The sequence below is a fragment of the Streptomyces sp. NPDC007084 genome (genome assembly GCF_040703595.1).
Taxonomy (GTDB): Bacteria; Actinomycetota; Actinomycetes; order Streptomycetales; family Streptomycetaceae; genus Streptomyces.
Window position 1 is genome coordinate 56,871 of record NZ_JBEYFY010000026.1, and the last position, 49,524, is coordinate 106,394.

Consider the following 49,524-nt stretch of genomic DNA (forward strand, 5'->3'; position numbering starts at 1 on the left):
TCCCGCAGTGGGTGCTGGCACTGGTCGCCCTCGCGGTGGTGCTCGCCGTGAACCTGATCTCGGTGAAGATCTTCGGCGAGATGGAGTTCTGGTTCGCGATCGTCAAGGTCGCCACCCTCGTCGGCTTCATGCTGATCGGTGTCTTCCTGCTCGCCACGCGGCACGACGTCGGCGGCCACACGCCCGGCCCGGGGCTCGTCATGGACCACGGCGGGCTGCTGCCGCACGGGATGATGCCGGTGGTCCTCGTGATGCAGGGCGTGATCTTCGCGTACGCCGCGCTGGAGCTGGTCGGTGTCGCGGCCGGCGAGACCGAGGAGCCGGAGAAAGTCGTCCCGCGCGCGGTGAACTCGATCATGTGGCGCGTCGGGGTCTTCTACGTCGGTTCCGTCGTCCTGCTGGCCCTGCTGCTGCCCGGTTCGGCGTACTCGGCCGACCAGAGCCCGTTCGTCACCGTCCTGTCGAAGATCGGGGTGCCGGCGGCCGGTGACGTCATGAACCTGGTCGTCCTCACCGCGGCCATGTCGTCGCTGAACTCCGGCCTGTACTCCACCGGCCGCATCCTGCGCTCCATGGCGATGGCGGGCTCGGCGCCCCGGTTCACCGCGAAGATGAACCGCAGCCAGGTCCCGTACGGCGGCATCCTGCTCACCTGCGCGGTGTGCGTGCTCGGCGTCGTCCTCAACTACCTCATGCCGAGCCAGGCCTTCGAGATCGTCCTGAACGTGGCGTCCCTCGGCATCATCAGCACCTGGGTGATCATCATGATCTGCCACCTGGTGTTCGTCCGCCGGGCCAAGGAAGGGCTGCTGACCCGTCCCTCGTTCCGTCTGCGCGGCAGCCCGGTGACGGAGATCGTCACCATCGCCTTCCTGCTGGCCGTCCTCGGCCTGATGTGGAACGACCCCGAGGTGGGCCGCAAGACCCTCCTGCTCGTCCCCCTGATCGCCGTCCTGCTCACGGCGGGCTGGTTCGGCGTCCGCCGCCGTGTCACCCGGACCCGGAACGAGGAACTGGACAGCCTCACGAACTAGCCGAGGAGGCGGCCCGCGAGACGGAGCGGAAGGGGGCGATGGCGCGGACGCCGGGACGTGTCCCGGCCAGCGTCCGTGCCACCGCCCCCCCCAACTCACCAACTCACCTCAGCCCGGTCAGCCCGAGTAGCCCTGTCAGCCCGAGCCGGCACCCGGCTTGCCCTGGATGTACCTCAGTGAGCCGTGCCCGAGTGGACCGCGTTCGTTGCCGCGATCTTCTTCCACGACCTGGGCTGTGCGACGGATTTCCGGGCCACCTCGGCGGACTTGGTCGGACCCGCTCCCCGGACCGCCGGGGCCGCGGGCTTGGACGGCTGGAACAGCCAGGTGTCGAAGAGCGCGCCCAGCGGCCGTCCGGACACCCGCTCGGCGAACGTCCGGAAGTCGCCGACCGAGGCGTTCCCGTAGGCGTGCTCCTTCGGCCACCCCTTCAGAATGGCGAAGAACGCCTTGTCCCCGACCTCGTTGCGCAGCGCCTGCACGGCCAGCGCGCCCCGGTCGTAGACCGCCGTGTCGAACTGGTTGTCCGGCCCCGGGTCGCCGGGCACGACCGTCCAGAACGCGTCGTCCGCCGGATGCGAGGCGTACGTGTAGTCCGCCAGCTCCTGCGTCGTGCCCTCGCCCTCGTGCTCGGACCAGAGCCACTGCGCGTACCGCGCGAAGCCCTCGTTGATCCAGATGTCCTTCCAGCCCTTCAGCGACACGTCGTCGCCGTACCACTGGTGCGCCAACTCGTGCACGACGACAGAGGTGTTGGAGCCGTTCGCGAACTGCCGCGGGCTGTAGTACACCCGGGTCTGCGTTTCCAGGGCGTACCCGGTCGTGGTGTTGGGGACATAGCCGCCCGCCGAACTGAACGGGTACGTGCCGAAGTAGCCGCTCAGCCAGTCGACCAGCTCGCCGGTGCGCTCCACACTGGCGCGCGCCGCCCCGTCGTTGTCGCCGAGGTCCTTGCTGTAGGCGTTGACGACCGGGACACCGCCGTCGGACGTGCTGGTGGTGATGTCGAACCTGCCGACCGCGAGCGTGGTCAGATAGGTGGCCTGCGGCTTGTTCGAGCGCCAGTTGTAGCGGGTCCAGCCGAGCCGTGAACTCGTCGACTGGAGCGTGCCGTTGGAGATCGCCTGGGTGCCGTCCGGGACCGCCACCGACACGTCGTACGTCGCCTTGTCCAGCGGGTGGTCGTTGCTCGGGTACCACCACCACGCCGACTCCGGCTCGTCCGCCGCGATGGCGCCGTCCGGTGTGCGGTGCCAGGTCGAGAAGCCGTACGCGGACTTCGTGGACGGCACTCCGCTGTAGCGGACGACGACCGTGACCGGCGTGCCCTTGGCGAGCGGCTTCGCCGGGGTGATCTGCAGCTCGTGCTCGCCCGAGGTCGCGAACGCCGCCTTCGCGCCGTTGACCCGCACCTCGCTCACATCGAGCAGGAAGTCCAGATCGAACCGGGACAGGTCCTGTGTGGTGGTCGCCAGCAGGGTCGCCGTGCCCTCCAGCTCGTCCGTCCGCGGCTGGTACGTGAGCCGCAGGTCGTAGTGGGAGACGTCGTATCCGCCGTTGCCGTAAGCCGGGTAGTAGGGGTCGCCGATACCCGGCGCGCCCGGGGTGTAGCTTGCCGCCGAAGCCGGGATCGCCAGCAGCAGGGAGGCGGCCAGGGCGCCCGGGGCGATGAGTCTGCGGTGCACGTGGGGCTCCAAGTCGTGGGGGCATGAAGTCTGTCCGGAGCCTATTGAGTCCCTGTGGCCCCGGTCATGTCCATGGCCACCCCTGTCACACGATCGCCATTCGGCCGACATGTGACGCCCCGTCGCACCGGCCGCTCATCTCCCCTCTTTCGCCTGGGAGTTGACCGGGGTACCTTCCGCGCATGCCGATACCCGAGCGCCGCACGCGCCCCACCACCTGGAGATCGCTCGCGACGGCCGCCGTGGCCGCCCTGCTGGCCGCGTTCCTCGCCCCCACCGCCGCGCACGGCGCCCCACGCGAGAGCACCCCGGTCTATTCCTACGAGAACGCGATCCGGGAGTCCGTCTGGGTCGACACCGGCCTCGACGGCGACCGCGACGGAAAGCGCGACCGGGTCGCCGTCGACGTCGTCCGCCCCCGCGAACCCGCCCGGCAGGGCCGCAAGGTCCCCGTCATCATGGACGCCAGCCCGTACTACTCGTGCTGCGGACGCGGCAACGAGAGCCAGTTGAAGACGTACGACGCGAACGGCAACATCGTCCGGATGCCGCTGTTCTACGACAACTACTTCGTGCCGCGCGGCTACGCCGTCGTCGGCGTCGACCTCGCCGGCACCAACCGCTCCGACGGCTGTGTGGACGTGGGCGGACGCTCCGACATCCAGTCCGCGAAGGCGGTGGTCGACTGGCTGAACGGCCGGGCCAGAGCGTATACCACCCGCACCGGCGCCATCTCCGCCAAGGCCGACTGGACCAACGGCGACACCGGCATGATCGGCAAGAGCTGGGACGGCACCATCGCCAACGGTGTCGCCGCCACCGGCGTCAGAGGCCTGAAGACCATCGTGCCGATCAGCGCCATCTCCTCCTGGTACGACTACTACTTCGCCCAGGGCGCCCCGCTCTACGACTCCGGCCCCGACTGGCTCTCCGACTACGTCGACAGCCCCGACGCCCGCGCCAAGTGCGCCCAAGTCCAGGCCGAGTTGGTGAAGGGGGCCCCGCGCAACGGCGACTGGACCCCGCTGTGGACCGAGCGCGACTACGTCAAGGACGCCTCCAAGGTGCGCGCCAGCGTCTTCCTCGTCCACGGCATGCAGGACCTCAACGTCCGTACGAAGAACTTCGGGCAGTGGTGGGACGCCCTCGCGAGGCACGGTGTCGAGCGCAAGATCTGGCTCTCCCGGACCGGCCACGTCGACCCCTTCGACTTCCGCCGCGCCGCCTTCGTGGACACCCTGCACCGCTGGTTCGACCACGAACTCCTCGGCTACGACAACGGCATCGACCGCGAGCCGATGGCCGACATCGAACGCCACCCCGGCCAGTGGACCACCTCCGCGCTGTGGCCGCCCCGCACCACCGCGCCGGCCACCCTGCGCCCGGGCACGGGCAGCCAGGCCGGCGTCGGCACCCTCGCCCTCCGCAAGGGGTCGGGAACGGAGACCTTCACCGACGACGCGGCGCTGAGCGAGACCGACTGGGCCGCGCACATCGACCGGGCGACCCCGGAGAAGGCGGGCTTCACCACCGGGCCGCTCACCCGCGACCTGCGGCTGTCCGGTTCCTCGGAGGTCACCGTCACCGCCACCCCCACCACCTCGACGGCCCACCTCTCGGCGGTCCTCGTGGACCTCGGCCCCGACACCATCCGCGACTACGCGGGCTCCGGCGAGGGCATCACCACTCTCACCGACCGCACCTGCTGGGGCGCGAGCACCACGGGCGACAGCGCCTGCTACAAGGAGACCCGGGCCGCCACGACGGACGTCGACTTCACGGTCCTCAGCCGTGGCTGGGCCGACCTCGGCCACCGCGCCTCGGGCCACGGCGCCCCGCTCACCCCCGGCAAGGCCCGCACGATCACCCTCCACCTCGCGGCGACCGACCACGTCGTCCCCAAGGGCCACCGCCTCGCGCTGATCGTGGCGGGCACCGACAAGGACCTCATCGATCCGCCGTCCACCACCCCGACCCTGACCCTCGACCTGTCCCGCACCTCGGCGCGGGTCCCGTTCGTCGGCGGGGCGGCGGCGTTCGCGCGGGCGACGGCGGGCTCCCGCCCGGTGCCCGGCGCGTCCGCGCCGGCCTCTGTCCTCGACGGCGTCCGCGGTCCCGGTGCGGCCCTCCGCGTCCCGGGGGAGCACCGCTGACCGGCCGCAGCCGGGCCGACCGAACCCGGGCCGACCGAACCCGGACGGACTGAGCCCGGACGGACTGAACCCGGGCAGACTGAACCCGGGCCGACCGAACCCGGACCGACTGAACCGAGACCGGCCGAATCCTGACGGGCCCCCTGAGGGGCCCTCCCTGAGGGGCCCTCCCTGAAAGAGGTTCCGCCGTCAGCCGGAGGCGGCCACGCCCAGCAGCGTGGCCGCCTCCCGCGCACAGCCCCACGCCACGGTGACCCCGGCGCCGCCATGACCGTAGTTGTGCACCACCACCCGGCCGTCGGGCAGGAGTTCACGCTCCAGGCGGACCGCGTCCCGTACCGGCCGCAGCCCCACCCGGTGGTCCAGCACCCTCGCACCGGCGATCTCCGGGCGCAGCGCCGCGCACCGCGCGACGATCGCCGCCGCCACTTCCGGGTCCGGCTCCCGCGACCAGTCGTCCTCGTCGGTGGTGCCCCCGAGGACCAGCCGGCCAGGCTGCGGGAACACATACGTCGTGGTTCCGGCCGCCGGGTCCGTGGAGACGAGCCACTCGCCGATCCCCGGGTTCTCCACGAGGACGAGCTGCCCGCGCACCGGCCGTACGGCGGGGTCGGGAACGAGCGAACGGGCGCCGAGCCCCGTGCAGTTGACGACCACCGGGGCCCCTACCTCGCCCAGGTCCGTCACCGTCCGCTCCTCGATCCTGCCGCCCGCCCGGCGAAACCGGTCCTGGAGCAGGCGCAGATGCACGGGCATGTCGATCAACGGCAGCCGCGCCCACAGCGCCGTCCCCGGGTACTCGTCCGCCGTCGCCGTCCGCAGCCCCGGCACCCGGGCCGCCCAGTCGCCGAGTTCGTCCAGTCGCGTCTCGCCCATCACCCCCTCGACCACGCGTACGCCCGTCTCCTCGGGCCGCGCCGCCAACTCCTCGTACACGGCGTGGGAGGTGAGCGCCCACGAGCGGGCCAGCGCCTTCGGCTCGATGCGGTACGGCCACCACAGTGCTCCGGCAACCGCCGAGGTGGTCCGCCCGGCGGGCTCCCGCGTCCACACCCGGACCCGGCGTCCGGCCTCGGCCAGCACCACGGCCGTCGTCAGACCGACGACCCCGCTGCCGACCACGATCACATCGTCGTTCCCCGGCTGATCCATGCGGGGACGCTAGCGGAATATGTCATGCCGTGCTCGCGGGGGCCCGCGTCCGGGAATACTCACAGCATGTCTGCCGACTACGCGACCTTCGGCCTGGCACCGGCGATGCGTGCCGGTGGAGTCCTCGCCAACGGTGACTTCCAAGCGCACCGGGACTTCGTCGACTTCGTCGTCGACGGACGCCCCCTGCTGTTCCAGCTCTCCGACCTCGACGCGGTCTCCCCGCTCGCCTCCGACGTCCCGCCCGCCATCTTCACCGCCGAGGTGCGCGGTCTGCTCCTGGAGGCGGACGCCCCGCTCGAAGAGGGCCGGCACGTCATCTACGGCTGTCCGGAGTGCGCCGGCATCGAGTGCGGCGCCGTCACCGCGCTCATCGAGCGGGAGGACGACGACTACGTCTGGCGGGACTTCGCCTGGCAGACGGGGGAGCGGGCCGACCTGGAGCTGAACGGCTACCACGGCATAGGGCCGTTCCGCTTCAAGGGCCCCGAGTACCGCGCCGCCCTGAACTCCCTGCTCGACGCGGACGCGGGCCCCCGCCCCCGCGTCCTGCTGATCGGACCCCGGGTCGCGCTGCTCGCGAAACTCGCCGCCGCGCTGCGCGCCATCGGGATCGGCGCCGACATCGCCCGCGACACCGCCGGGGTCCCGGCCGACGAACTGCGCGTCTACGGAGCGGTGGTGTACGGGCCGTCCGTCACCGCGTCCGAACGGGCCGCCGTACGGGACGCGTTCGACGCGGCGGACATCGCGGTCCCGCACGTCGAGGGGCTCGCGCCCATCGTTCCGCTGCTGGTCGCCCAGGTCGAACACGCCCTGGACCGGGGCCCGCTGGAGCTGCGCCGCCTCACCCGTCTGGTCGCCGCCGACGGCGAGGCCGGGATCGAGGTCACCTCGACCTGCCGGGTCCGGCTGACCGCGTACCGCCTCGACCGCCTCGCCCGCACCCAGGCGCACGAGGTCTTCGACGGCGTCCTGGAAACGGGCCGGCACCGGATCCCGTTGGCGCCCCGGACGGTCAAGGGCGAGTCGTTCGTCGTGGCCCGGACATCGGGAAGCGTACTGGTGGAACCGATGGCCCGCTGAGCCCGGGTGCGCGGCGCGACCCCGGCACGCCGGGGTCCCGGAAACCCCGGGGGCTCGGGACCCCGGCGCCCGGAGGCTCGGAGACCCCGGCACGCGGATGCCCGGGAGCCCGGATGCCCGGGAGCCCGGATGCCCGAGGCCCCGGATGCCGGGAGGCCCTACCAGCCCGGAGGCATGGAGGTCCGGAGGCCTGGAGACCTGGGCCCCAGCACGCCGGGGTCCCCGAGCCCCTAGGCCCCGGAGGCCCCACCAGCCCGGGCCCCAGACGCCCGGGATCTCGGAGGCCCAGATGCCCGGAGGCCCCGATGCCCGGAGGCCCCGGCGGTCACCGGCGCTTTCGGTCCCCGCCGCCCAGGTCGGTGGCCAAGTGGCCGCCCGTCCGGCGGGCGGCGCGCGGGCGGGGGCGTGGCCGTTAAAATCGGCCCCCTGATGACTGCCACCCTCGTCGCCAAGAACCTCACCGCCGGACACGGCGACCGCGCCCTCTTCGCCGGACTCGACCTCGTCGTCGCGCCCCGCGACGTGATCGGGCTCGTCGGCGCCAACGGCGCGGGCAAGTCCACCCTGCTGCGGCTGCTCGCCGGCCTGCTCACCCCCGAAGAGGGCGAGCTGCGGCTCTCCCCGCCGACCGCGACCGTCGGACACCTGCCCCAGGAGCCGGAGCGCCGGGAGGGCGAGACCGTACGCGACTTCCTCGCGCGCCGCACCGGCGTGGACGAGGCCCAGCGCGCGATGGACGAGGCCACCCAGGCCCTCGTCGACGGCGCGCCCGGCGCGGACGACGCCTACGCCAACAGCCTGGAGCGCTGGCTCGACCTCGGCGGCGCCGACCTCGACGAACGCGCGGCCGAGGTCACCGACTCCCTCGGCCTCGCGGTCGGCCTCGACCAGCCGATGACCTCCCTGTCCGGCGGCCAGGCGGCCCGCGCCGGACTCGCCTCCCTGCTCCTGTCCCGTTACGACGTCTTCCTGCTGGACGAGCCGACCAACGACCTCGACCTGGACGGCCTGGAGCGCCTGGAACGCTTCGTCTCCGGACTGCGCGCCGGCACCGTCGTCGTCAGCCACGACCGCGAGTTCCTCACCCGCACCGTCACCAAGGTCCTCGAACTCGACCTGGCCCAGCAGCAGATCACCCTGTACGGCGGCGGCTACGAGGCCTACCTGGAAGAGCGTGACACCGCGCGCCGGCACGCCCGCGAGGACTTCGAGGAGTACGCCGACAAGCGGTCCGCGCTGGAGGGCCGCGCCCAGATGCAGCGCTCCTGGATGGACAAGGGCGTCAAGAACGCCCGGCGCAAGGCGGGCGGCGACAACGACAAGATCGGCCGCAAGTTCCGCAGCGAGGCCAGCGAGAAGCAGGCGTCCAAGGCCCGGCAGACCCAGCGCATGATCGAGCGTCTTGACGTCGTGGAGGAGCCCCGCAAGGAGTGGGAGCTGCGCATGGAGATCGCGGCGGCCCCCCGCTCGGGCGCGGTGGTGGCCACCCTGCGGGACGCCGAGGTGCGGCGCGGCGACTTCACCTTCGGTCCGGCGACCCTCCAGATCGACTGGGCGGACCGGGTCGCCGTGACGGGCGCCAACGGCGCCGGCAAGTCGACCCTGCTGGGCGCCCTGCTCGGCCGGGTCCCGCTGGACGCCGGCCACGCCACCCTCGGCTCCGGCGTGGTCGTCGGCGAGGTCGACCAGGCCCGCAAGCTCTTCCACGGCCCCGAGTCGCTGATGGACGCGTTCGGCGCGGCCGTACCGGACACCGAGCCCGCCGAAGTACGCACCCTGCTGGCCAAGTTCGGGCTCAAGGCCGACCACGTCCTGCGCCCGGCGGCCACCCTCTCCCCGGGCGAGCGCACCCGTTCCGCGCTCGCCCTCCTCCAGGGCCGGGGCGTCAACCTGCTGGTCCTGGACGAGCCGACCAACCACCTCGACCTGCCGGCCATCGAGCAGCTCGAATCGGCCCTCGACTCCTACGAGGGCACGCTGCTGCTGGTCACCCACGACCGCCGCATGCTGGACGCGGTCCGCACGACCCGCCGCCTGGAGGTGGCGGCCGGCAAGGTGACCGAGCGCTGAGCCGCGCGCCGACCGGCCCCCCGGTATCCGGCCCCGCGCCGGTCGGCCTCGCCATCCCGCCCGGACCCGTCCGGCCTCGGGACGCCGGCCGGGCGCGCGGTGGGCGCGGGGTGGTCATACGCCGGAGGGGCGGACGCCGGTCACGGCAGCCGCCCCTCCGCCCGTCTCACCGCAGACGGTCACTCTTGCCGGTACGAGGTGCCCGGGCCCCTGCCCTGAGCCGGGTTCCCGGGCTCTGAGCCGGGTGCCCGGGCTCAGGGGCAGCGGCCCAGTGTCAGCCCCGGCCCCGCTTGGGGTCGGTCAGACCCGCGCGCCGCAGGGCGTCCGCCATCGCGCTGTTGGCGGGCGGCGGAGCCTGCCGGGAGCCGCCCCCGGAGCCGCCGCTTCCGCGACCGCCCCCGCCCTGGCGCTGGCCGCCCTGCCGCTGGCCGCGCTGCTGGGGCGGACGCCCGCCCCGCTGCGGACGGCCGCCGCCCTCGGGCTCCGGTGCCGCCGCCTCGTCGTCCAGCCGCAGCGTCAGCGAGATCCGCTTGCGCGGGATGTCGACGTCCTGGACCTTCACCTTGACGATGTCGCCCGGCTTCACCACGTCCCGCGGGTCCTTGACGAAGGTCCTGGACATCGCCGAGACGTGCACGAGCCCGTCCTGGTGGACACCGACGTCCACGAAGGCACCGAACGCTGCCACGTTCGTCACCACGCCCTCCAGGATCATCCCGGGGGCCAGGTCGGAGATCTTCTCGACGCCCTCCTTGAAGGTGGCCGTCTTGAAGGCGGGCCGCGGGTCGCGCCCGGGCTTCTCCAGCTCCTTGAGGATGTCCGTCACGGTCGGCAGACCGAACGTGTCGTCGACGAAGTCGGCCGGCTTCAGCGAGCGCAGCACGCTCGTGTTGCCGACCAGCGACGCGACCTCGCCGCCCGCCGTCTTCACCATCCGCCGCACCACCGGGTACGCCTCGGGGTGCACGCTGGAGGCGTCCAGCGGATCGTCGCCGCCCCGGATCCGCAGGAAGCCCGCGCACTGCTCGTACGCCTTCGGGCCGAGCCGGGGCACGCTCTTGAGCGCCGTGCGGGAGGTGAAGGGGCCGTTGCTGTCGCGGTGGGCGACGATGTTCTCCGCGAGACCGGACGTGATGCCGGAGACACGGGCCAGCAGCGGGGCGGAGGCGGTGTTCACGTCCACCCCCACGCCGTTCACACAGTCCTCGACCACGGCGTCCAGCGAGCGGGACAGCTTCACCTCGGACAGGTCGTGCTGGTACTGCCCGACGCCGATCGACTTCGGGTCGATCTTCACCAGCTCGGCCAGCGGGTCCTGGAGGCGGCGCGCGATGGACACGGCGCCGCGCAGCGACACGTCCATGTCCGGCAGCTCCGCCGAGGCGAAGGCCGACGCCGAGTACACCGAAGCGCCCGCCTCCGACACCATCACCTTGGTGAGCTTCAGCTCGGGGTGCCTGGTGATCAGCTCACCGGCGAGCTTGTCGGTCTCGCGGGAGGCCGTGCCGTTGCCGATCGCGATCAGCTCGACCGCGTGCTCCTTGGCCAGCCGCGCCAGCTTGGCGATCGCCTCGTCCCACCGGTTGGCCGGCACGTGCGGGTGGATGACGTCGGTGGCGACGACCTTGCCGGTCGCGTCCACGACGGCCACCTTCACGCCCGTACGGAAACCGGGGTCGAGGCCCAGCGTGGCGCGGGTGCCCGCCGGGGCGGCGAGCAGCAGGTCCCGCAGGTTGGCCGCGAAGACGTTCACCGCCTCGTCCTCGGCGGCGGTGCGCAGCCGCAGCCGCACGTCGATGCCGAGGTGCACCAGAATGCGGGTGCGCCAGGCCCAACGGGCGGTTTCCGTCAGCCACTTGTCGCCGGGCCTGCCGCGGTCCGCGATACCGAAGCGCCGGGCGACGATCTGCTCGTACGACGAAGGCCCCTCGGTCGGCTCCTCGGGCTCCAGGACGAGGTCGAGGACCTCCTCCTTCTCGCCGCGCAGCATCGCGAGGACCCGGTGCGAGGGCAGCTCCTTGAACGGCTCCGCGAAGTCGAAGTAGTCGGCGAACTTGGCGCCCGCCTCCTCCTTGCCCTCCCGCACCCGGGCGGCCAGCCGGCCGCGCGTCCACATGCGCTCGCGCAGCTCGCCGATGAGGTCCGCGTCCTCCGAGAACCGCTCGGTGAGGATCGACCGGGCGCCGTCCAGCGCGGCCTGCGCGTCGGCGACCCCCTTGCCGGCGTCGACGAAGGCCGCGGCGGCGGCGAGCGGATCGACCGAGGGGTCGCCGAGCAGGCCGTCGGCGAGCGGTTCGAGGCCCGCCTCGCGCGCGATCTGCGCCTTGGTGCGCCGCTTCGGCTTGAACGGCAGATAGATGTCCTCCAGGCGCGCCTTCGTCTCGGCGCCCCTGATCTGCGCCTCCACCTCGGCGGTGAGCTTGCCCTGCTCGCGCACCGAGTCGAGGATCGCGGTGCGCCGCTCCTCCAGCTCCCGCAGATAGCGCAGCCGCTCCTCGAGCGTGCGCAACTGCGCGTCGTCGAGCATCTCGGTCGCTTCCTTGCGGTAGCGGGCGATGAAGGGCACGGTCGAGCCGCCGTCGAGCAAGTCGACGGCGGCCTTGACCTGCCGCTCCCGTACGCCGAGCTCCTCGGCGATCCTGCTTTCGATGGACCCTACGAGGGGTGTCGTCACGATCCCGTACCGCCTTCTCCACTGGGGTTGCGCGGCAATTGTGGCAGGTGACACCGACAACGGGGGATCAGGGCGGCACTCGGAGCGGCCGCGCGCCGCGGGGCGGGCCCGGGGGCGGCGCCGGCCCTCACGCCTTGCGGGTGCGCGCGGAACCGGAGGCCCCGCCGAACAGCCGGGCCAGGGCCCGGAAGGGCAGGGTGACGACGGTGGCGATGGCCCCGCCGATCTGACGCAGGACGTCCGCGATGGCTCGCAGCATGTCTTTCTCCCCTTTCGTCTCCCGGCACGGAACGCCGGGCGTCCCGGCGTGGAACACCGGGCGACGTACGGGTACCTCACTCCTTGCCGATCATGCCCTCCGGGAAGGCCCCGTTGGCGAACGCCGTCATCAGCAGGCCCTTGCCGATCTCGGTGAGCCGCTCCACGCCGGCCGCCCCCAGGTGCTCGTAGGGAGCGCGGTCGAGACGGTCCGTACGGGCCTCGATGTCCTGCCGCAGCGCCACGCCCGCCTCGGTCAACTCGCCCTCGGTGTCGAGCAGTCCGCGCTCGCGGAGCCGTCCGGACGCCGCTTCCCAGTCCCGCCGGGACCAGCCGCGGGTGCCCAGTGCCCACTTGGGGGCCATGCCCCTGCCGGTCGCGGTGTGGCTCACCAGGGCCTCGACCGGGTCCAGTTCGGCGTCGAGCAGGGCGGCGAGATGACCGTCCCCGCGGTGCTCGCGCAGCAGGGTGGCCGCGTGCCAGAGGGCCAGATGCGGCGCCTCGGGCACCGGGAGGTCCGCGTGGGCGGCGTACAGCGGCCGGGCCGTCGCGTCGCAGGCCTCGGCCGCCCGCAGCGCGAGCCGCGCGGCCTCCGCCACCTCGTCCGAGGCGATCAGCTCCGCGCCGAGCAGTCGCCGCAGCGTCGCGTCCACGGCCCGCAGCCGGGCCGCGAGGACGGTCTCCGGGGAGGCCTTGTCCCACACGCCGGGCACATGCTCGGCCACCAGCCCGTGGCGGAAGTTGTAGAACGTCGCCGTCACCGTCCCGGCGCCGACCGCGCCCATCGCGGCGGCCCGCGCGGCGAAGTACGCGGCCCGCTCGTCCGCGATACCGACCGCGGCCAGCTCCCGTCCCAGATCGGGCGAGAAGTAGTGCGCCGAGTGCAGCGAGTTCAGAACGTTGTGGCAGCGCCGCCCGGCGCGCTCCGGCAGTGGAGTGGTCATACCCCGCACATTACCGACTGGTCGGTACGCCGTGAACCGGTCGTCGGCGCGGTTCGGCGCGGTTCGGCGTGGTGTGGACTTCGACACGCCGGCCGCGAGGGGTTCAGCGCGGGGCCGTCTCCGCCGTCTCCGCCTCTCCGCCTCGCCGGCACCCGGCACCCGGCACCCGGCACCCGGCACCCGGCACCCGGCGCCCGGCACCCGGTGTGGGTGCCGGACGTCGTCGCCTCGACCCCGGAGACCGGCGACCTGGACGGGGTGAGCCGTCGACCGGCGGCGTGACCGGCGGCACGACCGGGAGCGGGTGGGCGTACGGGTTCGCTCAGCCGGTCAGGAGGCTCACCACCAGCGCCCCGTTGAGCGCGAGCACCACCGCGCTCACCGTCCACGCGCACAGGGTCGTCGCCCGCCGGTTCACCCAGGGACCCATGACGCTCCGGTCCCGGGTGAGCAGGACCAGCGGGAACAGGGCGAAGGGGATGCCGAAGGAGAGCGCGACCTGGCTCAGCACGAGCGCACCGGTCGGGCTGATCCCGCTCGCGAGCACGGCGAGGGCGGGCACGACCGTCAGTGTGCGGCGCAGCGCCAGCGGGATGCGGCGGCGCAGGAAACCGTCCATGACGACCTGCCCCGCGTACATGCCCACGCTCGTCCCGGCGAGCCCGGACACCAGCAGGGCCAGCCCGAACGAGGCCGCCGCGAGCGGGCCGGCCAGTCCCGCGTACGCGGAGTGCGCGGCTTCGAGCGAGCCGGCGGCGGCCGGGGCCCCGGGGTGGAAGAGGGTTGCCGCCGAGAGCAGCAGCGCCGCGTTCACCGCGCCGGCGAGGCCCATCGCGAGCGCGACGTCCACCCGGGTGTGCCACAGCAGCCGGCCGCGCGAGGCCGTGGCCCGCTCCGCGCCCCCGCCGGGCGGCCCGGCACCGCGACGGCCGCTGGTGAGCGCCGAGTGCAGATAGACGACGTGCGGCATGACGGTCGCGCCGACGATCCCGCCCGCCAGCACCAGGCTGTCCGTGCCGGGCACAGCGCGGGGCACGAGGCCCCGCCCCGCGCTCTCCCACAGTCCGGGGGTGCCCAGCGCCTGGCCGAGGAACGTGCCCAGCAGCAGGGCGAGCGCGAGCGCCATGAACACCTCGAAGCGGCGGCGGCCTCCCGCGCCCATCGGCATGATGAGCAGCGAGACCGTTCCGATGACGAGCCCGCCGAGCGGCAGCGGCAGGCCGAAGAGGATGTGCAGGGCGACGGCGCCGCCCACCACCTCCGCGAGATCCGTCATCACGACGACCACCTCGGCCTGCGCCCACAGCCCGTACACGACGGGCCCGGGATAGCGCTCGCGGCACAGTTGGGGCAGCGAGCGGCCCGTCGCCAGGCCGAGTTTCGCGGAGAGGTACTGGAGCAGCATGGCGACGAGGTTCGCCGCGATCACCACCCACAGCAGCAGCGGTCCGTACTCCGTGCCGGCCTGTACGTTCGTCGCGAAGTTGCCCGGGTCGACGTAGGCGACGGCGGCGACGAACGCGGGGCCGAGCAGTGCGGCGGAGAAACCGCGGCGTTGCCGCCGGAAGGGGGCGGAACCCTGCCGGGACGTCGGGGCGGTGCCCGTAGGCCTGTCGGTCACCGCCGAGGGTGCCTTCCCCTCTTCGGCGGGCATCACCGTCCGCCGCCCGCTCAGGGGATGTTGGAGGGTCGGGCGAGTCCCTCGGCCAGGTCGCCGATCTCCGGGGAGTGGATGGCGCCCGGGTTGCCCGTGACCTCCTCGACGACCAGGGTCTCGGTGGTCAGCAGCAGCGCGGCGATCGAGGCGGCGCTCTCCAGGGCGCAGCGGGTCACCATGAGCGGGTCGATGACTCCGCGCAGGTGCAGGTCGGCGTAGTCGCCGCGCAGCGCGTCGAGGCCCGAGCCGACCGGCAGCGAGGCCACCTTCCGCTCCGCCTCGTCGGGGTCGAGCCCGGCGTTGATGGCGATCCAGCGCAGCGGTTCGGCGAGGGCCCGGGCGACCAGTGCCCGCCCGGTGGCGGTGTCAGCGGCGGTGGTCCCGGCGTCCCCCTCGGCGTTCTCCAGGGCGAGGACGTCGGCGCGGGCGTGCAGCAGGGCCGCCCCGCCGCCGGCCACGATCCCCTCCTCGGCGGCGGCGCGGGTGGCCGCGAGGGAGTCCTCCAACCGCATCTGCTTCTCCTTGAGTTCGACGCCGCTGGCGGCGCCGACCCGGATGACGGCGACTCCGCCGGAGAGCTTCGCGATGCGTTCGGCGAGCTTGTCCTGGTCGTGCTCGTTGACGGCGCGTTCGCGTTCGGTCTTGAGGTTCTCGATGCGCTCCAGGACCTGCTGCTCGCTGCCCGCGCCGCCCAGCACGGTCGTCCCGCGCTCCGTCGTGATGACCTTGTCGGCGCGGCCGAGGTCTTCCAGGCGGACGCCTTCGAGGCTGCGTCCGGCGGTGGTGGTGACGACCCGGCCGCCGGTGAGCGCCGCGAGGTCCTCCAGCTCGGCGATACGCCGGAAGCCGAAGCCGGGGGCGCGGACGGCCAGCGAACGGAAGGTGCCGTGGGCGGCGTTGGTGACGAGCATGCCGAGCGCGGGGCCCTCCACGTTCTCGGCGACGACCACGAGCGGCGAGCCGGTGCGCATGACGAGTTCGAGGACCGGCATCAGCTCCTGCACCTTGGTGATCTTCGTGTCGCAGAGCAGGAGGTAGGGGTTCTCCAGGACGGCTTCCATGCGGGACTGGTCGGTGACCATGTAGGGGGATATCCAGCCGGAGTCGAACTCCAGGCCCTCCGCGTACTCGACGCTCAGCCCGATGGCCGAGGACTCCTCGACGGTGACCACGCCGGTGCGGCCCACCCGGGCCACGGCCTGGGCGATGGCCTCGCCGATCGCCGGGTCGTTGTTGGCCGACAGGGCGGCCACGCGCACGAGTTCGGCATCGGAGACGACCGGCCGGGACTGTGCCACGAGGGAGGCGACGGCGCGTTCGACGGCGGCCTCGATGCCGTTCTTGAGCAGTACGGGGTTGGCGCCGGCGCTCACCGCGCGCAGCCCTTCGCGGATGAGGGCCTGGGCGAGCACCGTGGCGGTCGTGGTGCCGTCCCCGACCTCGCCGTTGGTACGGGTCGCGACCTCCTTGACGAGCTGGGCCCCGAGATTGGCGAAGGGGTCCCGCAACTGGATCTCGCGGGCGATGGTGACGCCGTCGTTGGTGATGGTGGGCGGTCCGGTCAGCTTCTCCAGGACAGCGTTGCGGCCCTTGGGCCCGAGGGTCACGCGCACGGCGTTCGCGAGCGCGTTCACCCCGCTCTCCAGCAGTGCGCGCGCCTCGGCGTTGAAGCGCAGGTCCTTCGCCATGGATACGGGTCCCTTCACACGGTACGTACGGACAGCGGGTCCGGAAGCGGGGTCGGGAGGACGGGGAAGACGGGGAAGAAGGGGAAGACGGGGAGGACGCCCAAGATGCCTCGGGGTGGCCCGGGGGTGCCCGGGATTGCCCGGGGCTGGCCGGGTTGCGCGGCTTGCCTGGGGGAGAGGGGGCGGTGGCGGCGGCCGGTGCGGTGTCTCCGTGATGCGCCGGCCGGGACCGGGCCTTCGTGGCGGGCCCGGCACCGGCCCACGGAGGGACCGCCGCCACCTGTCCCCGGGGGGCACGTGCGCTACGGCACGAGCACCGCTCGCCCCCTCACGCGGCCCTGGCCGAGGTCGTCCAGGGCCCGGTCGAAGGCGTCCAGCGGATAGGTCACGGTGTGCAGGCTCACCAGCCCGCGCGCGGCCAGCTCCATCAGTTCGACCAGGTCGGTGTAGCTGCCGACGAGGTTGCCGATGAAGTTGATCTCCGTGGAGATGATGTCGATCGTGGGGACCTGGAGGGTGCCGCCATAGCCGATGACGTGGTAGTCCCCGGCCCGGCGCAGCATCCGCACCCCGTCCTCCAGCGCCCCGCCCTCGCCCACGAAGTCGAGCAGCACCTCGGCGCCCTGACCGCCGGTGAGGTCGAGGACGTGCTCGACCTGACTGCCGTCGGCGAGCACCGTGTGGTGGGCGCCGAGGGTCTCGGCGAGTTTGAGCGCCTCGGCCGAGCGGTCCACGACGATCAGTTCGGCGGGGCTCAGCGCCCGCAGCGCCTGGACGCCGATGTGCCCGAGCCCGCCCGCGCCGATCAGCACACAGCGGTCGCCCGGTGCGAGCCTGCGCGCCGCCTTCTTCACCGCGTGGTAGGCGGTGAGCCCGGCGTCCGCGAGGGCGGCGACCCGCGCCGGGGCGAGCGCCGGGTCGAGCTTGACGACCGAACGCACGTGGGTGAGCAGGTAGTCGGCGAAGCCGCCGTCCGTGTCGATGCCCGGGAAGGCGCTGTCGGCGCAGTGCACGTCGTCGCCGCGCCGGCAGGCCGCGCACAGCCCGCAGGTCGCGAGCGGGTGCAGGATCACCGGGTCGCCGATCTCCAGCCCGGTCACCGCGCTGCCCACGGCGTGTACCCAGCCGGCGTTCTCGTGCCCCTGGACGTAGGGCAGCCGTACGTCCGTCTTGGGCTGCCACTGGCCCTCGATGATGTGCAGGTCGGTCCGGCACACTCCGGCCCCGCCGATCCTGACGACCACGTCCAGCGGGCCCCTGACCCGCGGCTCGGGTATCTCGTCCAGGCGCGGGACGCTGTCGTAGGCGTGCAGTCGTACCGCTCTCACGCGCGTTCACCTCCCGTGGCGGGTGACCCCGGGGCCGCCTCCGGCACGCCGGCCGGCTCCTCGCCGTCGTACCGCGTGTGCAGCAGCCCCTCGCAGATCTCGGTGTTGGCCTCGATGCCGACTCCGGCGGTCCGGCCCCGGCGCAGGTGCTCCTCCAGGCCCCCGGCGGGGACGCGGTGCCCGTGGTCGTCGGTGAACAGGGCGCTGTCCGGCTCGGCGGGCAGGCCGAGCGCGGTACGGCGCCTGCGCAGCGTCACGGTGAGGCGTTCGGGCAGGTCGCCGAGGGTGGCGTCGGACAACTGCTGGAAGGTCCAGCCGCGTTCGAGGAGCCGGCGGCCCAGGCGCGACTGGACCGCGAGGTGGCCCTTGCGCAGGAACACGGCACGCAGTTCCTCCAGCCGCCCGGTGTCGGCGAGTCGGGGGAACGCCTCCTCGAAGCCCTGGCCCCGGGCGGCACCGTGGTTGATCTCCTCGGCGGCGAAGTGGTCCTCCAGCACGACCGTGCGGTCCCCGCCCCAGGGCAGCGCGGCCAGCACCCGGCGGGCGTCCTCGACCATGAGCCAGGCGAAGTTCGGCGCGCAGAAGTACGTGGGCAGCCGCAGCCGGACCTCGACCGCGCCGCCCGCGCCGATGCTCACCGCCTTCACGAACCCCAACTCGGTGATGGGACGGTCAAGTTCGGGGTCGAGCACGGCGTTCAGGGCGGTGTTGACGGCGGTGGCCCGCTCCACCGCCCGCGACACCGCGGCGGGAGCCGGTCCCGGATGCGCGGCGGGCGGGGCGCTCACGCGGCCACCGACCCGCGGTTCGGCGCGACCGACGCGCCGTCCCGGGGCGGGTCCAGGGGCAGCCGCGCGGTCTCGGGCACCTTCAGGTCGTACAGCCGGGCGTGGTTGAGCCCGAGGATCTTGCGCTTGGCGTCGGTGCCGATGACGCCGTACTCACCCCGCATGTCCTCGGGGATCTGGAAGTCGACGAACTTCTCGATGAGCCACTTCGGGGACCAGATCGCGTAGTCGCTGCCGAACACGATGCGGTCCTCGTCCAGCCAGTACAGCAACTCGCCCATGACGCGGGCGAAGTAGCGGGGCCGGGTGTGGATGAGCGGCAGGACGACGGACAGGCCGGCGTACACGTTCGGCTCCTGGGTGCCGATCCAGCAGAAGTCGTCCAGGCGCGGCAGTCCGGCGTGCTCCACGATGAAGTTCAGCTCGGGGAAGGCGGTCGCGGCCTCGTCCACGTCGGCGACGTCGAAGGCGTCCCGGTTCAGCGGCCAGATGGTGGGGCCCTTGTGGACGTGGATGTTGCGGATGCCGAGCCGGGAGCACAGCGCGAGGTAGTCGTGGGCGCCCGGGTCGGAGAGCTTCCAGCCCTTGGAGTCGCCGCGCCACTCGGCGGTGTAGAGCTTGACGCCGCGCAGGTTCCAGTCGGCGTGCAGCTGTTCGAGGCGCGCGAGCCCGGCCTCTCCCTCCCGCGGGTCGAAGGCGCCGTTGACGATGAGGCGTTCGGGGTGCCGGCGGGCCAGGGCGCCGTTGCGCTCGGTCGTGTTGAAGCCCTCGCGGTAGAACTCGGAGAGGTAGGTGGGCTGGAAGATCGCCCAGTCCACGTACCCGGTGTCGAAGATGTCGTGGAGCAGGTCCTGCTCGCCGTACTTGCGGAACTTCTCCAGCGGCCAGACCCATTCGGCGGGGCTGAGGTTCTTCTGGTAGTCGTAGAAGCAGCGGATGAAGCCCTCGCCGTACTTGTTGGCGATGTTCTCCTCGCTCGCGTCCCAGTAGTGGATGTGCCCGTCGACGATGAAGTAGTCGACGCCGTCCTTGTGGTACATGGCTGGGTCTCCTCGGTCTGGCGTGCCGCTAGTCGACGGGGGTGAGGTCGAAGTCGATGTACTCGGCGGCGTCCTCGGGGTTGGCGAAGAGCACGGTGCGGTCGTCGAGGTGGACCATGCGGCCGTAGTGGGTCGACATGATCTCCTCGAAGTCGGAGACGTCGAACTCGAAGCCGAGCGCCTCGGAGATCTCCTCGAACTCGAAGGTCAGCACCCGCTCGCCGTCGACGCGGATCATCGAGGTGTAGTCGGTGACCTCGACCCCGTCTTTGTGCCGCATGACCTCGGCGACGACGTGGCCGTTCTGGTTGTTCATGAGCGTCACCCCGCACCGGTTGGACGAGGTGCGGTCGACGGCGAAGGCGGGGTTGGCCGGGGACGGGCCCGGCTGGGGCTGAGTGCTCACCGTTCACTCCCTGGGGTGGTGGTGGTCGTGGCCGGGTCCTGGCCGTCGGCCCCGGCGAGCCCGAGGCTCTGAGCGAGCCGGGCGTAGCGGTCCTTGGCGCGCTCCAGGCTGTCCTCGAAGCGGATCACCTTCTCCTCGGCGCGGGACCACAGCGGCTGGAGCCGGCGGGCGGCGTCCAGGACGCGCGGCAGCCACTGCCCCGCCCAGGCCGCCAGCACCTCGCGGTTGCCCTCGCCGTGCTCCGCGTCGCGCACCAGCGGCTCGAACAGCGCCCGGGTCCAGCGCAGGTCCCGGTCGTAGTCGGCCTCGCCCGCGCCCATCACCGTCGGTGTCGTGAAGTCGCCGTTGCGGGCGGCGACCTGCATCACGAGGTGTGAGCGGAACAGCTCGCCGACGAGCGGTTCGAACACGAGGTTCGTGGCGAACAGGGCCTCGCCCCAGTCGGTCACGGCGGTGAGCCGCTCGACGGTCTCGCGCACGCCCTGCCAGACCGGGTCGGACTGCCAGGCCTCCTTGTGCGCGGCGCCGTCGAAGGTGGACAACTGCTCCTCGATGTCGAGGTTGTAGAGCGCGAGGTCCTGCGCGAAGCGCAGTTTGTGGGTGCCGTTGACGGCCAGCGCGTTGTTGATCATGTTGGTGGGCGCGGAGCGCTGCACGGCGACGAACACATGCATGCCCAGGCCCTGTTCGGCGTGCATCCAGGCGCCGATGTCCCGCTCGACGAAGCGCGTCCAGGCCGGGGTCCAGCGCGCGTACGCCTCGGCCTTGCGGGCGTTGGCCAGGTTCTGCTGGATCTGCCGCACGACGTTGGCGTTGTTGCGGTAGATCGTCTGCTCCCACTCCTCGTTGGGGTCGCGGAAGCGGTGCCAGTCGGCGGCCCGCAGCGCCGTCCAGTTCTGCGGGTAGCCGCCCTGGCCGTCGGCGAAGCCGTAGATCCAGCCCTGCAGCAGATGCCGCTCGGGGTCGGGCTGCACGTCGTAGGTGACGTCCTCGTACATGGAGGCGCGCATTTTCTGCGGCGTGTAGTAGGTGAAGGTGCGGCTGGTGGAGCTGGGGAAGGTCAGGGCGCCGGCCTCGGCGTCGGTGAACTCGGGTTTCGGGAAACTCCTCGCTGCGGTCTTCTCGCTCATGCGGTGCGGCTCCTCCGGTAGAGGGAGTACGGGGGATGGTTTGCTCGGTCAGGCGGTCGCCGAGGTCGTGAAGCGGTCCAGGAAGATCCGTTCCTCGGGCAGGCCCTTCGCGGTGAGGGTGGCGAGGGCCGCGTCACACATGCCGGGCGGCCCGCACAAGTAGGCGTCGGTGCCGCCGAGTTCGCCCTCGCCCCGGTCGAGTACGTCGGTGATCAGACCGCTCTCGTACGGCGTTCCGCTCTCCTCGGAGAGCGCGGCCACGAACGCGAAGTCCGGCAGCCGCGAACCGAGTTCGGCGATCTCTTCGAGGAGGAAGAGATCGGCGCGCGTGCGGGCTCCGTAGTAGAAGCGGGTGCGGCGGTTCGAACCCTGGCCGGCCAGGGTCCGCAACTGGGCCAGCACGGGCGCCATTCCGGCGCCGCCGGCGAGCAGCAGCAGGTCGCGCTCGGGCGCGTCCCGCAGGACGCAGCTCCCGTAGGGGCCCTTGAGGTCGATCGCGTCGCCGGGGCGCAGTGCGCCCGGCGCCCCCGGTTCGAGCAGCCCCGAGAAGAGGCCGCCCGGATAGCGCTTGACGAGGAACTCCAGGTGGGTGTCGGTGGGCAGTCCGGCCATGGAGAAGGACCGCCACCGCTCGGTTCCCGGTACCCGGATGTCGCAGTACTGGCCGGTGCGGAAGGGGAGTTCGGTGTCGGGTTCGACGAGCAGCCGGCTCATGTCGCGGGTCAGTTCCTCGACGGCCGCGACGCGGCCCGTGACCCGGCGCGGCGGAATCCCGCTGAGCAGCATCTCCTCGTCGTAGTTGATGAGTTCGACGGTGAGGTCGCCGTAGGCGTGCGCCCGGCACAGCAGGACGTAGCCCTCCTCGCTCTCGTAGTCGGCGAGCGCGAAGGTCGAGTAGCGCTCCATCTGCTGGTCGCCGTCGATCAGGAAGGACTTGCAGGAGGAGCACTGCCCCTCCTTGCAGCCGTGCATGAGGTTGACGCCCTGCCGGAAGGCCGCGTCGAGAACGGTCTCCTCCTCGTCGGCCTCGATCTCGACGCCGACCGGTTCGAATCGGATGCGGTGCTTGTCGCCCACGTCGGCTCCTGGGATGCGGGATGCGGGAGGCCGGGGGCCGGGCGCGTGACGCGGCACGGGCACGGCCCCCGGGCACAACGGTCGGGTCTGGCGGTCGGGCCGGCTCAGATCGCCGAAGGGGTGATGTTGCTGCGGGACCGGTAGTCCGCGACGTGCGCCTCGCGCTCCTCGTCGGACATCTCGTTGAGGGACACGTTGGGGCTGATGAACGTGTTGCCGCGGATGTCGTCGAGGGTCCACAGCTTGCCCGGGTCGTCCAGCTCCAGGTGCGGCTGCGGCACGAGGGTCCTGCCGTCGTCGCGGACGTAGCCGAGGTCGCTGACGATGTCCGCGAGGTCCTGCCCGTGGTACATCGTCTCCCACTCGCGCTTGCCGGTGAGCCGGCCCATCGAGGGGGTCGCGCGGCCCTCGTACTCGGGGCGGAACGCCTTGATGTCGGTCCAGGCGCAGGTCTCCGAGCAGTAGGTGCGCCACTGCCCGTCGACCTTGTCGACCACCATGTCCTGGCGGATCAGGCAGGGCACCATGCAGGTCCAGCAGCGGTGGGGGTACTGGTAGCCGACGTCCTCGAAGGCGATCGGCTTGTTGCCGCCCGGCTTGCCGAGCCGGTTGTACGCCTCCCACCAGGCGCCGTACTCGGCGTACCAGCCCGGGTACTTGGCCTCGAACCACTCGAAGTCCTGGTCGGTCATCGGGTCGATGCGCCAGAAGTTGACCGGCCAGCCGGTCGCGAAGAACTGCGCGACCTTGTGCACGTAGCCCTGGTTCCAGATCCGGTTCCAGGCCTCCTCCACGAGGTCGTGCGGGATCTTCAGCCCGTACTTCTCCAGCGGGATGAGGTACGAGCGGTAGTAGTCGTCGTAGATCCAGCGCCGCCACATCTCGGCGTAGCTGTCCCGGTCCTTGCGGCGGTCCTTCGTGCCGTACTCGATGAAGGTGCCGATGGCCGCGTCGACCACGCAGTGGTTGTTCCACCAGGCGTAGCGCAGGTCCCGCTCCAGGAGTTGCCGGTTGTCCTCGTCGGCGAGGGCCATCAGGAGGATGGAGTAGCCGTTGGAGATGTGCCGGGACTCGTCGGACTGCACCGAGTGGAAGACGGTCGGCAGCAGGTAGTCGCCGTTGGCGGCGGCCTCCGCGGGCATCGCCACGAACAGGGTGTTGGTGAAGGCCGTCTCGGCCACCAGCGTCAGGTAGACGTTGGCCGCGGTGATCGCGTCGCCGGTGATGAAGCCCTCGCCGAACTGGCGGCCGATGGTGCCCGCGTAGCAGTTGGCGAACGCCTTCTCGGAGATGTCGAAGCCGGCGGGGTCGATGTAGTGGTTCATGTACAGGCGCTTGAGGTTCATCTGGATCGTCGAGTGCCGTACCTCGTCGATCATCTGGACCGCGAGCCCGTTGTGGAGCTGGGGGTTGGGCACCGCCCCGATCGCCATGGGCATCGCCCGGGCGGCACTGATCTCGGGGAAGGGGATGATGGACAGGAACAGCTTCTGCCACTCCATCCAGCGCTGCTGGACCTGGCGGAACATGTTTCCGCGGATCGCGCCGTCCATCGCGCCGTAGACGCGGCTGTCCTTCTCCTCCTCCATCGGGAAGTAGGAGCGCAGGACCTGCTTGAGCGGGTCCTTCTTGGGCGCCTTGTCGAAGCGGTAGTCCGTCGCGAAGCGGGTGGCCGGCGTGGCGAAGGTCGGCTCCCAGGACAGTTCGGTGATCTTCTTGTGCGCCTTGCTCAGGCTCTGTCGGCTCACGGGTGGTGTACTCCTCGGCTGACTCGGCGGCCGGGCACTGCGGCCCGTCGGACCCCGCTGGACCGGCGGCGCACCTCTGGTCCGGCGGGGCATGGGCTCATCGTGGGGGCGCTCGTCCCCGGCGTTCGTCTCATGTTGAGACACGTCCCGTGCCGCGGATCTGGCGGCTGTCCGGGCAGCGGTCGTAACGTTCGGGAAACAACAACTCCCGGACAATTGACCCACGGCAGAGGGACTGAGCCGATGGAGCCGCTGGAACCACTGGAGCCGCCGGAGCCGCCGGCGACAAGCGAATCGGGGCCGAAGCGCCCACCGCGGGAGCAGGCCACGCGCGCCGGGCGGACGGCGCCGCCCGTACCGGACTCCGGCCGGCCCGGACCGCGTACCGAGTCCCGTACCGGCGCACGTCCGGGCCTGCCCCGCGCCGTCCCGCAGCTCAACCCCGTCCGGGCCAGGGCGCGTTTCCTGGAGGGCGAGGGCGTGCCCGAGCAGGCCGTACGGGACCCGATCCTCAGTTCGTGGCAGCGCTCGCGCTTCTGGGGCGTGGACGCGGACCGCATCGAGGCGCCCTACAACGCCGAGTTCGACCCGCACAGCAGACTGCTGACCGCCGCCCGCCCGGTCCTGGACCGCCTCACCGAGACGCTGGCCGGCACCCCGATGAGCCTGATCCTCACCGACTCGCGCGGCCGGGTGCGGGACCGCCGGATCGGCGACCAGGCGCTCAGCCGCCATCTGGACGCCATCTGCCTGGCTCCCGGCTTCAGTTACGCCGAGGAATACGTCGGCACGAACGGTATCGGCACCGCCGCCGAGGACGGCCGGGCCGCGCACGTCTTCGGCTCCGAGCACTTCTCGGAACGGCTCCAGCGGGTGTCCTGCGCCGCCGCCCCGATCCGCAACCCGGTCACCGGGCGCGTCATCGGCCTCGTCGACCTCACGAGCTGGCAGCACACCGCGACCCCGCTCATGCTGGCGCTGGTGCGGGAGGCGGCCACCGACATCGAGGAACGGCTGCTGGAGATCGGCAGCCTGCGGGAACGGGCCGTGCTGCGCGCCTTCCTGACCGGCCGCCCCGGCTCGCGCAAGGCCCGCGTCACCATCGCCGACGGGCTGCTGCTCGCCGACGCGCGGGCCACCGAGATGCTCGGCCCGGCCGACCACCGGATGCTGCGCGAGGTCGCCGAACGGCTCGGCTCCGGCGCGGCCGAACGCCTCCTGCTCAGCGACGGCCGTACCGTGCACGCGCGCGGCGAGACCGTCGCCTCGCCCACCCCCGGCGACCGGCCGGCGGGTTACGTCATCGAACTGCACGTCGTCCCCGAGCGCGAGGCCGCGCCGGTCCCGGCCCGGCACCCCGAGCGGAGACTCCCCGGCCTGGCCGGCTCCTGTCCCGCCTGGCGCACCGCGACCACCGGGCTGCTGCGGCTGTGCGGTGAACGCCGCTGGACCCTGCTCGCCGGAGAACGGGGCACCGGCAAGAACGCCATGGTCCACGCGGTCCACCGGAACCTGCGCCCGACCACCCCGCTCGCCTCGCACGACGCCGCCGAAGCCCGGGGCCGCGCCGCCGCCTGGCTCTCCGCGCTCTACCGGGACCTGTCCGAGGACGAGGGCACCGTGCTGCTGCGCCACCTCGACCTGCTCAACCCCGCCGAACTGCTCCGGCTCGACGGGATGCTGCGCGCGACGGCGAGCCGCTCGGGCTGGGTCGTCGGCCTCGTCACGACCGACCCGCACCCCTCCGGGCCCTGTCCGCCCGCCCTCGCGGGCCGGTTCACGGCCGAGATCACCGTCCCGCCGTTGCGCCATCGCCCCGGCGACCTGCCCGTGCTGGCCGCGCACCTCCTGGCACAGCACACCCACGACCCCGAGGTGCGCTGCTCGGAAGCGGCGCTGCGCGCCCTGGAACGCGCCCCCTGGCCGGGCAACGTGCGGCAGTTGGAGGGCTCCCTGCGCTACGCGGCGACGCACCGCGCCGGTCCCGTCATCGAGGAGACCGACCTCCCGCCCGGCCTGCTGTCCTCCACGCGGCGCTCACTGACCCCGTGGGAGGTCACCGAGCGCGACATGATCATCCAGGCGCTGCTGAACTCGGGCGGCGACAAGGCGACCGCGGCGAAGTCCCTGGGCATCTCCCGCGCGACGATCTACCGCAAGATCACGGCGTACGGCATCCGGCCGGCGTAGACCGGAAGCGGACCGCGGGGGCGGTGCTCCTCACGGCCGGTCGCGCGCGCCCCACCGTCCCCGGGCGAGACGCAGCCCCAACGCCTCCCAGGCCGCCAGCGCCGCTCCCGCGAGGAGCAGCCCCGGACCCGCGCCCGCCGAGAGGCGGGCGAGACCGAGGACGGCGAGGGCGAGACCGGCGGCCAGAAAGAGGCGGAGACGCGCGATATGGTCCATGCCCCCAGCGTCCCGCCGCCGGGTCGAACGGGCGTCTCATTCTGAGATGGCCGATTGTTTTACCGGTGTTCTCTGTCCGATGGCCCGTCTGGCACGGGTCCGCGCGGCGGATGACCGGCCGGTCCCGGTCGGGACATTTGTGTGGCGAACATTAAATCGAGACGCTTAGTTGAGAATTTACACATGGCCGAAAGGCGTGCGCTGCTCGGCCGGTAAATGATGTCGGCCCTGGTACGGCGCGAACTGGGCCCCAGGGGTGGTGTTTCGGGCCACGCGTATTTCACCACCGGACGTTCTCGGCCTTTCGTGGAGAACGCATTTCCGTCACCTCCCCGCGGGGATCGGTCAGGCCAGGGCCCCGACACGACGTCAACAGCCCGCCGTCGACGGAGAGGAAGAGTGGCCGAGATGTGTGCGGTGGCCACCCGTCCGCCGGCCCCTCCGTTTCCCCGCAGGAGAGGGGGGCACTCGCGCCCCGGCGACTCGGCGGTGATCGCGGGCGCGTGGACAGGTGGCCCCGGCGCCGCCCGCCCATGACGCAAACGCACCGTCAAGGTTCCTCCGGCTCGACTTCGAGGGGTTGATTTCTGGTGACCGAATGTGAACACTGATGCGGGGTTCTCGGGGGAACGCAGGCAATCGAAGTCGGCGTCACTCCGACTTCGGGGCTATGACCAGAGGCGCTTATTCCGGCCTCGACGCCCTTCGGTCCCGGGTCCTGCTGATCCGTGAGGCGTCGGAAGGCCGCCGCGAAAGCGTCGCCAAGGGGGATTACCGTGCCAGGTTATGCATCGGCCTGTCGCAATGAGCACGTGCCGGGGCCACCGGAACGCCATTGCGCGTCACACGCATTGTGTTGACGAAGCGGGCCCGAACGCCTTCTCGCGGCTGACGGCGACCGAGCCGCACACGGTGAGCGGGGCCACCCGCGCCCGAAGCCGACGCCTGTCCCGAGGCGAGCCGCCCCCGGACGGACGGCGCCCCACGTCGCCCACCCCGCACCAGCCAACCCGCTTTGCCCGTCGCGCCGGCCGACCGTGTCCGCGTGCCGTTAGCCGAGGAGTCATGGTGTTCATCGACGACAGAACGAGCCGGCCCTTCCTGCTGGACGAGTTACCCGGGCGCTGGGGCGACCTGCGCGCGGACGGCCCGGTGCGGCACGACGACCGGGCGGGCGTCTGGCAGGTCGTGGACCACGAGCCGGTCTCCGCCGTGCTCGCCGACCCGGCGACCTACTCCTCGGACCTCTCCTCCCTCGCCCCCACCCAGGAGGACTTCGAGACCTTCACCCGGGGCAACTTCGTCGGCATGGACCCGCCGGAGCACCGCAAGCTCCGTGCCCTGGTCAGCCAGGCCTTCACCCCCCGCGTCGTCCAGGGACTCGAACCGCGCGTCGAGGCCGTCTGCGCCCGCCTGCTGGACTCCGTGGCCGACCAGGACCGCTTCGACCTGGTGGACACCCTGGCCTACCCGCTGCCCATCATCGTCATCGCCGAACTCCTCGGCATCCCCGCCGAGGAACACCGCACCTTCCAGGAGTGGGCGAGCGTCCTGTTCGGCGGCGACCAGCTCGGCGAGGCGCCGGACATGGCCGACCTGGAGCGGGCGCTGGAAGCCATCGCGCCCACCGTCCGGGAGATGAACGGCTACATGCTGGAGCACATACGGGGCCGCCGGGCCGCTCCCGGCGACGACCTGACCAGCAGACTCATCGCCGCCGAAGTGGACGGGGTCCGGCTCACGGACCAGGAGATGGTCGGCTTCGTGGCGCTGCTGCTGGTGGCCGGACACATCACCACCACCGCCCTGCTCGGCAACGCCGTCGTCACCTTCGACCGGCACCCCGGCACGGACGCCGCGCTGCGCGAGGACCCGGACCGGATCCCCCCGGCCGTCGAGGAAGTCCTGCGCAGCCTGCCCCCCTTCCCCGAACTGGGACGCCGGGTCACCCGGCCGGTGACCCTCGCGGGCCACGAACTCCCCGCCGGAGCACTGCTGATGGCCCACCTGGGCGCCGCCAACCGCGACCCCGCGCGGTTCGAGCGGCCCGACACGTTCGACGCGGCCCGCCGGCCCAACCCGCATCTGACCTTCGGGCACGGCATCCACTTCTGTTTCGGCGCCCCCCTGGCCCGGCTGGAGGCGCGGATCGCCCTGCGCCTGCTGCATGAACGATTCCGCTTCCTGGCGATCCCGTCGTACGACGACATCGTCACGCAGAACCCGGCCGTCATCATCGGCGTACGCCACCTGCCCGTCGAGGTCGGCAGGCCCTAGAAGACGCCGCGCCAGGCGCCCCGGCCCCGGACCGGTCCCGACGACACCTCCCGGTCCCGCCGCGCGGCACCTTCGCGCACCCCATCGGCCCGGCACCGCTCGCCACGGCCGCGGACACCCGCCCGCACACGGGAAGCCCACATCACGGGAGCACCTTTCTCATGCCGTACACCGTCCCCGCTCGCCCCGCCACCCGCACCCCGGCCCCGCTCCGCCACGCGTTGCAGAGCCGGCTCGACGCCCTCGCCGCCGCCCACCGGGTGCCCGGCGCCCAACTGGTCCTCGACACCGGCACACAGCTCCTCTCCCTGCACACCGGGACCGCCGACGCCGGCACCGGCACACCGCTCACGCCGGACACCGCCGTACCCCTCGGCTCGCTCACCAAGCCCTACACCGCCGCCCTGGTGCTCCTCCTCTCCGACGACGGCGACCTCGACCTGGACGAACCCGTCGCCGGCCACCTCCCCGAACTGCGCGGCTTACCCGAGGTGACCGTCCGTCACCTGCTCAGCCACACCGGCGGGCTGCCCACCGGGCCCGACTCCGACACCGCCTCGGCGACCCGCGGCGGCCGCTATCTGGCCTCGCTGTGCACCGCCGACCAGGCGCTGTTCCCGCCCGGCACCGACTTCTCCTACTCCAACGCCGGCTACGTCGCGGCCGGCCGGCTGGTCGAGGCGATCACCGGCATGCCCTGGCACGAAGCCGTCCGCGCCCTGCTCCTCGACCCGCTGGGCACGGTGCCCGCGTTCATCGGCGACACCACCGTCACCCGCCCGAGGGCCGCCGGACACGCCGTCAACACCGCCACCGGCGAGGTGCGCCCCGTACGGCAGAACCTGGCCCCGCTGGAGGCCCCCGCCGGCGCGCTGCTGGCCGGCGCCGCCGACCTGGCCGCGTTCGGCCGTGCCCTGACCGGCCGCTCCGGGGTGCTGCCGCCCGCCGTCGCCAAGGAGATGCGGCGCGGCGAGAACGGCGCCCGGCCCGGCACCCTGGCCGACGGCTGGGGCCTGGGCGTCGCCCTGTACCGGCGGGGCGAGCGCGTGTGGTGCGGCCACGACGGCAACGCCCAGGGCACCTCCTGCCATCTGCGGGCCGAACCCGAGAGCGGCGTGGTCGTGGCCTTCACGGGCAACGCCGGTGGAGCCACCGCCCTGTGGCGCGACCTCACCGGGGAACTGGAGCGCATAGCCGGCATACAGGTGCCCGCCGCACCCCTCCCCGCCGCCGGCCGGGGCCGCCCGGCCGCCCTGCCCGACTGCCTGGGCACCTACCGCAACGGCGGCACCGCCTACCGCGTCAGCGCCGGGCCCGACGGCTCGCCGGCCCTGTCCGTCGACGGCGACCTGGCCCTGCCGCTGGTCTGCTACCCGGACCTGTCGTACGACCTGCTCGATCCCGTCACCGGCCGCCCCGAACCCGGCGGCCGGTTCCACCGGGACCCCGTCACCGGCCGGGTCGACCGCGTCCAGGTCTCCGGACGTACGGCGCGCCGCACCGACGACGGCTGAGCGCGCGCGGCCGTACCGGCGGCCGGGCGGTCCGAGGCCGTCCGCAGTGGTCCGAGGCCGTTCGCGGTTGTCCGTGGTTGGTCGCGGTGGTCTGTAGTCGTCCGAGGTCGTCTGTGGTCGTCCGGTCCGGGCGGACGGCGGTACCGGGCCGCCGCCGGGCGCCCGTGACAGCGCCGGGGCCGCCCGGACGGCCCCGCCGGCCGGTAGGTGTCACGTGTGCTCCTCCCCGTGCGCCAGAGCCGCGGGCCGGCGCCGGGAACCGCCGCCCGCCCCTGTCCCCGCGCCGAGTTCCCTCCCCTCGCGGCCTTTCGCCGGGCGGGCGCGTCCCCGCCCTTTCCCCTCCGGCCACCCGCGCCGCCTCCCCCTTCGCCAAAGGATCTGGACCCATGACGGACCCGTACGACACGCCCGTACCGGCGGCCCCGCGACCCCAGCGCGGCGACACGGCACGGCCGGCGGACACCGCGGCCCCGGCGCCCGCCGCTCCGGCACCCTCGTACCCGGCGCTGGAGGACCTCTTCGCGGCCCGGGTGGCCCAGGCCCCGCACGCGCCCGCCCTGACCGACGGGCGGCGCACCTGGACCTACCGTGAACTCGCCGACCGGGCCGACCGGTTGGCCGGTCATCTGGTGCGCGCGGGGGCCGGTCCGGACCGGGTGGTGGCGCTGGTGCTGCCGCGTTCCATGGAGCTGATCGCGGCCGAGCTGGCCGTCGCCCGGTCGGGTGCCGCCTTCCTGCCGGTGGACCCTGCCTATCCCGCCGAGCGGCGGAGGCTGATGCTCACCGACGCCGCGCCGGCGGTGACGCTCGACGACCCGGAGACGGTGGCCGCCCTGCTGGAGCACGGGGACGGCCCGCCCGCCGGACAGGACGCCACGCGCGGTGACGGCTCTGGTTCCGCCGGGGGAGCGGGCGGGGACGGCTCCGGTTCCGCCGGGGGAGCGGGCGGCACGGCGCGCGGGAACGGCTCCGGTACCGCCGGGGGAGCGGGCGGGGACGGCTCTGGTTTGGCCGGGAGAGCGGGCGGCACGGCGCGCGCGGACGGCCCCGGTTCCGCCGGCGTAGCGCGGGCGAGTGGCTCTCCCGACCGGGCCGCCTACGTGATCTACACCTCGGGGTCGACCGGCACCCCGAAGGGCGTGACGGTCACCCACCGGGGCATCGGCGCCTTCACCGCCGCCGCGGCCGAGCGGTACGCGGTCGGCCCGGGCGACCGGGTGCTCCAGTTCTCCTCGCCCAGCTTCGACGCCTCCGTGCTGGAGCTGTTCGTGTCCGTCCTGACCGGCGCCACCCTCGTGGTCCCGCCGGACGGCCCCTGGCTCGGCGACGAACTCGCCGCGGTCCTGGACGAGCACCACATCACCCACACCCTGATCCCGCCGGCCGCGCTGGCCACCCTGCCGGACCCCGCCCACGGCACCGGACACCGGTTACGCACCCTGATCGTGGGCGCCGAGGCCTGCCCGGCGGCTCTCGTGGACCGCTGGGCACCCGGCCGGCGCATGATCAACTCCTATGGCCCGACCGAGGCCACCATCGTCGCCACCTGGACCGGACCGCTCGTCGCCGGCCAGGGCACCCCGACGATCGGTACGGCCCTGCCGCACACCCGCGTCCACGTCCTCGACCCCGCGATGCGGCCCGTGCCGCCCGGCGCGGACGGCGAGCTGTACATCGGCGGCGACGCCGTGGCCCGCGGCTACCTGCGCCGGCCCGGCCTGACCGCCGCCCGCTTCGTCGCCGACCCCTTCGGTCCGCCCGGCACCCGGCTGTACCGCACCGGCGACCGGGTGCGGCTGCGCCCGGACGGCGAACTCGACTACCTCGGACGGCTCGACCGGCAGGTGAAGATCCGCGGATTCCGCGTCGAGCCGGGCGAGATCGAGGCCGCCCTGCGCCGGGACCCCCGCGTCGGCGAGGCCGCCGTCGTGGTCCGTGAGGACGAGCCGGGCCGCCCCCGCCTGGTGGGCTACGCCACCCCCGCCGACCTCGGCACGCGCCCCGACCCGGCGTCCCTGCGCGCCGCCCTCGCCGCCGTGCTGCCCGCCCACCTGGTGCCGTCCGCCGTGCTCGTCCTCGACCGCATGCCGCTCACCGCGCAGAACAAGACCGACCACGCCGCCCTGACCGCCCCCGAACAGGCCCCGCGCGCCGACCGGTTGGCCCCCCGCACCCCGCGCGAGGAAGCCCTCGCCGCGATCTGGGCGGATGTCCTCGGCACCGACGAGGTCGGTGTCACCGACGACTTCCTCGACCTGGGCGGCGACTCCGTCCTCGCCGCGCGCCTCCTGTCCCGGATCCGCGACGACCTGGGCGTGCGGCTCACCGTGCGGGACGTCTTCACCGCCCGCACCGTCGCCGCCCTCGTCCCGCTGCTCGGCGACCCCTGCGCCGCCGCGCCCGCCGAACCCATCCCGGCCGCCCCGCGCACCGGCACCCTGCCGCTGTCCAGCGCTCAGCGCCGGCTCTGGTTCCTCGACGACCTCACCGCCGGCGGCGCCGAGTACAACACCGGCCTCACCCTGCGGCTGCGCGGCACCCTGGACCCGGGCGCCCTGCGCCGCGCCCTGCACCGCCTCGCCGCCCGGCACGACGCGCTGCGCACCACCTTCCGCACCGTCGACGGACAGGGCGCCCAGCACATCGCCCCCGCACCCGACCTGCCGCTGCGCACCGCCGACCTCACCGACGTGCCCGCCGCCCGCCGCGACCAGGCCGCCGAACGGCTGCTCACCGAGGAACTGGGCCGCCCGCACGACTTGACGGCCGGCCCCCTCACCCGCGCCCTGCTGGTCCGCCTCGCCGACACCGACCACCTGCTGCTGCTCGCCCAGCACCACATCGTCACCGACGGCTGGTCCGTGGGCATCCTCACCCGGGAACTGGCCGCGCTGTACCACGCCGAGACCACCGGCGAGCCGGACGCCCTCGCCGAACCGGCCGTCCAGTACCCGGACTTCGCGGTCTGGGAGCAGCGACAGCGCGGCTCGGCGGCGGACGCGGAACACCTGCGCTACTGGCGCACCCACCTGGACGGCGTCCAGCAGCTCGAACTGCCCACCGACCGGCCCCGGCCCGCCGTGCGCACCACCGCCGGCGCCGGGCACCGCCACCATCTGCCGCCCGCCCTCATGGCCCGGCTGCGCACCCTGGCCAACGGCCGGGGCACGACCGTGTTCACCGTGCTGGCCGGGGCGTGCGCGCTGCTGTTCGCCCGCTACTCGGGACAGCGGGACGTCGCGTTCGGCACCATCACCAACGGGCGCGACCGCCGCGACCTTGAGGACGTGGTCGGCTTCTTCGCCAACACCGTGGTGCTCCGCACCGAGGTGGACGAACGGGCCAGCGTGGACCGGTTCGTGGCCGACCTGCGCACCACGCTGCTGGACGCCTTCGCCCACGACGCGGTGCCCTTCGACCGGGTGGTCGAGGAGCTGGCCCCGCCCCGGGACCCGAGCCGCACCCCGCTGGTGCAGGCGCTCGTCGTGCAGCAGACCGCGACCGCACCGGCACCCCGGGCGGGCGGCCTGCGCTTCGACGACCACCCGCTGCCCCGCCCCGCCGCCCGCTTCGACCTGGTGCTGGAGTTCACCCCGGACGCGGACGGCGGCTGTGTGCTGACCGCCGAGTTCAACACCGGCCTGTTCGAGACGCGGACCGTGGCCCGGATGGCCCGCCATGTGCACCGGCTGCTGGAGGCGATGGCCGACGGCCCGGGCCGGAGCCTGGCCGAGCTGCCCATGCTCTCCGAGGACGAGCAGCGCACCCTCGTGGACTCCTGGAACCCGCCGGTCCCCGGCCCGGACGCGGACGACGTCACGCTGCCCGAGCTGTTCCGCGCCCAGGTGGCCCGCACCCCCGACCGTATCGCCGTCACCCACGGCACCGACCGGCTGGACTACGCCGAGGCCGACCGCCGCGCCAACCGCCTGGCCCGGCGGCTGATATCCCGGGGCGCCGCACCGGAGACACTGGTGGCGCTCTGCCTGCCGCGCACCGCCGAACTGCCGGTCGTGCTGTGGGCGGTGCTGAAGTCCGGCGCCGGCTATCTGCCCGTCGACCCGGGCTACCCGGCCGAGCGCATCCGCCTCATGCTCTCCGACGCCCGCCCCGCCCTCGTCGTGGCCACCCCCGAGACCGCCGCCGCGCTGCCCGCCGACTGCGACCCGCTGATCATCGGAGGCCCCGACGACGCCACCGCCGCCGCCGCCGCAGCGCGGTCCGCGGCGGCGGAGGAGGTGACCGACGCCGACCGGCTCCGCCCGCTGCTGCCCGACCACCCGGCGTACGTCATCTACACCTCGGGCTCGACCGGCCGCCCCAAAGGCGTCGTGGTCACCCACCGCACGGTCGCCGCGCTGGCCGCCTGGGCGGCCGAACGGTTCGCCGCGCGCGGCCCGGCCCCGGTGATCGCCTCCACCTCCCTCAACTTCGACGTCTCGGTGTTCGAGCTGCTGTGCCCCCTGCTGGCCGGCGGCAGCGTGGAGGTGGTCGCCGACGCGACCGCCCTCAACGACCCGGGGGAGCGCCGGTCCGGGCTGGTCAGCGGCGTGCCGTCCGTGGTGTCCCGGCTGTTCGCCGGCGGTACGGCACCGGTGGCGGCGGACACGGTCGTGCTGGCCGGCGAGGCACTGTCCGCGCGGACCGTGCACGACCTGCGGGCGGCCCTGCCCTCCTGCGCCATCGCCAACATCTACGGCCCCACCGAAGCCACCGTCTACGCCACCGCCTGGTTCGCCGGGGACCGGCTGCCGGACCAGGCACCGCCGATCGGCCGGCCCGTGGCCCGCACCCGCGGCTACGTCCTGGACAGCCGCCTGCGCCCTCAGCCGCCGGGCGTGACCGGCGAGTTGTATCTCGGCGGCGGGGGACTGGCCCGCGGCTACCTCGGCCGCCCCGGTCTCACCGCCCAGCGGTTCGTCGCCGACCCCTTCGGCGCGCCCGGCTCCCGCATGTACCGCACCGGGGACCTGGTGCGGTGGAGCGCGGACGGCGAGCTGGAGTACGTCGGCCGCACCGACCAGCAGGTCAAGGTGCGCGGCTTCCGCATCGAACTCGGCGAGGTGGAGGAGGCGTTGCGCCGCTGCCCCGGGGTCGCCGAGGCGGCGGTCACCGTCACCGAGACCGACGGCAACCGGCGGCTGACCGGCTACGTCGTCCCCGAGACCGGACAGCGGGTGGACCCCGAGTCCGCGCGCCGGGCACTCGGCAGGACCCTGCCCGACTACATGGTGCCCGCGACCGTGCTGCCGCTGGACGAACTGCCGCTGAACCCCAACGGCAAGCTCGACCGGGCCCGGCTGCCCCAGCCCGGCCCCGCCGCCCGCGCCGCGCACCACGTCGCCCCGCGCACCCCCACCGAGCGGCTGCTGGCCGCCGTCTGGGCCGAGGTGCTGCACGTCGAACAGGTCGGCGTCGACGACAACTTCTTCGAACTCGGCGGCGACTCGATCCTCAGCATCCAGGTGGTGGCACGCGCCCGGCAGGAAGGCCTGGCCGTCACCTCCCGCGACGTCTACCGGCACCAGACCGTCGCCGCCCTCGCCCGCCGCGCCGACGCCGCCGCGGGCCCGCGGCCCCCCGGCGAGGCCCCGGTGGACCCGACCGGCCCCGCACCGCTGACCCCCATCCAGCACTGGCTGTTCGAGACCGGCGCCGACCGGGCCGCCCACTTCGCGCAGGCCCTGTCGGTGCTGCTGCCCGACGACCTCGACCCGGCAGCCCTCGAACACGCGCTGAACGACCTCGTAGCCCACCACGACGCCCTGCGCTCCCGCTTCGACACCGGCCACGGCACCGCGCCCGCCTGGCACATCGCCGAGCCGGGCGACCGGATCACCCTCGCCCGGCACACCGGCCCGGACACCGACACCCCCCACTTCGGCCCCTTCGACCTCGCACGCGGGCCGCTGCTGCGGGCCGTGCTGCACGACCGGGGCACCGGCCGCGCCCCCGTCCTGCACCTGGCCGTGCACCACCTGGTCGTGGACGGCGTGTCCTGGCGGGTGCTGCTGGAGGACCTGGACCGCGCCTACCGCGCCCGCCGCGACGGCACGGACGGGACGACGGCCCTGCCCGCCAAGACCTCGCCGGTCCGCCAGTGGGCCCGCAGGCTCACCGCGCACACCGCCGCCGGCGGCTTCGACGACGAACGCGCCTACTGGGCCCAGGCGGTCCCGCCGGACGGCACCACCCTGCCCGTCGACCTGCCGGGCCCCGACACCTACACCTCCGCCCGCGCCGTCACCGTACGCCTGAGCGCCGAGGACACCGCCGTCCTGCTGCGCGTCCTGCCCGACACCTACCGCACCCGCGCCAACGACGTCCTGCTCGGCGCGCTCGGCCGCGCCCTGTGCGCCTGGAGCGGGCGGGACCGGGTCGTCGTCGACGTCGAGGGCCACGGGCGCGAGGAACTCTTCGCCGACCTCGACCTCGGCCGCACCGTCGGCTGGTTCACCACCCGCCACCCCGTCACCCTCGCCGTCCCGGAGCGGGCCCCCTGGGACACCGTGCTCAAGCAGGTCAAGGAGCAACTGCGGGCCGTACCCCGGCACGGCATCGGCCACGACGCGCTCCGCCACCTGGCCCCCCGGGACGGCGACCCGCACGCCCCGGCGGCCCACATCAGCTTCAACTACCTGGGCCGGATGAGCCTGGACGACGACGGGACCGGCCTGTACCGGGGCACCTTCCGGCCGCTGGAACTGGACGCCGCCCCGGCCGCCGAGCGCCCGCACGCCCTGGAGGTCGTCGGCCGGCTCGACGCCGACGCGCTGGAGTTCACCTGGTTCTACTCCGGCCAGGTGCACCACGAGTCCACCGTCCGCGCCCTCGCCCACGGCTACGCCGCCGCCCTGGCCGACCTCGCCCGGTACGCCGCCCGGCCCGACGCGGCCGGCCGCACCCCCTCGGACTTCCCGCTGGCCCCGCTCGACCAGAGTGCCGTCGACCGCGTCGTGGGGGACACCCCGGGCACGGTCGAGGACGTACTGCCGCTGACGCCGACGCAGGCCGGCATGCTCTTCCACGGGCTCTCCCGGGACGACCGCGGCGTCTACTTCCAGCAGCTCACCTTCGTCCTGGACGGCGTCGACCGCCCCGACCTGCTCGCCGCGGCCTGGCAGCAGGTCACCGAGGCGACGGCCGTGCTGCGCGGCCGGGTGGTCTGGCAGGACGTGCCCGAACCCCTGCTCGTCGTCGGACACGCCACCGCGCTGCCGGTGACCGCGCTGGACTGGCGCGGCCTGAGCGCCGAGGAGACCCGCGAGCGCCTGGACACCCTGCTGCGCGAGGACCGCGCGGCCGGCATCGACCTGGCCGGCGGCCCGCTCCAGCGCCTGCTGCTCGCCCGGGTCTCCGACACCGCCGTCCGCGTGGTGTGGTCCTTCCACCATCTGCTGCTCGACGGCTGGAGCCTCTTCCAGGTGCTGTCGGACGTCTTCGCCCGGCACAGCGTCCTCACCGGACGGCCCGGCGCACCGGCCGTACCCGACCGCCGGCCCTGGCGGGACTACGTGGCCTGGCTGCGCGAGCGCGACCGCGACGAGGCCGAAACGCACTGGCGGCAGCGGCTCGCCGGGCTCGACGAGACCACGCCCCTGCCCTACGACCGCGAACCCCGCGAGACCCACCGCGCCGAGTCCACCGCGGCCGTCCGGGTCACCGTGCCCGAGGCGTCGACCCGCGCGCTGGAGGAGCTGGCACGCACCTCGGGCCTGACCCTCAACACCCTCGTGCAGGGCGCCTGGGCCATACTGATGAGCCGTCAGTCCCGCCGTGCCGAAGTGGTGTTCGGCACCACCGTGTCCGGCAGGCCGGCGGAGCTGGCCGGCGCCGAGTCCATCACCGGCCTGTTCATCACCACCCTGCCCACCCGGGTCACCGTCCCCGCCGACGGCACCCTCCGGGACTGGCTGCGCTCGCTCCAGCACGACCAGAGCGAGGACCGCCGCCACGACCACCTGGCACTCGGCCACCTGCGGACGTTCACCGAACTCCCGGAACGGGCCGCCCTGTTCGACAGCATCGTCGTCTTCGAGAACTACCCGGTGGACGACGCCCTCGCCGCCGCCCACGGCCTCGCCCTGCGCGACCTGGACGGCATCGAGACCACCAACTACCCGCTGAGCCTGGTCGCCTACCCGGGCACCGAACTGGCGCTGCGCCTCGGCTACGACCCCGAGCTGTTCGACGCGGCCACCGCGCACCGGCTCGCCGAGTACCTGACCGTCCTGCTCACCGGGATGGCCGACGGCCCCGAACAGGCGCCCGCCCGGCTCCCGTTGCTCACGGCGGAGCGCCGCACACAGGTCCTGCGCACCTGGAACGACACGGCCGCCGACCTCCCCGAGGCCACGGTCGCCGAACTCTTCGCCGCCCAGGTACGCCGCACCCCCGACGCGATCGCCCTGGACGCCGGCGACGAGCGCCTCACCTACCGCGAACTCGACGCGCGGGCAACGCAGTTCGCGGAACGCCTCACGGCTCTCGGAGTACGCGCCGAGCGTGCCGTCGGCGTGCTGATGGACCGCTCCGTGGACCTCGTCCTCGCCCAACTGGCCCTGGTGCGCACCGGCGGGGTCTACGTCCCGCTGGACGGCAGGGCCCCCCACGAGCGGCTGCGCCGCATGCTCTCCGAGGCCGGCGCCACCCTGCTGCTCACCGACGCCGCCTGGCAGGAGACCGCCCAGGACCTGCTCCCGGGCGACGGGGTCCGGCGCGTCGACGAGGGCACCACGCCGCGGGGCGCCGGCACGCCCGGCACCGGCGCCGTGCACCCCGACCACGTGCAGTACCTGATGTTCACCTCCGGCTCCACCGGCACCCCCAAGGGCGTCGCGGTCCGCCAGCGGGACGTCGCCGCCCTCGCGCTGGACCGGGCCTTCGCCGGGCACGAACGGGTGCTCGTGCACTCCCCGCACGCCTTCGACGCCGCCACCTACGAGGTCTGGGTCCCCCTGCTGCGCGGCGGCACCGCCGTCCTGGCCCCGCCCGCCGGCCTGGACGCCGCCGCCGTCCGGCACGCGCTCACGAAACGGGGCGTCACCCACCTGTGGCTGACGGCCGGCCTCTTCCGGCTGCTCGCCCAGGAGGACCCGGCCTGCCTGCGCGGCGCCCGCGAGGTGTGGACCGGCGGCGAGGCCGTCCCCGGTGCCGTCGTCCGCCGGGTCCTGGACGCCTGCCCCGGCCTCACCGTCGTCGACGGCTACGGCCCCACCGAGACCACCACCTTCGCCACCCGCCGACCCTTCCGCGCCGGCGACCCGCTGCCCGCCGTCCTGCCCATCGGCCGCCCGCTGGACAACACCCGCGCCTACGTCCTGGACGGCGCCCTCCAGCCCCAGCCGCCCGGCATCCCCGGCGAGCTGTACCTCGCCGGCGCCGGCCTCGCGCGCGGCTACGCGGGCCGGCCCGGAGCCACCGCGGCCCGCTATCTCGCCGACCCGTTCGGAGAGCCCGGAACGCGCATGTACCGCACCGGCGACATCGTGCGCTGGAGCGCGGACGGCGAACTGCACTTCGTGGGCCGCGCCGACGACCAGATCAAGATCCGCGGCTTCCGGGTCGAACCCGCCGAGATCGAGGCCCGGCTCACCGAGCACCCCGCCGTCGCCGAGGCCGTCGTCTCGCCGTACACCGCCGACGGACGCAAGCGGCTGGCCGCCCACCTCGTCCCCGCCGAGGGCGCCGCCGTGCCCGCCGCGGCCGAACTGCGCGCCCACCTCGCCGCCGGCCTGCCCGACTACATGCTGCCCGCCGCGTTCGTCCCGCTGCCCCGGCTGCCGCTGACCGCCAACGGCAAGGTGGACCGGCGGCGGCTGCCCGAGCCCGACTGGTCGGCGGCCGGCGACAGCGCCTACCGCGCCCCCGGCAACGACACCGAGCGGATTCTCGCCGGGATCTGGGCCGACCTGCTGGGCGTCGCACAGGTCGGCGTCGACGACAGCTTCTTCCTGCTGGGCGGCGACTCGATCCTCAGCATCCAGGTCGTCTCCCGCGCCCGCGCCGCCGGCCTCGCCCTCACCCCGCGCGACCTGTTCCGGCACCCCACGGTGGCCCGGCTCGCCGCCGCCACCGGCACCGCCGCGGCCGTCGCCGGCACCGGACCGGTCCAGGGCGAGGTGCCCCTGACCCCGATCCAGCACTGGTTCCTCGGCCCCGGGCCGCGCAGGCCGGAGGTCTTCGACCAGTCCGTCCTCGTGGAGACCGCGCCCGACGCCGACCCGGACGCCCTGCGCCGCGCCCTCGCCGCCCTGTGGAGCCACCACGACGCCCTGCGCTCCCGGTTCACCACCACGCGGGACGGGAACTGGCGCCAGGAGGTCACCGCCGCCGACGCTCCCGCCCCCGACCTGCTGACCGTGTGCCCCCTCGACGGTCTCGATCCCGAGGCGGCCCGGCGGGCGCTGGCCGACGCCACGGCCGCGGCGCACGAGTCGTTCCGCCTGGACACCGGGCCGCTGCTCACCGCCCGCCTGTTCACCGGCGGCACCGGGCCCGCCCGCCTGCTGCTCGTCGTCCACCACCTGGTGGTCGACGGCGTCTCCTGGCGGATCCTGCTGGAGGACCTGGAGACCGCCTACCGGCAGACCCTCGCCGCGGAGCCGGTACGGCTGCCCGGCCGCACCACCTCCGTGCGCGAGTGGGCCCGCCGCCTCGCCGCCCACACCCGCGCGGGCGGCTTCACCGGCCAGCTCGCCCACTGGGCCCGTACCGCCGCGCACTGCGCCGAGCCGCTGCCCCAGGACGCCGACGGCGGCAACACCATGGCGGACGTCCGCGAGGTCACCGTACGGCTCGACCGGCGGCGCACCGACGAACTGCTGCGCCGGGTCCCGGCCGTCTACCGCACGCGCGTCGACGACGTCCTGCTCACGGCGCTGGGCCGGGTCCTGGCCGACTGGACCGGGCGGGCCACCGTCGCCGTGGACCTGGAAGGGCACGGCCGCGAGGACCAGTTGTTCGAGGACGTCGACCTGTCCCGCACGGTCGGCTGGTTCACCACGCTGTTCCCGGTCGCCCTGAACGTCCCCGCCGGCGACTGGGGCGGCGCCCTGAAGGCGGTCAAGGAGCAACTGCGGGCCGTACCCGAACGCGGCGTCGGCCACGGCGCGCTGCGCCACCTCGCCCCCGGCAACCGGCCGGCGACCGCGCCGGCACCCGGCATCAGCTTCAACTACCTCGGTCGGTTCGACTGGTCCACCGACGACGCCACCCTGGTCCGCGCGGTCCCCGGCGGCCTCGGCGGCGCCGACGCGCCCGAGACCGAACGCGCCCACCTGCTGGACGTGGTGGCCCGCGTCGAGGACGGCCGCCTGGAGATCGGCTGGCACTACAGCGGCGCCCGGCACCACGAGAGCACCGTCACCGGCCTCGCCGAGGGCATGCTGCGCGCCCTGGAGGAGATCCTCGCCCACTGCGCCGGCCCCGGCGCGGGCGGCCGTACCCCCTCCGACTTCCCGCTCGCCCGCCTGGACCAGACGGCCGTCGACACGCTGGCCGGCGACGGCCGGGCCGTCGAAGACCTCCTGCCGCTGACCCCGATGCAGTCCGGCATGCTGTTCCACAGCCTGCTGGACCCCGACGGGCGCGCCTATGTCAACCAGGTGCAGTTGGTGCTGACCGGCGTCACCGACCCGTACGCCCTCGCCGAGGCCTGGCAGAGGACCGTCGACGCCAACCCGGTGCTGCGCTCCCACCCCGCCTGGCAGGAGAGCACCGAACCCGTCCAGGTGATCCGGCCCCGGGCCACCGTGCCCGTCGCCCACCACGACTGGACCGGCAGGCCCGCCGACCGGTGCGCGGCCGACCTCGACCGGCTCGTCGAGGCGGACCGGGAGACGGGCATCGATCTCGGCACGGCACCGCTGATGCGGCTCACCCTGATCCGGCTCGCCCCCGACCGCGTCCGCATGGTGTGGACGTTCCACCACATCCTGCTGGACGGCTGGAGCGCCGCCCAGGTCTTCGACGAGGTGTGCGAGCGCTACGCGGCCCTCACCGGCGGACGCCCCGCCCAGGTGCCCGCGCGCCGGCCCTTCGCCGACTACCTGGGCTGGCTGGCCGGGCAGGACACCGCCCAGGCCGAACGGTACTGGCGCGCCACCCTCGCCGGATTCCGCGCCCCGACCGAACTGCCCCGCGACCGCCGCGCCACCGGCGCCCACCACAGCTCCTCCTCCGGCACCGTACGGATGACGCTCGGCGCGGAGGTGTCGGCGCGGCTGCGGGAGACCGCGCGGCGGGCCGGCCTCACGGTCAACACCGTCCTCCAGGGCGCCTGGGCACTGCTGCTGTCCCGCTACGGCGGCGGAGACGACGTCGTGTTCGGCACCACCGTGTCCGGCCGGCCCGCCGAACTGCCGGGCGTCACCACGATGGTGGGCCTGTTCATCAACACCCTGCCCACCCGGGCCCGGATCGACGGACACCGCCCGCTGCTGGACTGGCTGCGCGACCTCCAGGCCGCGCAGTCCGAGGCCCGGCGCCACGACTTCGTCTCGCTGGCCCAACTGGGCACCTGGAGCGAGGTGCCCGGCGGCACCAACCTGTTCGACTCCATCGTCGTGTTCGAGAACTACCCCTTCGACGAGGGCGCGCTGGCCCGGCACGGCCTGGCCATGGAGACCGAACGGGACCTGGAGCCCACCAACTACCCGCTCAGCGTGGTCGTCGCCCCCGGCGACACCCTCGACGTGAGCCTCGACTACGACCCGGCCGCCTTCGACGCGTCCACGGTCGAAGGGCTCGGGGAGAGCCTGCGCACCCTGCTCACCGCGATGGCCGGCGACCCCGGCACCACCCTGGCCGGCCTGCCGCTCACCGACCCCGCCCGGGGCCGCGAACTGCTCGACCGGTTCGGCGGCTCCCACGTCACCGCGCCCCAGGACACCCTGCCCGAGGCGTTCGCCCGCCAGGCCGCCCTGACTCCGGCCGCGCCCGCCGTCCGGCACGGCGCCGACCTGCTCACCTACCGCGAACTGGACGAGCGCGCCAACCGGCTGGCCCGGCTGCTCGTCGACGCGGGCGCCGGCCCCGAACGGTACGTCGCCCTCGCCCTGCCCCGCACCGCCGACCTCGTCGTGGCCCTCCTCGCCGTCCTCAAGAGCGGCGCCGCCTACCTGCCGGTCGACCCCGGCCACCCCGCCGAGCGCATCGCGTTCCTCTTCGAGGACGTACGGCCCCTCGCGGTCGTCACGGCCACCGCGACGGCCGGCCGGCTCCCGGACGGCCCGTACACCCGGCTCGTCATGGACGACCCCGGCTGCGCACGGCGGCTCGCCGCCGCCTCCGCCGCCCCGGTCGGCGACGGCGACCGGCACGCCCCGCTGCTGCCCGGACACCCCGCCTACGTCATCCACACCTCCGGCTCGACCGGCCGCCCCAAGGGCGTCGTCGTCGCGCACGGCTCGGTGCTGGCGCTGACCGACTGGGCGGCAACCGAGTTCACCGGCCGCGGGCTCGACCACGTGGTGGCGTCCACCTCGCTCAACTTCGACGTGTCGGTCTTCGAGATCTTCTCGCCCCTGATGTCCGGCGGCTGCGTCGAGATCGTCCGCGACCTGCTCGCCCTGGCCGAGCGGCCGGGCCCGTGGCGGGCCGGACTGCTCAGCGCCGTGCCCTCCGCCCTCGGCCGGCTGCTGGCCGAGGACACCGTGCGGGTCGGCGCCGACACCGTGGTCCTCGCGGGGGAGGGGCTGCCCGCCCGGACCGTGGGACAGGTCCGCGCGGCGGTACCCGGCTGCGAGGTGCGCAACATCTATGGCCCCACCGAGGCCACCGTCTACGCCACCGCCTTCACCTGCGACCCCGCCGACCCCGACCGGGACCCGCCGATCGGCCGGCCGGTCGGCGGCGCCCGCGGCTACGTCCTGGACGAGCGGATGCGCCCGGTGCCCGTCGGCGCGCCCGGCGAACTGTTCCTCGCCGGCACCGGGGTGGCCCGCGGCTATCTGCGCCGGCCCGGACTGACCGCGTCCCGCTTCCTGCCCGACCCGTTCGGGCCGCCCGGCAGCCGCATGTACCGCACCGGCGACCGGGCCCGCTGGACCGCCGACGGCGACATCGTCTACCTGGGCCGGACCGACGACCAGGTCAAGGTGCGCGGTTTCCGCATCGAACTCGGCGAGGTGGAAGCGGCGCTGGCCCGCCACCCGGCCGTGTCCGCCGCGGCGGCCCGGGTGGCCGAGCACGACGGTCACCGCCGCCTGATCGGCTACGCGGTGCCCGCCGCGGGCGGCCTCCCGGACCCGGCGGAGCTGCGCGCGTTCCTCTCCCACACCCTCCCCGACCACCTGGTGCCCGCCATCGTGGTGCCGCTGGACCGGCTTCCGCTCGGCGCCACCGGCAAGCTCGACCGGCGGGCCCTGCCCGACCCCGAGTGGAGCGCCGGCACCGGCACCGGCCGGCCGCCCGCCACCCCGGCCGAACGCACCCTCGCCGCCATCTGGTGCCAGGCGCTGGGCGTGCCCGAAGTCGGCGCCGACGACAACTACTTCACCCTCGGCGGCGACTCCGTGCTCGGCATCCAGATCGTCTCCGCCGCCCGCCGGGCCGGCCTCGCGCTCAGCCCGCGCCACCTGTTCACCCACCAGACCCTCGCCGAACTCGCGGCTGCGGCACAGGAGTTGCCCACCTCCCCGGTCACGGCCGAGCAGGGCCCGGTCATCGGCGACACCCCGCTCACCCCGGTGCAGCACTGGCTGCTCGACACCCTCGGCGGCGACCCGTCCGACTTCAGCCAGACGGTCGCCTGCCAACTGGCCGACAACACCGACGAATCGCTGCTGAGGGGCGCCCTCGCCGCCGTGCTCGAACGGCACGACGCGCTGCGGCTGCGGTTCGAGACGGCGGCCGACGGGACCCGGCGGCAGTACGGCACCGTGCCCGGCGAGGCCCCGCACCTGGAGGTGCACGACGGGCCGCCCGACCCCGGCCTCGCGCGGCGCCTGGCCGCCGGCTTCGACCTGGCGAACGGGCCGCTGCTGCGGGCCGCGCTCTGCCAGGGCGAGACGGATGAGACGGGCGATCCGGGTGAGACGGGTCAGACGGGCGATCCGGGTCAGACGGGCGAGAGGATCAGGAGAGGCGAAACGGGCGAGAGGGGCGGGCGGCCGGTGCTGGTGCTCGCCGCCCACCACCTGGTCGTGGACGCCGTGTCCTGGCGGCTGATCCTGGAGGACCTCGACACCGCCTACCGCGCCCTGCGGGCCGGCGACCGCCCCGGCCTCGGCGCCAAGACCACGTCCTTCCGCGCCTGGGCGCAGCGGCTCGCCGCCCACACGGCGGCCGGCGGCTTCGACGACGAGGTCCCGCACTGGCGCGCCCAGCACGCCCCGGGGCCGCTGCCCGTGGACCATCCGGGAGGCGCGAACACCGCCGCCGAGGAGGCGACGGTCACGGCGGGCCTCGACGCCGAGGACACCCGGCGGCTTCTCCAGGACGTCCCGGACGCCTACCGCACCCGCGTCAACGACGTGCTGCTGTACGCCCTCGGCCGGGTGCTGGCCCGCTGGACCAGCCGGGACCGGGTGGCGGTCACCCTGGAGGGCCACGGCCGCGAGGACCTCTTCGCCGACGTCGACCTCTCCCGCACCGTCGGCTGGTTCACCAGCCTGTACCCGGTCGCCCTGGACATGGCACGGGACGCCGGCACCGGCCCCGCGCTCAAGGCCGTCAAGGAGAACCTGCGGGCCGTACCGAGGGGCGGCGTCGGGTACGGCGCCCTGCGCCACCTCCACCCGACAGCCGGCCGGGACCTGCCCGGCCTGCCCGGCATCAGCTTCAACTACCTCGGCCGGCCCGACCGGCAGACGGCGTCCGGCGGCCTGCTGCACGCCCCCCACGGCGGCCTCACCGGCGGCATGGACCGCACCGCCGACCGGCCCCACCTCCTCGACGTCCTCGGCCAAGTAGTGGACGGCAGGCTGGAGTTCGGCTGGTCGTACTCCACGGCCCTGCACCGCCGCGAGACCGTCGAACGGCTCGCCGCCGAGCTGACCGGTGAACTGCGCGCCCTGATCCGGCACTGCGCCGAGCCCGGCGCGGGCGGACGCACCCCGTCCGACTTCCCGCTGGCCCCGCTCGACCAGGCCGCCGTCGACCGGATCGCCGGCACCGGCCGGGACGTACAGGACGTCTACCCGCTCACGCCCACGCAGACCGGCATGGTCGTACACGGCATGGACGAGGCCGCACACGGCCTGTACGTCGAGCAGATCACCTTCGTCGTGGACGGCGCCCGCGACGTGGACCTGCTCGCCGCCGCCTGGCGGCACGTGGTCGACCGCACCCCGGTCCTGCGCACCGCCGTCGTCCTGGACGGCGCACCCGTACCGCTCCAGACCGTCCACCGGAACGTCACCCCGCCGGTCACCCGGCACGACTGGAGCACCCTGCCCGAGGACCGGCACCCGGCCGAACTGGAACAACTCCTGGGCGCGGAACGGGCCCTGGGCATCGCGCTGGACCGGCCGCCGCTGCTGCGCCTCGCCCTGGTCCGGCTCGGACCGGACGCGGTACGCGTGGTGTGGACCTTCCACCACGTCCTGCTGGACGGCTGGAGCGTCTTCCACGTCCTCGGCGACGTACTGACCGCGCACGCCGCGCTCGCCCGCGGGGAGCGGCCCCGACTGCCCGAGCGCCGGCCCTTCTCCGACTACGCCGCCCACCTCGCCCGCCGCGACACCGCCGACGCCCGCGACCACTGGCGCGGCGTCCTCGCCGGCCTGACCGCCCCGACCCCGCTGCCCTACGACCGCAGGCCCGCCCCGGACACCACCGCCCGCTCGGGCACCTGGCTCTCCGAACGCCTGAGCACCGAACAGACCGAGGCGCTCCAGGAGTTCGCCCGCCGGCACCGGCTGACCCTCAACACCCTCGTCCAGGGCGCCTGGGCGCTGCTGCTGGCCCGCTGGAGCGGCACACCGGAGGTCTGCTTCGGCACCACCGTCTCCGGCCGCCCCGCCGACCTGCCCGGCGCCGACACCATCACCGGCCTGTTCATCACCACCCTGCCCGCCCGCGTCCACGCCGACGGCATCGCACGCTGCGCCCCCTGGCTGCGCGCCCTGCAAGAGGCGCGCGCCGAGGACCGCCGGTTCGACCACATGCCCCTGAACGAGCTGCACGGCCTCACCCAACTGCCGCCCGGTACCGCGATGTTCGACAGCCTGGTGGTGTTCGAGAACTATCCCGTCGGGGACGCCACCGCCGGCGCCCACGGACTGACCCTGCGCGACCTGGACGCCCGCGAGGCCACCAACTACCCGCTCACCGTGGTCGTCTCGCCCGGCGACCGGCTCGCCGTCGAACTCGGCTACGACCCGCGCCACTTCGACGCCGCGACGGCGCGCTCCCTCGCCGGGCAGTTGCTGCACACCCTGCGCGCGCTGGCCGCCACCGACGGCACCACCCGCCTGGACGACCTCGACACGCTGCCGCCCGAGGACCGCGCCCGGCTGCTGCGCGGCCCGGTCCGGCCGGAGCCGGCACCCGTGTCCCCGGCCACCCTGCCCGCCCTGATCGAGGCCGCCGTGGACCGGTGGCCCGAGGCGCCCGCCCTCGCCGACCCCGCCCGGCAGCTGACCTTCGCCGAGACCGAGGCGTACGCCAACCGCCTCGCCCACCAGCTCATCGCCCGCGGCGCCGGGCCCGGCCACCTCGTGGCCCTGCTGCTGCCCCGCTCGCTCGACATGGTGCTGGCCCAGCTCGCGGTCGCCAAGACGGGCGCCGCCTTCCTGCCCGTGGACCCCGCCTACCCGGACGAGCGGATCACGCTCATGCTCCGCGACGCGGCCCCCGCCCTCACCCTGGACGCCAAGGAGGTCGCCGCGCTCCTCGCCGACCCGGCCGAGGGCGCGCCGGCCCACCGGCCCACCGACGCCGACCGCGGGCGCCCGCTCGACCTGGACGACCCGGCCTACGTCATCTACACCTCCGGCTCCACCGGCACCCCCAAGGGCGTCGTCGTCACCCAGCGCGGCATCGCCGGGTTCGCCGCCGCCGAGGCCGCGCACTACCAGGTGACCGAGGGGGACCGGGTGCTGGCCTTCGCCACACCCAGCTTCGACGCCTCCGTGCTGGAGCTGTGCGCGTCCCTGCCGCACGGCGCCCGGCTGGTCGTACCCGAGCCCGGTCCGCTGCTCGGCGAACCACTGGCCCGGGTCCTGCGCGACCAGGGCATCACCCACACCCTGCTGCCGCCGGCCGCGCTCGCCACCCTGCCCGCCGGCACGCCCGGCACCCTGCCCGGCCTGAAGACGCTGATCGTCGGCGCCGACGCGTGCGGCGCCGACCTGGTCGCCCGCTGGGCACCGCACCACCGCATGGTCAACTCCTATGGACCCACCGAGGCCACCGTCGTCGCCACCTGGTCCGCGCCCCTGACCCCGGACGGCACCGCCCCTCCCATCGGCCGCCCGCTGCCCGCCACCGGCGCCTATGTCCTCGACGCCCGGCTGCGCCCGGTCCCCGACGGCGTCCCCGGCGAACTCTGGCTCAGCGGACCGGCCCTGGCCCGCGGCTACCTCGGCCGCCCCGGACTGACCGCCGCCCGCTTCACCGCCGACCCCTACGGGCCGCCCGGCACCCGCATGTACCGCACCGGCGACCTGGTGCGCCGGGACGGCCACGGCGAACTGCGCTACCTGGGCCGCACCGACCACCAGCTGAAGCTGCGCGGCCACCGCATCGAGGCCGGCGAGGTCGAGACCGTCCTGACCCGCCACCCCGGCGTGCTCGACGCGGTGGTGAGCGTACGGCAGGACGAACCGGGCCTGCCCCGGCTGGTCGCCCACCTGCTCACCGCCCCCGGCGCCGAACCCCCGGCGGACGCGGAACTGCGCGCCCTGGCCGCCCGCTCGCTGCCCGGCCACATGGTGCCGTCGGCGTTCGTCGTCCTGGACCGCTTCCCGGTCACGGAGAACGGCAAGACCGACCGGGCCGCCCTGCCCGCCCCGGCCCCGGCCCCGCGGAACGCACCGGTCCAGGCCGGGCACGTGGCACCCCGAACCCCCGCCGAGGAAGCGCTCGCGGCCCTGTGGGAGGACGCCCTCGGCACGGCCGTGGGCGCCGAGGACGACTACTTCCTGCTCGGCGGCGACTCGATGCGCGCCCTGCTCATCGCCTCCCGCGCCAACGACCTGTTCGGGGTGGACCTCACCCCGCGCGACGTCCTGGTCTCCCGCACCGTCGCCGCCCTGGCGGAACGGGTGGAGGAACAGGTGCTCAGCCAACTCGAAGACGCCGCGCACGGCGGCCCCGACCACGACGAACGGTGAGGACCCGACCATGACGTCTTCGAAGCCCTCCCGGCGCGAGCGCGCCGAGGCACTCCCCGACGACCTGCGGGAAGCCCTGCGCCGCCGCCTGGCCGGCCGCGCTCCCGGCGGCCCGGCGGGCGGCTCGCC

The 49,524-nt window shown here is 74.0% G+C and carries 23 protein-coding genes (1 of these 23 cut by a window edge); 8 read left to right on the forward strand and 15 right to left on the reverse strand.

Annotated features, from left to right (window positions below):
* A protein-coding gene (locus tag AB0912_RS21650; protein WP_366702103.1) for an amino acid permease crosses the window boundary here: on the forward strand, positions 1-1,034 show its 3' portion. Its footprint begins 433 nt before the window's first position; only the last 1,034 of its 1,467 coding nucleotides appear in the window; its start codon lies off the left edge, out of view; it ends in the stop codon at positions 1,032-1,034.
* A 173-nt stretch (positions 1,035-1,207) separates the two neighbouring features.
* Here AB0912_RS21650 and AB0912_RS21655 read toward each other — a convergent pair whose 3' ends face one another.
* A complete protein-coding gene (locus AB0912_RS21655) occupies positions 1,208-2,719 on the reverse strand; it encodes a M1 family metallopeptidase (protein WP_366702105.1) in 1,512 nt (503 codons plus the stop codon).
* A gap of 182 nt (positions 2,720-2,901) precedes the next feature.
* Here AB0912_RS21655 and AB0912_RS21660 point away from each other — a divergent pair, with 182 nt between their 5' ends.
* Positions 2,902-4,872 (forward strand): Xaa-Pro dipeptidyl-peptidase, encoded by a 1,971-nt coding sequence (locus AB0912_RS21660; RefSeq protein ID WP_366702107.1) that lies wholly within the window; start codon positions 2,902-2,904, stop codon positions 4,870-4,872.
* A 189-nt stretch (positions 4,873-5,061) separates the two neighbouring features.
* Here AB0912_RS21660 and AB0912_RS21665 read toward each other — a convergent pair whose 3' ends face one another.
* Complete coding sequence (locus AB0912_RS21665; protein WP_366702109.1) at positions 5,062-6,024, reverse strand: FAD-dependent oxidoreductase; 963 nt, start codon at positions 6,022-6,024, stop codon at positions 5,062-5,064.
* Positions 6,025-6,090: 66 nt separating this feature from the next.
* Between AB0912_RS21665 and AB0912_RS21670 the strand changes: the two genes are divergently transcribed.
* Together AB0912_RS21670 and AB0912_RS21675 are read left to right on the forward strand one after the other, a co-directional pair.
* Positions 6,091-7,110, forward strand: a complete 1,020-nt coding sequence (locus tag AB0912_RS21670) for an oxidoreductase (RefSeq protein WP_366702111.1) — start codon at positions 6,091-6,093, stop codon at positions 7,108-7,110.
* 429 nt (positions 7,111-7,539) lie between these two features.
* Entirely contained in the window at positions 7,540-9,180 is a 1,641-nt protein-coding gene (locus AB0912_RS21675; RefSeq protein ID WP_366702113.1) for an ABC-F family ATP-binding cassette domain-containing protein, read from the forward strand.
* 274 nt (positions 9,181-9,454) lie between these two features.
* Here the strand turns inward: AB0912_RS21675 and AB0912_RS21680 are convergent, their stop codons facing one another.
* The 12 genes from AB0912_RS21680 to AB0912_RS21735 all read right to left on the reverse strand — a co-directional run bounded on the left by AB0912_RS21680 (position 9,455) and on the right by AB0912_RS21735 (position 23,918).
* Positions 9,455-11,854 (reverse strand): Tex family protein, encoded by a 2,400-nt coding sequence (locus AB0912_RS21680; RefSeq protein ID WP_366702115.1) that lies wholly within the window; start codon positions 11,852-11,854, stop codon positions 9,455-9,457.
* Between the two features lie 127 nt (positions 11,855-11,981).
* Positions 11,982-12,113, reverse strand: coding sequence for an LPFR motif small protein (locus tag AB0912_RS21685; protein ID WP_366702117.1), 132 nt, complete (start codon positions 12,111-12,113; stop codon positions 11,982-11,984).
* A gap of 76 nt (positions 12,114-12,189) precedes the next feature.
* Positions 12,190-13,056, reverse strand: coding sequence for a hypothetical protein (locus AB0912_RS21690; protein ID WP_366702119.1), 867 nt, complete (start codon positions 13,054-13,056; stop codon positions 12,190-12,192).
* A 322-nt stretch (positions 13,057-13,378) separates the two neighbouring features.
* Entirely contained in the window at positions 13,379-14,677 is a 1,299-nt protein-coding gene (locus AB0912_RS21695) for an Nramp family divalent metal transporter (RefSeq protein WP_366702121.1), read from the reverse strand.
* 50 nt (positions 14,678-14,727) lie between these two features.
* Positions 14,728-16,401, reverse strand: a complete 1,674-nt coding sequence (groL, locus tag AB0912_RS21700) for a chaperonin GroEL (RefSeq protein WP_366702123.1) — start codon at positions 16,399-16,401, stop codon at positions 14,728-14,730.
* A 302-nt stretch (positions 16,402-16,703) separates the two neighbouring features.
* Positions 16,704-17,729 (reverse strand): NAD(P)-dependent alcohol dehydrogenase, encoded by a 1,026-nt coding sequence (locus AB0912_RS21705; RefSeq protein ID WP_366702125.1) that lies wholly within the window; start codon positions 17,727-17,729, stop codon positions 16,704-16,706.
* Positions 17,726-18,460 carry an iron-sulfur cluster assembly protein gene (locus AB0912_RS21710; RefSeq protein WP_366702151.1) on the reverse strand — a complete coding sequence of 245 codons (735 nt, stop codon included), beginning with the start codon at positions 18,458-18,460 and terminating at the stop codon, positions 17,726-17,728. Before AB0912_RS21710 ends, AB0912_RS21705 begins: the two co-directional genes overlap by 4 nt.
* A 53-nt stretch (positions 18,461-18,513) precedes the next feature.
* Entirely contained in the window at positions 18,514-19,557 is a 1,044-nt protein-coding gene (locus AB0912_RS21715; protein ID WP_366702127.1) for an amidohydrolase family protein, read from the reverse strand.
* 28 nt (positions 19,558-19,585) lie between these two features.
* Positions 19,586-19,963 carry a propane 2-monooxygenase effector subunit MimD gene (gene mimD, locus AB0912_RS21720; protein WP_366702129.1) on the reverse strand — a complete coding sequence of 126 codons (378 nt, stop codon included), beginning with the start codon at positions 19,961-19,963 and terminating at the stop codon, positions 19,586-19,588.
* A complete protein-coding gene (locus AB0912_RS21725) occupies positions 19,960-21,093 on the reverse strand; it encodes an aromatic/alkene monooxygenase hydroxylase subunit beta (RefSeq protein ID WP_366702131.1) in 1,134 nt (377 codons plus the stop codon). Before AB0912_RS21725 ends, mimD begins: the two co-directional genes overlap by 4 nt.
* Before the next feature lie 48 nt (positions 21,094-21,141).
* On the reverse strand, positions 21,142-22,170 hold the full coding sequence (locus AB0912_RS21730) for a 2Fe-2S iron-sulfur cluster binding domain-containing protein (protein ID WP_366702133.1): 1,029 nt from the start codon (positions 22,168-22,170) through the stop codon (positions 21,142-21,144).
* A 104-nt stretch (positions 22,171-22,274) separates the two neighbouring features.
* A complete protein-coding gene (locus AB0912_RS21735; RefSeq protein ID WP_366702135.1) occupies positions 22,275-23,918 on the reverse strand; it encodes a methane monooxygenase in 1,644 nt (547 codons plus the stop codon).
* A 243-nt stretch (positions 23,919-24,161) separates the two neighbouring features.
* On the opposite strand from AB0912_RS21735, the gene AB0912_RS21740 reads away from it, so the two are divergent.
* Complete coding sequence (locus AB0912_RS21740) at positions 24,162-26,108, forward strand: GAF domain-containing protein (RefSeq protein ID WP_366702137.1); 1,947 nt, start codon at positions 24,162-24,164, stop codon at positions 26,106-26,108.
* Between the two features lie 30 nt (positions 26,109-26,138).
* Here the strand turns inward: AB0912_RS21740 and AB0912_RS21745 are convergent, their stop codons facing one another.
* Complete coding sequence (locus AB0912_RS21745; RefSeq protein WP_366702139.1) at positions 26,139-26,324, reverse strand: hypothetical protein; 186 nt, start codon at positions 26,322-26,324, stop codon at positions 26,139-26,141.
* A 1,065-nt stretch (positions 26,325-27,389) separates the two neighbouring features.
* Here AB0912_RS21745 and AB0912_RS21750 point away from each other — a divergent pair.
* From AB0912_RS21750 to AB0912_RS21760, 3 genes are all read left to right on the forward strand, one after another.
* Entirely contained in the window at positions 27,390-28,601 is a 1,212-nt protein-coding gene (locus AB0912_RS21750) for a cytochrome P450 (RefSeq protein ID WP_366702141.1), read from the forward strand.
* A gap of 161 nt (positions 28,602-28,762) precedes the next feature.
* The gene (locus AB0912_RS21755) at positions 28,763-30,115 is read left to right on the forward strand and encodes a serine hydrolase domain-containing protein (RefSeq protein ID WP_366702143.1); all 1,353 of its coding nucleotides are present in this window, start codon (positions 28,763-28,765) and stop codon (positions 30,113-30,115) included.
* A 386-nt stretch (positions 30,116-30,501) separates the two neighbouring features.
* Positions 30,502-49,395, forward strand: coding sequence for a non-ribosomal peptide synthase/polyketide synthase (locus AB0912_RS21760; RefSeq protein ID WP_366702145.1), 18,894 nt, complete (start codon positions 30,502-30,504; stop codon positions 49,393-49,395).
* Positions 49,396-49,524: the final 129 nt, after the last annotated feature.

What these genes read in the sequence shown, in the direction of transcription:
- AB0912_RS21750 (WP_366702141.1), top strand. Translation starts at nt 27,390, where the DNA reads ATGGTGTTCATCGACGACAGAACGAGCCGGCCCTTCCTGCTGGACGAG.
- AB0912_RS21660 (WP_366702107.1), top strand. Translation starts at nt 2,902, where the DNA reads ATGCCGATACCCGAGCGCCGCACGCGCCCCACCACCTGGAGATCGCTC.
- AB0912_RS21725 (WP_366702131.1), bottom strand. Translation starts at nt 21,093, where the DNA reads ATGAGCGAGAAGACCGCAGCGAGGAGTTTCCCGAAACCCGAGTTCACC.
- AB0912_RS21675 (WP_366702113.1), top strand. Translation starts at nt 7,540, where the DNA reads ATGACTGCCACCCTCGTCGCCAAGAACCTCACCGCCGGACACGGCGAC.
- AB0912_RS21665 (WP_366702109.1), bottom strand. Translation starts at nt 6,024, where the DNA reads ATGGATCAGCCGGGGAACGACGATGTGATCGTGGTCGGCAGCGGGGTC.
- AB0912_RS21685 (WP_366702117.1), bottom strand. Translation starts at nt 12,113, where the DNA reads ATGCTGCGAGCCATCGCGGACGTCCTGCGTCAGATCGGCGGGGCCATC.
- AB0912_RS21760 (WP_366702145.1), top strand. Translation starts at nt 30,502, where the DNA reads ATGACGGACCCGTACGACACGCCCGTACCGGCGGCCCCGCGACCCCAG.
- AB0912_RS21745 (WP_366702139.1), bottom strand. Translation starts at nt 26,324, where the DNA reads ATGGACCATATCGCGCGTCTCCGCCTCTTTCTGGCCGCCGGTCTCGCC.
- AB0912_RS21715 (WP_366702127.1), bottom strand. Translation starts at nt 19,557, where the DNA reads ATGTACCACAAGGACGGCGTCGACTACTTCATCGTCGACGGGCACATC.
- groL (WP_366702123.1), bottom strand. Translation starts at nt 16,401, where the DNA reads ATGGCGAAGGACCTGCGCTTCAACGCCGAGGCGCGCGCACTGCTGGAG.
- AB0912_RS21755 (WP_366702143.1), top strand. Translation starts at nt 28,763, where the DNA reads ATGCCGTACACCGTCCCCGCTCGCCCCGCCACCCGCACCCCGGCCCCG.
- AB0912_RS21740 (WP_366702137.1), top strand. Translation starts at nt 24,162, where the DNA reads ATGGAGCCGCTGGAACCACTGGAGCCGCCGGAGCCGCCGGCGACAAGC.
- AB0912_RS21670 (WP_366702111.1), top strand. Translation starts at nt 6,091, where the DNA reads ATGTCTGCCGACTACGCGACCTTCGGCCTGGCACCGGCGATGCGTGCC.
- AB0912_RS21690 (WP_366702119.1), bottom strand. Translation starts at nt 13,056, where the DNA reads ATGACCACTCCACTGCCGGAGCGCGCCGGGCGGCGCTGCCACAACGTT.